This is a genomic window from Chitinophaga rhizosphaerae (assembly GCF_003958645.1).
Taxonomy (GTDB): Bacteria; Bacteroidota; Bacteroidia; order Chitinophagales; family Chitinophagaceae; genus Chitinophaga; species Chitinophaga rhizosphaerae.
This window is the reverse complement of the sequence record NZ_RXLO01000011.1, coordinates 1-57,671: the sequence shown is the minus strand read 5'-3', so window position 1 is coordinate 57,671 and position 57,671 is coordinate 1. Positions and strand designations below refer to the sequence as shown.

40 protein-coding genes (1 of these 40 running past the window's edge) are annotated in these 57,671 nt (G+C 53.9%); 20 read left to right on the top strand and 20 right to left on the bottom strand.

Translation table 11 applies throughout. The features are described from left to right. The 5 genes from EJ361_RS21620 to EJ361_RS21600 form a co-directional block, all read left to right on the top strand. Positions 1–26, top strand: partial view of an SMI1/KNR4 family protein gene (locus tag EJ361_RS21620; protein WP_126248241.1) — the final stretch only. The gene continues 625 nt to the left of window position 1, outside the view; 26 of the gene's 651 nt are visible here — the last part of the coding sequence; the start codon falls outside the window, past its left edge; its stop codon occupies positions 24–26. 12 nt (positions 27–38) lie between these two features. Beyond that, positions 39–1,991: a tetratricopeptide repeat protein gene (locus EJ361_RS21615; protein WP_126248239.1), complete on the top strand. Its 1,953-nt coding sequence runs from the start codon at positions 39–41 to the stop codon at positions 1,989–1,991. Positions 1,992–2,115: 124 nt separating this feature from the next. Further along, on the top strand, positions 2,116–2,598 hold the full coding sequence (locus EJ361_RS21610) for a helix-turn-helix domain-containing protein (RefSeq protein ID WP_126248237.1): 483 nt from the start codon (positions 2,116–2,118) through the stop codon (positions 2,596–2,598). A gap of 50 nt (positions 2,599–2,648) precedes the next feature. Beyond that, on the top strand, positions 2,649–3,083 hold the full coding sequence (locus tag EJ361_RS21605) for a VOC family protein (RefSeq protein ID WP_126248235.1): 435 nt from the start codon (positions 2,649–2,651) through the stop codon (positions 3,081–3,083). After that, positions 3,067–3,516, top strand: coding sequence for a DUF1569 domain-containing protein (locus EJ361_RS21600; RefSeq protein ID WP_126248233.1), 450 nt, complete (start codon positions 3,067–3,069; stop codon positions 3,514–3,516). Before EJ361_RS21605 ends, EJ361_RS21600 begins: the two co-directional genes overlap by 17 nt. 55 nt (positions 3,517–3,571) lie before the next feature. Here the strand turns inward: EJ361_RS21600 and EJ361_RS21595 are convergent, their stop codons facing one another. Then, the gene (locus EJ361_RS21595) at positions 3,572–5,950 is read right to left on the bottom strand and encodes a cellulase family glycosylhydrolase (protein ID WP_126248231.1); all 2,379 of its coding nucleotides are present in this window, start codon (positions 5,948–5,950) and stop codon (positions 3,572–3,574) included. Positions 5,951–6,320: 370 nt separating this feature from the next. On the opposite strand from EJ361_RS21595, the gene EJ361_RS21590 reads away from it, so the two are divergent. Both EJ361_RS21590 and EJ361_RS21585 read left to right on the top strand, forming a co-directional pair. Further along, positions 6,321–8,498, top strand: coding sequence for a discoidin domain-containing protein (locus EJ361_RS21590; protein WP_126248229.1), 2,178 nt, complete (start codon positions 6,321–6,323; stop codon positions 8,496–8,498). Between the two features lie 93 nt (positions 8,499–8,591). Further along, a complete protein-coding gene (locus EJ361_RS21585) occupies positions 8,592–9,317 on the top strand; it encodes an SDR family NAD(P)-dependent oxidoreductase (protein ID WP_126248227.1) in 726 nt (241 codons plus the stop codon). Between the two features lies 1 nt (position 9,318). On the opposite strand, the gene EJ361_RS21580 is transcribed toward EJ361_RS21585, so the two are convergent. After that, a complete protein-coding gene (locus tag EJ361_RS21580; RefSeq protein ID WP_126248225.1) occupies positions 9,319–9,780 on the bottom strand; it encodes a hypothetical protein in 462 nt (153 codons plus the stop codon). 129 nt (positions 9,781–9,909) lie between these two features. Then, positions 9,910–11,517, bottom strand: coding sequence for a S1 family peptidase (locus tag EJ361_RS21575; RefSeq protein WP_164714356.1), 1,608 nt, complete (start codon positions 11,515–11,517; stop codon positions 9,910–9,912). A gap of 220 nt (positions 11,518–11,737) precedes the next feature. Between EJ361_RS21575 and EJ361_RS21570 the strand changes: the two genes are divergently transcribed. From EJ361_RS21570 to EJ361_RS21560, 3 genes are read left to right on the top strand one after another with little or no spacing between them, the layout of a single operon-like run. Beyond that, a complete protein-coding gene (locus tag EJ361_RS21570; RefSeq protein ID WP_126248221.1) occupies positions 11,738–14,356 on the top strand; it encodes an ROK family protein in 2,619 nt (872 codons plus the stop codon). Between the two features lie 17 nt (positions 14,357–14,373). After that, the gene (locus tag EJ361_RS21565) at positions 14,374–15,759 is read left to right on the top strand and encodes a sugar porter family MFS transporter (RefSeq protein ID WP_126248219.1); all 1,386 of its coding nucleotides are present in this window, start codon (positions 14,374–14,376) and stop codon (positions 15,757–15,759) included. Positions 15,760–15,769: 10 nt separating this feature from the next. After that, positions 15,770–19,078 carry a glycoside hydrolase family 38 N-terminal domain-containing protein gene (locus tag EJ361_RS21560; RefSeq protein WP_205687077.1) on the top strand — a complete coding sequence of 1,103 codons (3,309 nt, stop codon included), beginning with the start codon at positions 15,770–15,772 and terminating at the stop codon, positions 19,076–19,078. A gap of 69 nt (positions 19,079–19,147) precedes the next feature. Here the strand turns inward: EJ361_RS21560 and EJ361_RS21555 are convergent, their stop codons facing one another. The 7 genes from EJ361_RS21555 to EJ361_RS21525 form a co-directional block, all read right to left on the bottom strand. After that, a complete protein-coding gene (locus EJ361_RS21555; RefSeq protein WP_126248217.1) occupies positions 19,148–21,367 on the bottom strand; it encodes a glycosyl hydrolase family 95 catalytic domain-containing protein in 2,220 nt (739 codons plus the stop codon). A gap of 101 nt (positions 21,368–21,468) precedes the next feature. Beyond that, entirely contained in the window at positions 21,469–22,959 is a 1,491-nt protein-coding gene (locus tag EJ361_RS21550; protein ID WP_126248215.1) for an alpha-L-fucosidase, read from the bottom strand. A gap of 42 nt (positions 22,960–23,001) precedes the next feature. Then, entirely contained in the window at positions 23,002–23,400 is a 399-nt protein-coding gene (locus EJ361_RS21545; RefSeq protein WP_126248213.1) for an L-rhamnose mutarotase, read from the bottom strand. A gap of 18 nt (positions 23,401–23,418) precedes the next feature. Then, positions 23,419–24,714: an alpha-L-fucosidase gene (locus EJ361_RS21540; RefSeq protein ID WP_126248211.1), complete on the bottom strand. Its 1,296-nt coding sequence runs from the start codon at positions 24,712–24,714 to the stop codon at positions 23,419–23,421. A gap of 24 nt (positions 24,715–24,738) precedes the next feature. Further along, positions 24,739–26,376 carry a sodium:solute symporter gene (locus EJ361_RS21535; RefSeq protein WP_126248209.1) on the bottom strand — a complete coding sequence of 546 codons (1,638 nt, stop codon included), beginning with the start codon at positions 26,374–26,376 and terminating at the stop codon, positions 24,739–24,741. 15 nt (positions 26,377–26,391) lie between these two features. Beyond that, positions 26,392–27,612 (bottom strand): enolase C-terminal domain-like protein, encoded by a 1,221-nt coding sequence (locus EJ361_RS21530; protein ID WP_126248206.1) that lies wholly within the window; start codon positions 27,610–27,612, stop codon positions 26,392–26,394. Positions 27,613–27,627: 15 nt separating this feature from the next. Then, positions 27,628–28,425, bottom strand: a complete 798-nt coding sequence (locus EJ361_RS21525; protein WP_240646702.1) for an SDR family NAD(P)-dependent oxidoreductase — start codon at positions 28,423–28,425, stop codon at positions 27,628–27,630. Between the two features lie 231 nt (positions 28,426–28,656). On the opposite strand from EJ361_RS21525, the gene EJ361_RS26090 reads away from it, so the two are divergent. After that, the gene (locus EJ361_RS26090; protein ID WP_126248204.1) at positions 28,657–29,526 is read left to right on the top strand and encodes an AraC family transcriptional regulator; all 870 of its coding nucleotides are present in this window, start codon (positions 28,657–28,659) and stop codon (positions 29,524–29,526) included. 52 nt (positions 29,527–29,578) lie between these two features. Here EJ361_RS26090 and EJ361_RS21515 read toward each other — a convergent pair whose 3' ends face one another. Continuing rightward, entirely contained in the window at positions 29,579–29,851 is a 273-nt protein-coding gene (locus tag EJ361_RS21515) for a hypothetical protein (RefSeq protein WP_126248202.1), read from the bottom strand. An 89-nt stretch (positions 29,852–29,940) separates the two neighbouring features. On the opposite strand from EJ361_RS21515, the gene EJ361_RS21510 reads away from it, so the two are divergent. From EJ361_RS21510 to EJ361_RS21490, 5 genes are all read left to right on the top strand, one after another. Then, entirely contained in the window at positions 29,941–30,960 is a 1,020-nt protein-coding gene (locus EJ361_RS21510) for a LacI family DNA-binding transcriptional regulator (protein WP_126248200.1), read from the top strand. A gap of 110 nt (positions 30,961–31,070) precedes the next feature. Further along, complete coding sequence (locus EJ361_RS21505) at positions 31,071–32,207, top strand: glycoside hydrolase family 172 protein (RefSeq protein ID WP_126248199.1); 1,137 nt, start codon at positions 31,071–31,073, stop codon at positions 32,205–32,207. A 20-nt stretch (positions 32,208–32,227) separates the two neighbouring features. Then, on the top strand, positions 32,228–33,778 hold the full coding sequence (locus EJ361_RS21500; protein WP_126248197.1) for an aldehyde dehydrogenase (NADP(+)): 1,551 nt from the start codon (positions 32,228–32,230) through the stop codon (positions 33,776–33,778). A gap of 147 nt (positions 33,779–33,925) precedes the next feature. Beyond that, a complete protein-coding gene (locus EJ361_RS21495; RefSeq protein ID WP_126248195.1) occupies positions 33,926–35,134 on the top strand; it encodes a DUF6786 family protein in 1,209 nt (402 codons plus the stop codon). Positions 35,135–35,142: 8 nt separating this feature from the next. Then, on the top strand, positions 35,143–36,009 hold the full coding sequence (locus EJ361_RS21490) for a fumarylacetoacetate hydrolase family protein (RefSeq protein WP_126248193.1): 867 nt from the start codon (positions 35,143–35,145) through the stop codon (positions 36,007–36,009). 56 nt (positions 36,010–36,065) lie between these two features. Here the strand turns inward: EJ361_RS21490 and EJ361_RS21485 are convergent, their stop codons facing one another. Both EJ361_RS21485 and EJ361_RS21480 read right to left on the bottom strand, forming a co-directional pair. Further along, positions 36,066–36,473: a DinB family protein gene (locus EJ361_RS21485; RefSeq protein WP_126248190.1), complete on the bottom strand. Its 408-nt coding sequence runs from the start codon at positions 36,471–36,473 to the stop codon at positions 36,066–36,068. A gap of 68 nt (positions 36,474–36,541) precedes the next feature. Further along, complete coding sequence (locus tag EJ361_RS21480; protein WP_126248188.1) at positions 36,542–37,375, bottom strand: AraC family transcriptional regulator; 834 nt, start codon at positions 37,373–37,375, stop codon at positions 36,542–36,544. Between the two features lie 117 nt (positions 37,376–37,492). Here EJ361_RS21480 and EJ361_RS25685 point away from each other — a divergent pair, with 117 nt between their 5' ends. Next, complete coding sequence (locus EJ361_RS25685) at positions 37,493–38,212, top strand: GAF domain-containing protein (RefSeq protein WP_164714355.1); 720 nt, start codon at positions 37,493–37,495, stop codon at positions 38,210–38,212. Here EJ361_RS25685 and EJ361_RS21470 read toward each other — a convergent pair. Together EJ361_RS21470 and EJ361_RS21465 are read right to left on the bottom strand one after the other, a co-directional pair. Beyond that, the gene (locus EJ361_RS21470; RefSeq protein WP_126248183.1) at positions 38,209–38,586 is read right to left on the bottom strand and encodes a YidH family protein; all 378 of its coding nucleotides are present in this window, start codon (positions 38,584–38,586) and stop codon (positions 38,209–38,211) included. The genes EJ361_RS25685 and EJ361_RS21470 overlap by 4 nt on opposite strands. A gap of 56 nt (positions 38,587–38,642) precedes the next feature. Further along, positions 38,643–41,345, bottom strand: a complete 2,703-nt coding sequence (locus EJ361_RS21465; protein WP_126248181.1) for a GH116 family glycosyl hydrolase — start codon at positions 41,343–41,345, stop codon at positions 38,643–38,645. A 239-nt stretch (positions 41,346–41,584) separates the two neighbouring features. On the opposite strand from EJ361_RS21465, the gene EJ361_RS21460 reads away from it, so the two are divergent. Then, on the top strand, positions 41,585–44,851 hold the full coding sequence (locus EJ361_RS21460) for a caspase family protein (RefSeq protein ID WP_126248179.1): 3,267 nt from the start codon (positions 41,585–41,587) through the stop codon (positions 44,849–44,851). On the opposite strand, the gene EJ361_RS21455 is transcribed toward EJ361_RS21460, so the two are convergent. The 4 genes from EJ361_RS21455 to EJ361_RS21440 all read right to left on the bottom strand — a co-directional run bounded on the left by EJ361_RS21455 (position 44,848) and on the right by EJ361_RS21440 (position 53,403). Next, positions 44,848–46,773 carry a PAS domain-containing sensor histidine kinase gene (locus tag EJ361_RS21455; protein ID WP_126248177.1) on the bottom strand — a complete coding sequence of 642 codons (1,926 nt, stop codon included), beginning with the start codon at positions 46,771–46,773 and terminating at the stop codon, positions 44,848–44,850. The two genes, EJ361_RS21460 and EJ361_RS21455, sit on opposite strands and share 4 nt — an antisense overlap. Before the next feature lie 347 nt (positions 46,774–47,120). Continuing rightward, positions 47,121–47,873, bottom strand: a complete 753-nt coding sequence (locus EJ361_RS21450) for a hypothetical protein (protein ID WP_126248175.1) — start codon at positions 47,871–47,873, stop codon at positions 47,121–47,123. A gap of 606 nt (positions 47,874–48,479) precedes the next feature. Continuing rightward, positions 48,480–49,859 (bottom strand): RagB/SusD family nutrient uptake outer membrane protein, encoded by a 1,380-nt coding sequence (locus tag EJ361_RS21445; RefSeq protein WP_126248173.1) that lies wholly within the window; start codon positions 49,857–49,859, stop codon positions 48,480–48,482. Between the two features lie 13 nt (positions 49,860–49,872). Beyond that, the gene (locus EJ361_RS21440) at positions 49,873–53,403 is read right to left on the bottom strand and encodes a SusC/RagA family TonB-linked outer membrane protein (RefSeq protein ID WP_126248171.1); all 3,531 of its coding nucleotides are present in this window, start codon (positions 53,401–53,403) and stop codon (positions 49,873–49,875) included. A 212-nt stretch (positions 53,404–53,615) separates the two neighbouring features. On the opposite strand from EJ361_RS21440, the gene EJ361_RS21435 reads away from it, so the two are divergent. Both EJ361_RS21435 and EJ361_RS21430 read left to right on the top strand, forming a co-directional pair. Next, positions 53,616–55,181 carry a TlpA family protein disulfide reductase gene (locus tag EJ361_RS21435; protein ID WP_126248169.1) on the top strand — a complete coding sequence of 522 codons (1,566 nt, stop codon included), beginning with the start codon at positions 53,616–53,618 and terminating at the stop codon, positions 55,179–55,181. Positions 55,182–55,186: 5 nt separating this feature from the next. After that, complete coding sequence (locus EJ361_RS21430; RefSeq protein ID WP_126248167.1) at positions 55,187–56,389, top strand: thioredoxin-like domain-containing protein; 1,203 nt, start codon at positions 55,187–55,189, stop codon at positions 56,387–56,389. A 24-nt stretch (positions 56,390–56,413) separates the two neighbouring features. On the opposite strand, the gene EJ361_RS21425 is transcribed toward EJ361_RS21430, so the two are convergent. Further along, positions 56,414–57,460 (bottom strand): hypothetical protein, encoded by a 1,047-nt coding sequence (locus EJ361_RS21425; protein ID WP_126248165.1) that lies wholly within the window; start codon positions 57,458–57,460, stop codon positions 56,414–56,416. Positions 57,461–57,671: the final 211 nt, after the last annotated feature.

Here is a 57,671-nt window from a genome sequence, read left to right as displayed (position 1 = left end):
CGCTGAACTGGGATACCTCCCTGTAAATCCATATCCGAATGAGCAAGCGCTTTCTCCAGATATTGCTGACGGTCGTGCTGATGCGGGCGCTACCCCTCGCCGCGCAAAACCGCTACACCGACAGCCTGTACGCGATCGTGAACCGGGAAGGCGCCGCCGACCGCGACAAGATCGTTCCGCTGAGCCTGCTGGCCCATACCGTCCGCTATTACGACACCACGGAAGCCTTTCGCCTGGCGGCCCGCGCGTTGACGCTCGCTTCCGCCGAAAGCGATGCACGGTACAAGGTCTACGCTTACGTAGCCCGGGCCAGCATTTACCTCAAACTGCGCGACGTTCCCCAAAATATCCGCGACGCCGACAGCAGCCTGTTCTTTGCCGGCCAAACCACCGACGCCCGCACCAAAGCCTGGGCCTGGTACAACAAAGGGCGCGACCTCAATATGGACAACCACGAAAAGGAAGCGATGGCCGCTTTCCTGAAGGCGCTGGCGTTCATTAAAAAAGAAGAAGACCACGCGCTGCGGGCTTCGATCTATTACGCCATCTATACGATCTTCTCCACCTGGGAAGACATTGAAAAAGAAGGCCATTACGCACAATTGTCGCTCGAAGCCGCGCTGCAAAGCCGCGACCCCAACAATATCTGCGAATCCTGGCAGGCCATCGGCTCGGCGGCGCACGACAAATACATGAAAACCGGTGCGAAGAACTCATCCCTACTCGATTCCACCATGAACGCATACCGCCGTTCCGTGGCCGTATACCTGCAAAACGAGCCCTACATGCGCATGGTGCAACTCATCACCATTCCCTGCATCAATCTCGCCGATTCGTACAACCGCCATTTTCCCGCGTCCGCACAAACAACGGATTCCCTCCGCAAATACGCCATGCTGGCGTTCAATTACGCCACCAAAGACAAAGACAAGCGCCTCCAGGCCTCGGCTTACGGACTGATGAACGAAGACGCCAAACGCAGCGGCAACTTCCAGCTCGCGGAAACCTATCTTATCCAGGCGCTATCGCTTTTTGCGGGAGATCCCATGCCGGACTATTACATCCGCTCCAGCATCTATCACGACCTGTCTGACCTCGCCGAACGCAGGAATGATTTTAAAAAGGCGCTGCAGTATCATAAACTTTACCTGGCCGATTACAAAAGCGTCTACGACGCAGAACAAAGCAGCGCCGGCAAAAAACTCGAAGCGCAATATCTCGCCAAGGAAAAGGAACAGGAGATCAGATTCCTCAAGGAAAGCGAATCCTTCCACCGGCGGCAGAAATATCTTTACATCGCCATCGCAGCCGCACTGCTGGCGGGTTTGCTGTTCATGTTCCGGTCCTATCATTTCCGGTTGCGGTATTCCCTTCAACGCAGCCAGTTGCTGGAACTGGAAAAAGAAGAAGCCCGCCTCCACGCCAAATTGAAAGCGGAAGAAAACCGTACGCTCGAAACCGGGAAACGAAACGCCGAACTGAACGCGCAACTACAGGAAGAACAAGCCAAACTCAAAGCCGAAGAAGCCGCCCGCCTGCAAACCGAACAGGCCATCATTCTGGCACAGAACGAAATCCTGCAGAAGGAAGTAATGGCCGGCGCGCTGCAGGTGGAACAAAAAAATAACATCCTCCAGCTCCTGAAAGAAAAACTGGAAGACCATCGCAGCCCCGACATCAAACGAACGGAACTCAACCGGCTCCTGCACCAGCAAACCCGGCTGGACAACGATTTCGAGGAACTCAAGACCGGTATCAAAGCCGTACATCCCGGCTTTTACCAGCGCCTGCAACACAAGGCCGGCAATAAACTGACCGACCTCGACCTGAAATACTGCGCCTGCATCTTCCTCAAACGGAACACGAAAGAGATGGCCAGCATCATGGGGATTGAGCCGAAAAGCATCCGCATGAGCAAGTACCGTATAAAACAAAAACTGGGATTGGCGAAAGACGAGGACCTCGACGCGTTCGTCCGCAGTATGGCCTGACCGGGGTACGTCTTCGCTTTCCCGATACCGTCCTGGCAGGGTCAGTTTCACGGCATAAATCCCCCCTTCATCCGTCACATCCCCCACCCGCCGCAGTAGTGGTCTTTCCGTAATTTGGCAGTGGATGGGAACGAAGCAATTGCCACATATCGCCCAATCGCCTGCCCAGGCGGAAGAATATCCGAAGGTATACCTTTACCGGCGGATCGTTCAGGCGAAGCTGTACATCGACGCCAATTATGCGGAAGAGATCGACCTGGACAATATTTCCGACGAGGCTTACTTTTCCAAGTTCCACTTCATCCGCCTGTTCAAATCCATTTACGGGAAAACGCCCCATCAATACCTGCAGGCCACCCGGATCGATGCGGCGCAGCAATTGCTCCGCCAAAACAAATCCGTTGCCGAAGCCTGCTTTTCCGTGGGTTTCCAGAGCCTGACATCGTTCAGCGGCCTGTTCAAAAAACTGACCGGCGAAACCCCGTCGGCCTTCCTGCTGCGGCATAAATCCGTCAGGGAGCAAATCCGCGCCACGCCGCTGTCCTTCATTCCCGGCTGTTACGCCCATCGCCTCGGGCTGCACGAGAATAGCAATTTTGAAGAATAGTATCTCCCGCCCGTTCCGGAACTTTGATGCATCATCAAAAACAAACTGACATGATCACCAAAATGACCATTACCAACATTCATGTGCTGAACCAGGACAGCGCCTACGACTTCTACGTGAACAAGCTCGGGTTCAAAGTGGTGGACGATATCCCCATGGGCCCGGATTCCCGCTGGCTGACCGTTTCCCCGCCCGGGCAGCCCGACCTCCAGATCGTCCTGTTCCCCGTCAAGGTGAGCAAAATGTTCCCGAAAGAAACCGCCGAAACGTTGATATCCCTAATCAAACAGGGCGTTTTCGGTTGCGGCGTGCTCACCTGCTCCGATATTTACGCCACTTACGAAGAGCTCAAGGCGAAAGGCGTGGAATTCATCAAGCCGCCCACCAAAGAATTCTACGGCACGGAAGCCTTCTTCAAAGACGATTCGGGCAACTACTTCTCTCTTCAACCCATCAACAATTTCAGCCATGAAAACAGTATTTGACCCATCCACCCGCAATGAGCTCATCGGGCGCATCCGGACAATCGGCCCAAACAGCCGCCGGAACTGGGGAAAGATGAACGTATACCAGATGGCCAAACACTGCACGATCTGGGACGAATGGGTCCAGGGCACGCAACCCGAAGATTACCGGCAGGATTTCCTCGGGAAAATTTTCGGCAGATGGGCGCTGAAAAGCAACACCCGGAACGACAAGCCCCTGCCCAAAAATACTCCCGCCGGCAAAAGGTTTACCGTCAGTGAGGAGGGCGACGTGGAAAAACAGAAAAAGCTTTGGATCGAGGGCGTGCAGGCGTACGAACGGTTCTCCAATCCGGAATTCGTTCACGATTTCTTCGGCAGGATGACCGAAGAACAGATCGGGATTTTCGCTTACAAACACCACGATCATCATCTCCGCCAGTTCGGGGCATAAAAAAGGGAGCAAACCTTGCGGCCTGCCCCCCGATCTTACAGGTCAGGAAAAATGATCAGAATTTCTGCACCTTTTTCGACAGCGATCTGCCACCGGCCTGCAATTGCAGGATGTACGTAGCCGGCGCCAGTTCTCCGCAGGCATGGGAAACATGGTGCTTTCCGGCCTGCATCTGGCCTTCCTGCAACACCGTTACCGGTTTCCCGTTCATGTCGAAAAGTATCAGCCGCACCTGCCCCGGCTTACGCAGCACGAACTGTACGTTCAGCCGCGACGTGAAGGGGTTGGGGGAAGCGATGAGCTCCGGTTCCGCGGTGGCTCCCGCTTCCGGCAGTTTGGCCGCTGCGATGGACTGGAGCCCGCTGCCGGTCACGATCTTCACTTCCGTATAACTGTTCCAGGCGTTCACGCTGTTGCCATGCCCCACGATCCGCACGTATTTGGCAGACTGCGGCGCAATGGAGAAGGTTTCCAGCTGGGTAGACGTGCCGCTGCTGGTGAGATTGGTGGCGGCGTTCGTCCAGCTGGTGCCGTTCTGCGACAACTGGATATCGAAATTCGACGTGCGCACGCTCCCGTTATAAAATGCGATCTGTACACCGGTCACCGTTTGCGCGGTAGTGAGGCAGAACTGGATCCATTGCCCGTCTCCACTGGCCGACCAGCGCGTGTTCAGATCGTTGTCGAGCACGTTGGCCGGAACGTTGCCGTCGTCCGTGCTCGCGCTTACCGGCAAACAGGCGGGCGCGGCGCCCACCGTGATATTGACCCCGGCCGATGTGGTGGAAGTATTGCCGTTGTCGGTGGCTTTCGCGGTGATGGCGTAATTGCCGGCGGCCACATTGCTCCAGGTGATGCTGTAGGGCGATGAGAGCGATTCCCCGATCTTGGTGGCGCCCTGGAAGAATTCCACTTTCGAAACGGAGCCATCGCTATCCGCAGCGTTCGCGGAAACGGTGATGCTGGCGGGCGCCGTGAACGTAGCGCCATTTGCCGGAGCGGTCAGGTTCACGGTCGGCGGAACGTTCGTTTGTTGCATGATCTGCACTTCGGTATAACTGTTCCATGCATTTACGCTGTTGCCGTGCCCCACGATCCGCACGTATTTGGCGGATTGCGCGGTGAAAGTGAACGTTTCGAGGGCGGTGCTGGTGCCGCTGCTGTTGCGGTCCGTAATGGCGTTGGCCCAGGTGCTGCCGTTCAGCGACGTCTGGACGTCGAAGTTCGACGTGCGGATGTTGCCGTTGTAGAAAGCGATTTTCACGCCGGTAACGGTTACGGTATCGGCCAGGCAGAACTGGATCCATTGGGGGTTGCCGCTGGCCGACCAGCGCGTGGCCAGGTTGCCGTCGAGCACGTTGGCCGGTACGTTGCCGTCGTCTGTACTGGCGGAAACGGGCTGGCAGGCGGGGTTCGTGGGGCCGGTGGGGAAATCGTCTGCCGGGCTCAGCATGCGCTGGCGGATCCATGCGCCGGCGGGTTTCAGGCGGGCGGTGGTCCAGGGGCCGGCGGAGCAGGTACCCGTTATCCACACGGCGCCGCTCCGGAAATCGTCGGAATAATTCCAGTTGCACCAGCTGATCTTTTTGTTGCGCATGAGATCGATGAACTGCTGCGTCATCGTGAAATCGTTGGGCCCGTCGCCCGTGGCTTCCTGTGAACCGAATTCCGTCACAAATACCGGCAGGCGGTCGGAGGCCCAGTCGAGTTCTTCGAGGTATTCGGCCCGGTGGTCTTTCGCGTAGAAATGGAACGTGTACATGATATTGGAGAAGCTGAGCGGATTGCTGACGATATCCTGCGCCGAACGCCCGTCAGACACGCCCATGGAGCCCCATGCATGGGTGCCGATGAGCACTACCGCATCCGAATCGATGGCGCGGATCACGGGGATGATCTGGTCTGCATACGTTTTGATCTTTGCCCAGGTAACGCCGTTCGGCTCGTTGCAGACGTCGTAGATGATGTTGTTTTTGTTCTTGTGCTGATTGGCGATGGCCGTGAAAAAGGTTTTGGCTCTCGACAGGTTGTAGTTCGGATCGCCGGGCGTGAGCTGGTGCCAGTCTACCAGCGCGTACATCCCGCGCTCGGTGGCTTCTTCGATGAGGCGGTTCACCTGGGCGGTGAAGCCCGCCGGATCGGTTTCGTAGCCATCGTCCTGCACGTACAGCGAAATCCGCAGCACGTCGGCCCCCCAGTCATACGCCAGCGCGTCGAGCGATGCTTCGGTGAGGCAGCTCCCCCATCCGTACCATTGGATGCCGTGCGTGCTCATGCCCCGCAGCTGGATGGGGTTGCCATATTGATTGCAGAGTTTGAGGCCGATGACCTGCAACTGGCCATTCTGGGAAACCGGTGTTTGGGCCGATGCCGGGATGGCGAACAGGCAAAGCCAGGCGGCCAGCGCATAAAGTTTGGTTAGATGTGTTTTCATACGGGTTTTATTGTCGGGTTATATAATGCAAAGGCAATACAGTGCCAGGAGCATGATCCATGCCCTGCATTTCAGATGTAAACAATGGGAATACGCATCGCGGAAACGGCTTGGCTGTTCATAACGTGTCCTTAATATACTCCGGGCTTTCGGGCAGCGCGCTATCCACGATATTTTTCTACTTTCTTGTTAATTCGTGCAATCGTTTGCATAAATATAACTAAATTCATCAAAACAAAAAATTCCCGTTATGGATTTATCGAGTTACGGCCGACTGTAATCCGCCCGCACTCCCAATTTCCGCCAATCCGCCTCCATATTTCACGTGTATGAAAATCATTGTTTTACCAAAGCTCAAACCCTACGCACCATGAACCACAATTACTTATCGCGCTGCAGGCCGGCCTGGCTGCTATCCCTTGCCCTTTTCCTCGGAACAGGGTCTGCCAACGGCCAATCCAACGCCGTGGCCGACGGGCCCGGCAACACGTATGAATTACTGGAATCAAAAGGCTACAATGTAGAATCGCCCGACTGCGGGCACGCCGTCCGCCACATCGCGGAAGTGATGGACGCGGCGCTCGGCAAGTATGTGTTCGCATTTACCCTTCACCGCGACCTCGACGACGACCGTTGCGGCGCCACCGACCGCCAGCGGATCGAGCTGCGCGGCAATGGATCGCAGCAGCAGGGCACGAAGGGCTCTACTTCCCATTACCGCTGGAAGTTTAAGCTGGACGCCAATTTCCAGGCATCGCCCAACTTCACCCACATCATGCAGCTCAAAGCTTATGGAAATGGCCACGGCAGCGGGGCCCCCATCCTTCACCTTACCCCCCGCTACAATAACAAAATGGAAATCGGCCACCCGGGAAGCGGCGGCGTGAAAGCCAGCGCCGACCTCAATCTCTTCCTCGGCGTGTGGGTGGAAGCATACGTCAGGATCAAACACGACGATGCGGGCACGCTGCAATTCGTCATCAAACGGCTGAGCGACGGCGTTACCCTGTTGTCGTACACCAACAATAACATCGACATGTGGGAAGACGGCGCAGGATACGGCGCCCCGAAATTAGGGTTCTACCGCAGTCTTAACAGCCCCTCCTACCTCCGCGACGAAACCGTTTTCCTCGCTGACATTTGCGTGGCCAAAAGCACCACAGACCTTTGTCCAAGCGACATCGGCAGCAATACCCCGCCTACCGTGAGCCTCACTTCGCCCGCCGCCAACACCACCTTCACGGCACCCGCCAGCATCACCGTTTCCGCGAATGCGGCGGATAGCGACGGCTCCGTTTCCAAAGTGGAATTTTTCCAGGGTGCTACCAAAATCGGCGAAGATGCTTCGTCGCCCTACAGCATCACCTGGAGCAATGTAGCGGCCGGCAGCTACGCCATCACCGCGAAAGCGACCGATAACGACAACGCCTCAACGACCACACCGGCCGTCAATATCACCGTGAACGCCGCGCCCTCCTGCGTGCCGGTGGCGGCCAGCGCAGACGACGGGAACGTACCGGCGAACGTGCTGGACAATGACCTGAATACCCGCTGGTCGGCCAGTGGAGACGGGCAATGGATCCAGTTCTGCCTCACTACCGCGCAAACGGTGACCGGCGTGCAGATCGCGTTCTATAACGGGAATGTGCGCTCTTCCAGCTTCGACATCCAGCTGTCGCAAAACGGCACTACATGGACGAACGCGGCTACCAATGTTTCCAGCAGCGGCACTTCCCTCCAGCTGGAAACCTTTAACATCACGGCGCAAACCGCCAAATACGTGCGCATCCTCGGGCATGGCAACAGCGTGAATGCGTGGAACAGTTATACGGAAGTGAAAGTGAACGTAGCCACGGACCCCCCGTGCCTGCCCGTTTCCGCGAGCGGAGACGATGGCAACGTACCGGCGAACGTGCTCGATAATGACTTGAACACCCGCTGGTCGGCCAGTGGCGACGGGCAATGGATACAGTTCTGCCTCGGATCGCCGCAAACCGTATCCGGGGTTGCGATCGCGTTTTACAACGGGAATGCGAGAAGTTCTTCCTTTGATATTCTGTTGTCGCAAGACGGCGCGTCGTGGACTACCGCCGCCGCGGACCTCAGTAGCAGCGGCACGTCCCTGAACGCAGAAACCTTTTCCATCACACCGCAATCCGCCAGGTATGTGCGGATCGTAGGGCATGGTAACAGCGTAAATGCGTGGAACAGTTATACGGAGGTGGACGTCCTTACCGGTAGTGGATTGCAGTCGATATCCGCAGTAAAACTACCGGAAGAAGCGAAGATAGAAACCACGGAACTCAACCACTACCCCAATCCTTTCCAGCTTACGGCCAACGTAACATTTACCCTTCCGGAGCCCGGCAGAACGCGCCTGGCGCTGGTAGACATGCAGGGCAGGACGGTAGATGTGATGGTGGACGGTATGCTCCAGCAGGGCAGGCATACCTACCCGGTGAACGGCGCCCGCCTGCAGCGGGGCACTTATATTTTGCTATTGCAGCATCATGGTAAAAGCGTTTCCCGGAAGGTCCAGAAGTTGTAGCATGATCCATACGGTCTGTCAGAAAAGGTTGCGGCGTTCGTCCGCAACCTTTTTTCGTTCCGAACGATTACCTTTACCGGCCAAACCGATTGCATGCATCCCAAAACCGTTCTTATTCTCGGCGCCAATTCCGATGTGGCCAAAGCCGCCATCATGCTGTATGCGGACCGGGGCTGCCGTATCATCGCCGCATCCCGCAGTACCGCGGAGCTGGAAAGCTTTGTGCAGACATCCGTACCGAAAGGGGCTGACGTTACCGTCCTGTATTTCGACGCTACGGATTTCGCGGGGCATGAAGCGTTTTACCGGTCGCTGCCCGAAAAGCCGCAGATCGTATTGTATGCCGCGGGGTTCCAGGTGCCGCAGGAGCAGGCTTTGGTGGATTTTAACGGGAGTTTCCGGATGATGCAGGTACATTATGCCGGCGCCGTATCCATCCTGAATATCATTGCCGGGGATGTGGAAAACCGGGGACTGGAGCGGATCGTGGGGTTATCGTCGCTCTCGGGCGTAAGGGGCAGGAAAAGCAATTTCATATATGGAAGCACCAAATCGGCTTTCACCCAATATCTCGCCGGGTTGCGGCAGCATTTGTTTCCCCGGAATGTGATCGTGAACGTGATCGTGGCGGGATACATCCGCAGTAAGATGACCGCCGGCCTCGACCTGCCGGAATCCCTCATCATGGAGCCCGCCTTCATCGCGAAAGCGGTAGTGCATGCCGGGAACGGTTTTACCATTGTACCGGGATGGAAATGGAAGCTCATCCATCTGTTCCTGAAATATGCGCCGGAAAAACTCGTGGCGAAATTGCCGTAACCTAGTAGCGGGAGGTCCGCCCCTTCACGACATGCGTGATATAAACGGCCTGGGCAGCTATGAAGAGCAGCACCAGCAGCCAGCTATAAGGTAAAACATAATATTGATGTGTGCCCGATCCGCCACCATATCGAGAAGCCGCCCCACCCTGATTTAAGGACACGTATCTCCCTTGAAATCCCTGTGAATGATACCAGCACGTGGCAGACACCGCCAGCAATGTGCAGCCGAAATGCAGCCAGATGAGCTTTTTCGAATACAAAAAAGAATCCTGCCCGATATAAATCAACCATATCAACCCCATCACCATGGCTGCATACAACAATCCCGACCGGGTAGTTAAGGTATAGTATTCATAATCGACGACGATATTGAGTTTCTCGCCTTCCATCAACAGGTATGTTAAGCACGCGATGAAAGCTGCATAGAAAAACGAACTGTATGTGGTAAAGAGGTATTTCATAATCCGCCACAAATTAATGGTAATCTTCCGGAAATACCATCACAGGGGTCAGGTTGGGCGATGGCCATCCGGGCCTCCGGGGTTTTGATGGAAAGACGGAGGATCTCGGCGACTTCGCAGTATTTGAAATCAAAGCGACAGCGATCCCATCCAGCGAACGATCTCCGTAGCGTGCAGGATCACGGTCGCAGTGCGGCTGTACCGGGCGATGGCGATCCCGCAGAACCGGGCCTGATCGTCAAAAACAGGTGAACCGCATTCGGTGGATGAGATATGCATGTCGCTGAACCACACTTTGGTGAACCCATCTCTGCGCGCGCTTTTCCCACCTTCATACATTTCTGCGGGATGGTTGCTGGCCGGCGCTTCGGGGCGCTGCGCGAGGGTGACTGATTGGCGGAGGAGGCTGTCGCCGCGCTGAAAGGTAACGGTGATGGTTTGATGGGGTTGATAATGCTGGAGATCGTTGATGAAGCCTGTGGATGGAAGACCGTTGATGCGCAACAGTTGATCGTCCGGCAAAAAGCCGCTCCGCGCCGCTGGGCCCTCCGGGTCGAGAAATGCAATGGCGACAGCGGTGTTTTTGTCCACCAGTTTCGCGCCGAAATACCCGCTGCCGAGGCGGGGCGGCATGTCGAAAGTCCCGGTGCCGGTAATCCCTCTTTTCTGCTTTCCGCCCGGCAGCGCGGCGAACAGGAACCCGCCGGGCGCAGGCTCCTCCAAGTTTCGCAAGAGATTTTCCACACCCGGCAAGCGAAGATCCTTTCCGGAATACAGTAATACCAGATCGTTCCCGGGATTGCGTGCAACTACTTTCAAACGCACTCCCTTTCCACCGGCGGCTTTCAACCAAACCGTATCCCCCAGGTCAGAAAGCTTCCCGATAATGAACGTTCCCCGCTTACAGGAACGCCAGACCGTTCCCCCCGTCGTTTTTCCTTTGCTGACCAGCAAAGCCGCGCCCTGGATCACCAGCGCACCAGGCGGAAGCAGCGGGACGATAGCAGGGGGAGCGGGCAGATCCCAACCACTGTCGGGTTGCGGGTATTGCCGGTAATTGGCTTGCCGCGTGAGCGACGACCAATATTTCCTGTATTCGGTTACAGGAACGTGGTGATTGCGGGCTTCCGCCGCCTGGCAGCGACTATTCACCCCGATCACCCTGCCGCTCATATCGAAAACCGGCCCGCCGGAATCCCCCACTTCCATCGTGCATCCGGAAACGAGGAATCCGTGCCCGTCGGCCGGATCGGTGACGAACCCGAAACGCAGCGTGGGGAACGGCAGCCCCGTGGATTCCGGATAAGCCAGCATCATACAGGCGTCTCCCTTCCCCACCGCTGTGCCCATTTCCGCGAAAGGCCAGGGGCCGGCGGCGAGGAGCTTCATCGTGGCGATGTCTGGCAGCGTTTCTTTTTCGTCTGTATCGATCCGGCCCATCCCTACAGCCACTGCGGTTTTCCCGCCGGGGAACGTGACGAGGTAGGTATGTCCCGGGCGCGAAGCATGGGCGGCCGTCAGCAGGAACCCATCCGCCGAAACGACGACGGCGCTGAACGGTCCGCCGGTTTGCACCTGCTGCACCGTATCGAACGCAAAAACCTTCACCACCGCACGACCGGATGTAAGGATCGCTTGCTGGACGGCCGTTGTGGCGGAAATGCCATCCTGCCCCGCCACCGGTAAACAGACCGTCATCCACCCGAGAGTTGTGGCCAACAGGGCCGCTTTCTTCAAAAACATACTATATAAAGCCCTCACTTGCACCATTCTTACCGCCTGTACAAAAATATTTTTGTACCGAACGACAAATTGAATATGTTTGTACATATGTACAATACGATTGTATAAACAGTGAACAGGCCCGAAACGTTACCCGTCCACCGGGAATCCCGGCGAGACCGAACGTATCCTTAACAGGGTGATCAGTAACATCAAAAGACCGATATTAATCTACATGCAAGCACAAAGACGAATTGGGGTGGATGTAGGCGGGAGCCATGTTTCCGCCGGAATATTTAATGACGGAGCGCCAGACGCGCCCTTGCGCATGGCGCATCGCCAGCTGGATTCGCAAGCGCCGGCGGAGGCCGTCATCGACACCATTGCCGCATGCATCGGCGAGGTGATGATGGAAGGGACGGTAGCAATCGGGATCGCATTTCCCGGTCCGTTCGATTACAAAAAAGGCGTCTGCGCCATCCCGGCATCAGTGGGGAAATTCGGGCAGCTCTTCGGGCTACATGTGATGCAGGCGTTGCAAGACAGGCCGGAAACCGCGGGTTTGCCGGTACTTTTTGCGAACGATGCACATTGTTTCGCGCTGGGCGCGCAGCAGCGCATGCAACTGAAAGGGGAAAAAACCATACTGCTGACGCTGGGCACCGGTTTCGGATCGGCCTTCCTGGTAGATGGCGAACTGGCCGGATCAGGCCCGGGCATTCCCGCATCCGGCGCGTTTTTCGACCAACCGTTCGGAGACGCCCCGGCCGACGATTATTTTTCGACCCGCTGGCTCCTGCGCGCCTTCGCCGCCGCCACCGGACAAACTATTACTTCCGTCCGCGAAATGGCCACGGCCCACATCGAAACCGCCCTCCCCATTTTCGAAACCTTCGGCGACAACCTCGGCGCATTTCTTCGCCCCAGGCTGGAAGCGTTTGCATGTAAGGAGCTCGTGATCGGCGGCAATATCGCCCGGGCGGCTGCGCACTTCGGGCCCGCGCTGCTGCAGCGATTGAACGGACTGAACATCCACCTGGCATACTGCCTGGAAACAGAGCCCTGCATCCTCGCAGGCGCCGCCACGCTGAAAGAAACTTCCCCCAAACGGCCTGTACGCCTCAGTTCCCAGCCGTTGCTGCCCGTTCAGGTGCAATCAACGGAAGGTTATAATATTTTCCCTTCCTGCAAAACCGGCCGCACGGTTGCGGAAGGATTCGATGCGCTGGCAGAAAAAATAGCGGGAGAAACGCGGGTGGTGATAGACGGGTTTGGCGGCATGCTGTGGGAAAACTTCCGTTCGCAATTGCACGCCGCATTGCAGCGCCGCGGGATTCCCGCGCACTGGTACGACGTGGATGCCTGCCTGTACGATACTTCCGTCATCGATGAAAAAGTCGCCGCTTCACTCGGGGGCAACGATCCCGTGTTCGGGAAAAAGTACACCGGCGCGCTGGGGGATTTCTTCGATCCGTCCAAACTCGCCATGCTCAAGCCTGCCGGCACACCCGGCATCCACATCGTATATGGAACGGGCGCTTCGCTCGCTTCCCCCGAAGGATTGCTGGTCTACGCCGACGTTCCCAAAAACGAAATTCAATACCGCATGCGGGCCGGCAGCATCACCAACATCGGATCGGAAACGGCAACGTATAAACGCTGTTACTTCGCAGATTGGCCGGTGCTCAACCTGCATAAAGCTTCCCTCCTGTCGCGAATCGCCATCATGGCCGACGCGCAACGTCCAGACAATGTCACCTTCATGACCGGCGATGATTTCCGCGCCTCGCTCGACCAGCTTCTGCGCACCCCTTTCCGCGCCCGGCCCTGGTTCGAAGCCGGCGTTTGGGGCGGGAACTGGATGAAAAAGCACCTCGCCGGCCTCAATCCCGACGAAGTGAATTACGCCTGGTCTTTCGAACTGATCACCCCCGAAAACGGGATCGTGCTGGAAGGGGAAGGCCTGCTGATGGAGGTGTCGTTCGACTTCCTCCTGTACCGCAACAACCAGCAACTCCTCGGCAAAGCGGCCCATCGCTTCGGCAGCGAATTTCCCATTCGCTTCGACTTCCTCGACACTTACGACGGCGGCAACCTGTCTATCCAGTGCCATCCGCGCCCGGAATACGTCCGCGAACATTTCGGGGAAAATTTCACGCAAGACGAAACGTATTACATCCTCGACTGCGAGCCGGAAGCCGCTGTATACCTCGGTTTCCAGGAGAACATCGATCCGGGGGAATTCCGTACCGCATTGAACGACGCACAGGAAAAATCCATCCCGCTGGAAGTGGAGCGGTATGTGCAGCGGTTCCCCGCGGAAAAACACGGGCTCTACCTCATTCCCAACGGCACCGTTCACGCTTCCGGGAAAAACAACCTCGTGCTGGAGATCAGCAGTACGCCCTACATTTTCACATTTAAAATGTACGACTGGCTCCGCCCCGGCCTCAACGGCCAGCCGCGCCCCATCCACCTCGATCATGCCTTCGCCAACCTGTATTTCGACCGAAAGGGCGACCAGGTCCGGAAACAACTGATTTCCCAACCGCAAATCACACGGAGTTGGGACACCGGCCGAAGAATCCACCTGCCCACCCACCCGGAGCATTTCTATACCGTTGACCGGTACGAGTTCACCGGCACCGTGGAGATCCCCACCAACGGGCAATGCCACATCTGCATGCTCGTTTCGGGATCCGCGGTCAGCGTGGCCTGCGGCGGATCATCACAAAAGTTCCACTTTGCGGAAACCTTCGTGGTGCCGGCGGAGGCAAATGCCTACATATGCAGGAACGATGGCGAAAGCCCTGCGTTCCTCGTGGTAGCGTACGTTAAAGACGATCATTGCTGAATTATAAATCCTGCGTTATGAAGCCAAACCGTCAACAGTTCTTTACCATCACCGTTACGCTCATCGCCGCGCTGGGCGGGTTTCTTTTCGGGTTCGACATGGCCGTGGTCAGCGGTATCATCGACCCCGTGAAATCCCAGTTCGGCCTTTCCGCCTCACAGGAAGGCTGGTTCGTGTCCTGCGCGCTGCTGGGCTGCATTATCGGCGTATTGTTTTCCGGCAACCTCAGCGACCGTATCGGCCGCAAGAAAGTGCTGTTCCTCGCCGCCATCCTGTTTCTCGTCAGTGCCGCCGGATTCGCCTGGTCCACCTCCTACACCATGCTCATCGGGTTCCGGATACTTGCCGGAATGGGCGTGGGCGTGGCTTCCAACATTTCGCCGCTGTATATTTCCGAGCTGGCGCCGGCTCACCAGCGCGGGCGGCTCGTCACGTTTTACCAGCTCGCCATCACCATCGGCATCCTCTGCGCATACATCAGCAACCTTTTCATCCAGCGCCACGCGGCAGGCGCCAGCACCGCCGGCGTTTGGGGCTGGCTTTTTACGGCGGAAGTATGGAGAGGCATGTTCCTCGTGGGCGCGCTGCCGGCCGGCGTGTTTTTCCTGCTGCTGACCATCGTACCGGAAAGCCCGCGCTGGCTGGCGCAATACGGCCGGAACGACGAAGCCCTTTCCATTCTCACCAGCATCAGCGGCCCGGAAGAAGCGCGCCGCGAAATGGCCGCCATCACCGCCCTGTCGCAAAAACCGGCCGGCGGGTTCAACGAACTGATGCGCCCTCCCCTGCGGAATTTACTCGTCATGGCCGCGGTACTCACGGCCCTGTCGCAGTTCAGCGGCATCAATGCGGTTATTTTCTACGGACCCACCATCCTGAAAAGCACCGGCATCGTAGCGAGCGACGCCTTATTGTACCAGGTGATGCTCGGCGCGGCCAACACGTTGTTCACCTTCATTGCCATCTGGAAAGTCGACTCCCTGGGCAGAAGGCCGCTGTATATCGTAGGTTCGCTCTGCGCGGCGGTTGCGCTGGCTGCCACGGCCACCTGCTTCCTGGCGGGGGTTACAGGATGGGCGATGCTCCTGTCGATCATGCTGTTCCTGCTTTTCTTCGCGTTCTCGCTCGGGCCGTTGAAATTCGTCATCGCTACGGAAATTTTCCCGACGCATGTTCGGGGAACGGCTTTGTCGATGTGCATCCTGACGATGTGGGTATCTGACTGGCTGGTGAACCTCCTCTTCCCCATACTGCGCGACGGTATCGGGGTGGCGGCCACGTTCTTCATCTTTTCCGCCTGTTGCCTCATCTCCTTCTTTTACGCTAAAAAATACCTTTTTGAAACGAAGGGCAAAACCCTGGAAGAGATCGCTTCCGGCGAGATGCTGCCCATCAGCCAATAAATAACTGACTATGAGGATGATTACGATCGCCGCGCTGGCAGCCTGTTCGCTGCAGGCGGCCGCGCAAAAAACGGTCCCGTATCTCGGGCAGATCGACTGGATCAGCGGGTACGAAAAAGAGATTTCCGGGGAAAATATCCGGTATTTCTCGGCTTTCCCGGACGATGCCAACATCGCCCTGCTGACCCGCGCCACAGACGGCCGCAAGGAAATCGTCTGGGAAACGGCCCCCGTCCCCGCGAAGGTGAAAGGGAAATATGTCTACTTCAGCTGGGTGGCGGGCCACTCGTCGGCCACCAACAGCGGCACCCGCCATTGGGACCTGTATGCCAACAATAAAAAAGTGCTGACGTTCACCACCATTCAAGGCAACAGCAACCCGAACTGGTCGTACGCCGGGCCAGACAGCAGCCGGATCGTGTTCATGCAAACAAAACGCGACGGCGCCAATGACGCGCACGGCCTCGCTTTTCTCCGGCTCCCCGTTTCCGCCGTTCAGCCCGGCAAACCGGTGGAATTGAAAGTGGTGGGACAGGCACAGCAAAGCAACGACTGGTTCATGACCTTCAAATTCACGTTCCAGGAAAAAGTGGACATCGCGCCGCAGCCCTTCCTGTTGCGGAACGGGAAGCAGCCCATCACGCTGACGGCCCTTCATTTCGGCATGCCCCGCACGTTTCGCGTGGTGGCCGGCAATGCAACGTATTCGTTCGTGGCGACGGATGGCCTTTCCACCTTCGATGTGCCGGTAACGCCCGTGCAGCGGGCAGACAGCATCCGGATCAAAGTGCTCGACGGGAAGAAAGTGATTACCGACAAATTCGTGCAGCTCACGCCGGTCATCCACCGCGAACTGCATTTCATCCACCATTCCCATACCGACATCGGCTATTCGCATCTGCAGCCGGAAGTCCTGAAAATCCATCTCAAGAATATCGACGATGCGCTCGACATGATCGCGTCCACGAAGCATTACCCCGACGAAGCGAAATTCCGCTGGAACATCGAATCGTTGTGGGCCGTGGAGCACTGGATGAAACAGGCCGGCCCCGGCCGTAAAGCCGCGTTCGTGCAGGCGGTGAAAAACGGCGATATCTGCCTTTCCGCACTTTACGCCAATATCCTTACCGGGCTGAGCCTCCCGGAAGAAATGTTCCACTACACCGACTACGCGCAGCAATTGAAGAAGGAGTTCGGGTTTTCCATTCCCAGCGCCATGATCTCCGATGTGCCGGGGTATACCTGGTCTACCGTGACGGCCCTGGCGAAAGGAGGCGTAAAATATTTCTCCAGCGGCCCGAACTACCTGGGCGAAAACCATCCCTACCTCGGCGACCGCGTCGGGCATTTCGTGCGTACCTGGGGCGATAAGCCGGTTTACTGGAAAAGTCCGTCGGGAGAAGAGAAAATCCTCTTCTGGACGGGCGCGAAAGGGTATTCTTCCTGGCATGGTACCGCACCCGGCGCCATTTTCGACCGGGGCGCGAAGAAAATCGCGGAATACCTCCAGGAACTGGACAACAAAAATTACCCCTACCCCCTCGTGCAATGGCGCTACAACGTGGTGGCGGACAATGGGCCGATAGACACGGCCATCAGCCGTTTCGTGAAAGAATGGAATGAAAAATATTCGTCCCCGAAGATCGTGCTTTCCACGCCCGACCGCCTTTTCCCTGCATTCGAAAAGCAATACGGGAAAGATTTACCGGTAGTTTCCGGAGACATCACGCCTTATTGGGAAGACGGCGCGGCTTCCACCGCGCAGGAAGAAGGGAAGAACCGTGTCAACAGCCTGCGCCTCCAGCAGATCGCCAACGCTTACGCCATCCTGTCGCCGAAACGTTATTCCGGCCAGCAGTTTTACGAAGCCTGGACCAACATCCTCATGTTCCACGAACATACCTGGGGCGCGCATAACAGCATCACCCAACCCGATGTCGATTTCGTGACAGAGCAATGGCGGATCAAAAAGCAGTTCATGCAGGACGGCGACCAGCAGACGGACGCGCTGGCCACATTCCTCCTCGAACCGTTTACAGACGCAACTTCTAAAAAGATCGTCGTCGTGAATACGCACTCATGGCCGGCCTCCGGGCCTGTTGAAATTCAGGTGGCAGGTGCGTCGGTGAAAGATGCGAATGGAAAAAAATCCCCCCTGCAAAAAATCCATAACGGCCGCTACGCGTTCATCGCAGAAAATGTTCCACCATTCGGATCGGCCGTTTACACCGTTTCCGGCGAAACCGTTAAAGCCGCAATACCGTTCAAACGCGGCGCGCAATCCATTTCCAACGGATTCGTTTCGCTGGCGTGGCATCCAGGGAACGGGAGTATCACGGAGCTTTCCGGGCCCGACGGACATAACCTCGCCGGCCAGTTCGGCGAACAGGGCCTGAACAGTTACTGGTACGTTCCCGGCAAAGACCCTGCCGGCGCGCAAACCACGCCTGCGCTCACCGCCAGCGTTATCGACGAAGGGCCGGTGGTGACGGTCATTTCCCTGAAAGGCGAAGCTCCCGGCGCGCGCTCCCTCGAAAAGCGCATCATCCTCTATGCCGGCGCGAAAGAAGCGGTGATAGAGAACATCGTCGACAAAAAGCCCGTGCGCAGCAAGGAAGCGCTGCATTTCGGGTTCCCCTTCGGCATCTCGTCGCCCAAAACTACACTGGACGCGGGTTATGGCACCATGCGCTACCTGGGCGACCAGCTTCCCGGCTCCAACATGGATTTCCTCTATGGCCGCCGGTGGCTGAACGTTTCCGATGACAAACGCGGTGTTCAATGGATGCTGCTCGAAACGCCGATGGTAGAGCCCGGCGCCATGATCGACGAGCGGTTGACCATTTCGCAAAGCCATAAGGAATGGCGGAAAGACGGGAAGCCCACGGCCACGTGGTTCGCGTACGTCATGAATAATTACTGGCATACCAATTACAAATCCGACCAGGAAGGCGTGAGCAGCTACCGGTACGCTTTGCGCCCCCATGCTGAAAGCAGCGGCGCCGACATGGAAAAGGCCGCGGCCATGTTCACCCAGCCCTTCCTGAGCTTCCCGCTGAAAGCCGGGGCCACGGCACCGCAGAGCCTCTTCGGCCTTAGCAATCCCGCCATCATCGCCACTTCCATCACGCCGCAGGAAGACGGCAGCCTCATGGTGCGGTTGTTCAACCCGGAAAAAACCGCCCAAAGCACGAAGTTCGTATGGGGATCGCTGAAACCCTCCGGCATACAGCGTTTGCAAAGCAGCGAACGATCTGCGCCGGATGCGGACATCAGCCTCCCGGCCATGGGGGTCCATGAATTCATTATTGTTCCATAATAATGCCGCCGCATAAAAAAAAGGCTCCGCTTTAAACAAGCGGAGCCTTTTTCTTTCGGGAATATTTCCTCAATCAGCTAACAAAGTAACAGGCCGGCCCTTCTTCAGTTCCACCGTTATCACATCCCCGTCTACCGCCGATTTCCCGGGATCGATGTTCCCCACAGGCGTATTCCGTTTCACTTTCACGGTTTGGTGCTTATCGGAAGTTAAAGTCACGCTTTTCAGTTTCCCGCTTTCCAGCGAAGCACTGACCAGGCAACCGCTTTCACTGCGCAGTTGATGGAAACCCGCGGCCTTCCAATCTTTCGGCGTTGCCGGAAAGAGCAGGACTACACCATCGCGGGTTTGGAGCAGCATTTCGTGTACGCCCTGCGCATACGCGAAGTTGCCTTCCAGCGTGAACGGACGGTAAGTGAATGCAGAGTATTGTCCGCCTTTCTGGTCGCCGTTCACATGGAAACTGTTGCTTAATACGAAGTTGGACGCAAACTTCCGCAGATAGCTCACCGTACTGTCTCCATTGCCAGTTTGCGCGTAAAGGCACGCCGCCCAGGCGAAGGAGTAACCCACCCATGCCCGGGTGCCCTTGCGGCTCATCCAGGCCAGGGAACTGTCGATCACCCGGCGATCGTTCGGCCGGTCGTACGACAAGATCTTTACCGGGTAAATCGCCATAAGGTTGCTATGGTGGCGGTGCGACGACAGTTGCGGATGCCCCGGCGCGATGGCCAGCCTGCCTTCCACACTGAATAGTTCCGGATAATTTTTCAGGGCTTCCGCGGCCGGGGGTACCGAGCCGTCTCCCGCCGCAGCGGCCACTTCGGCATATGCGGTGAAGAAGAATCGGATGAGCGCGAGGTCGTAGTTCGAATAATCGGTGAACCAGGCCTCGATGCTGTTGTCATGATATTCGGGCGATGAGCTGAGCGGCAGTTTGTACACACCGGTAGCAGGATCCTTGACGCGGACGTTCTTCAGATAAACGGCCACCCGGTCGAACCAGGGTTTGCAACGTTCCCGGAGGAATTTTTCATCGCCGCTGAACTTCCACTGCCAGTAGAAATGTTGCGCCAGCCACGCGGCCACGGTGGGACTGAAAGAATACTGGATCCATCCGCCCATGGGCTTTCCGGTGAGGGTGGTGACGCCGGGAACGTTGAGCCCTTCTACCCCGAAATAATGCTTCGTATAACGTTCGTTTTCCGCGCGGGTGTTCCAGAGCCAATTGGTGAAGCCTTCCGTGAGGTCGGTATGGTTGGCGGTATAGCCAGGCCAATAGCTCAACTGGGTATTGAGATCGTGGTGGAAATCGCCCTTCCACGGCGGAAGATGGCCGTTATCCGCCGTCCACACCGCTTGCAGGGAGATCGGCGGCGTATGCGCGCGGGCAACGCTGCCGAATTTGTACATATCGAGATAGTATTGTTTTTCGAGCAGGGGTTCGGGTAGCCGGATGGAGGAGCGCTTCCAGAAACCGGCCCACCAGGCGGCGTGGCTTTTCCAGTTCTTCGCTTCGTTTTTGGATGCGGCGGGAATGGCGGCGGGCCGATCGGGGGTGATCGTCCACCAGCCGGTGGTTTTGCCGTTCTTCACGGTCCATTCTACCAGTACTTCATAAAAATGTCCTTCGTAGGTCGGCTGCCGGTAACGGATGGAGTTGGTGCCTTTGGTGACCGTTCCTTTTCCGTACCCCAGTCTTACCAGGCTTTGTCCGTCTACGCTCGTGGCTTCACCGCCCTTGCTTTCCGAAACATACGCCGGCGCGATAAGTTCCGGACTGAAGGCGGCACCTTCCAGCGAAAACACGCCAACATCTTGCCCGGCGTGCACGTAAGTGCGGAAAACCGCTCCGGAAGAGAACCGGGCCTCATGCACGCCGTTGCTGATGTCCAGCACGGAGGAAACAGGGTTTCCCCAACCTTTCATATCCAGTTCCAGCGAAGCGCCGGGGATTTTGGTAGGCGCGGCGTTGGCTTCGTAGGGCACGTCGCCCAGTTGCTGAACGGGGGCATAATCCTTTTTGCGGACCTGCTCCGTCACGTATTTGAAAGTTAACTTGTCGATATTGGCCATGGGCCTGTCGTCCCACAAATCCACCCTGTCCAGCGAAAACCGCAGCCTGTCCGATTTCTGCCAGATGAGGGCGCCGATCATACCATTCCCCAGCGGCATGGCTTCGTCCCATCTCCGCGGGAGATCGCTTTGCCGGAGGTTATGTTCCGGCTTCGGCTGCGCCGCGGCACTGAGGGCAACGGCAAGTAGCATCCCTGTAAGAAGTTGTTTCATATCATACAATTTAAAGTGGGTGTTAAGCAGGGTGCATCCCGAAAAATCGGGATGCCGGTCTATGGAAATTCTCTCAATTTTTATTAAAATAACTGAACCTGTTATTTTCTTGCCATATCGATTACCGAGATTTCGTAGATAGACGGCAGATTGCTAGCTTTCGTCACGCGGAAGCGCAGCAAGTCTGTTCTGTATCGCCGCGGCAGGTGGATCACCTTGCAATCGCCCATGGGCTCATGACCCAGGAAAATCGTTTCCCACTGGCCGTTCCGGCGGATGTCTACCGCATATTCCTGGATGCGCGGCTCGCGCAATTGCGAGAACCCGTCTTTTGAATTCTTTACATCCTTGTATTCGAATATGCTGATTTTATTGAAGTATTCCGAAGGGTCGAGCGAAATTTCGAGGGAAGCGAGGGTATCTGCCGAAGCCCAACGGCTATCGAGCTTTCCATCCGTCACTTTGCTGCCATCGTATTGATTATTCGCATCCGCCGGATATACGCTCGACGCCTTTGCAGGCCTGCGTTCCGACACGAATTTCCCGTTCTCCGGCAGTGGTTTCCCCGGTGCAAGGCCCAGCCGTTTCCCCAGGTTGATGGCCGCCAACGCTTCGTATTCGCGGATGCGGCCCGTCTGGTCGGGCGGGATGTTCATCACCAGGCAATTGTTGTTGGCCGTGCTCCAGTAAAAGAGCTCTTCCAGCTCGTCCAGCTCGCGCACGGGCAACTGCACGGATTTCTGGAACCAGTTATAACGGCTGCTGAGGCAAATCGTGGCTTCGTAAGGCAGGTAATACGACTTCCCCTGGTGGAGATATTGCTTTTTATCGAACCGCGTGATGATCTGCGGGTCCCACAGCCGGAAGTCGGACGGGAAATACTGGAAGAAATATTTGTTGTCTTCCGTCATGTTCGACGGCCGCGTGTAATTCCGTTTCCCTTCCTCGTTCACGATGGTGTGGTTGACGCTCACCGCGCATTTGGGATTGAATTTCTTCACCAGCGCATACAGCTGTTCGATTCCCCAGTTCTCCGGCTTGCGGTCCCAGCCGCCGTCGAGCCACAGCTCGCAAATGGGGCCGTAGTTCGTGAAAAGCTCCGTCAGCTGGTTCTTCATATAATCGATGTAAGGCTGCGGATCGGCATCTTTATAGGTCGGCTCCTTGCGGTCCCACAGCGAATAATAGATGGCAAACTGCAGGCCGTGCTTTTTGCAGGCGTCGGCCACGGCTTTCACCACATCGGTCTTCACGGGCGACGAAGCCACGTCGTATTCGGTGTACTTGCTGTCCCACAGGCAAAACCCGTCGTGGTGTTTGGTGATGAGGAGCACATACCGGAACCCTGCGTCTTTCGCGGTTTTCACCCATTGTTCGGGGTCTAGCTGGGTGGGGTTGTACTGGCTGACGGGGATCGTACCGTCCGACCATTCCACATCTGCAAAAGTATTCACTCCGAAATGGATGAACATGCCGTATCCCCGGTCGATCATCGACTGTTGTGCGGCGCTGGGCTTGTTTGCGGGCAACTGTTGGGCCGTGGCGCCCAGTGTGGCGAGCGAAAGTGCCATGGCGCCTGCGCATCGTTTCATAAAACTGTACATGGATATTGCTTACTGTGGTGGTTGATTATTTCATGGCAGGTGCATCACCTCTTCGAGCTTCGACCACGTTTCGCCGGCTGCGGCCGCGTCTGGCAGGGGGATCTGCGCCGGCGCGGTTTCTTTCCACCAACGCTGCGTGACCGTGTCTGCCGCCATCTTCTTCATATCTGCGGCGAAATCGCTTCCTGTGTACTCAAAATAACTGAACAGATATGTTTTTCCATCCATCTCTTTCAGATAAATGGAGTAATTGCGAATATTGCATGCCCCGATGGTTTTTACCACGCCCGGCCATACCTGGGCATGCAACTTTCTGTAATAGGCGATCTTTTCGGGTTTGATGCCGGTCACCATGCCGAAGCGTTCCACTTTCCTTTCCGCACAACCCGCGGCCAGCATCGTGATGAATAAAACGAGGAGTGTTCTCATGAACTGTGTTTGCAGGGATCAAAGAATGGGTAATTGCTCCGCCGGACCGTCGAGCGTGAGCTCGATCACGTAAGGCAAAGTAGCCGGCTGCTGCGGGATTTTAATGCGCAGTTCGCCGTTGGCGGTTTCGGTGGTAACGGCGCCGCCGCCGAGGACCGTGGATTTGCGGACCGCTCTTCCCGGCAGGGCTTTCATGGTCAATTCGCCGTTATTGGATTTGAGGACGTGGATGAACACCTTGTCGCCCTTCCGGGTGGCGGAGAAATTATCGTTCGGCGCCCAGGGGCCGCCCATCGTTCCGTAAATCGCGGCTCCGTTCGTTTTCAGCCAGTTGCCGATTTCGCGGAGGCGGTCGGTCTGGCGGGCTTCGATACGGCCGTCGGGCATGGGGCCCACGTTCAGCAGGAGGTTGCCGTTGCCGCCGGCAGTTCTGGCGAGGATGTCCAGACAGGTTTCGAGGGATTTCATTTTATCGTTCGGCTTCCAGGCCCACTGGTTGCAAATGGTGAAGCAGCTTTCCCAGGGGAAATCCATGTTCATTTTACCGACAACCTGTTCCGGTGTATCGTAGTCGCCCACCATTTTGGAGATGTCGACCTGTTTGTTTTCCATTGCGGCGAATTCCTTGCCCAGCCTGTTATTGGTGATGAGTTTGGGATTCAGTTGTTTGAGATAGGCGTAGATTTCGCGGCCGCGCTCGTCTGTCCAGGGTTGCTCCCATTGCCCGTCGAACCACAGCATGTAGGGGTCGTATTTCGTCACCAGTTCTTTCAGCTGGTTTTTCATATAGGTCATGTACCTGTTCATGTCCGCTTTCGGGTCGATGGTCTGATCTTTCGGGGAGTTCACGGGGTAATCCGGGTGCCACCAATCCAGTACCGTGTAGTAAATGCAAAACCTGATGCCTTGCTTTTTACAAGCGGCGGCCAATGCGCCCACGATATCTTTTTTATAGGGTGTGGAAGCGATGTCGTATTCCGTGAAGGCCGAAGGCCAGAGGCAGAAGCCGTCGTGATGGCGCGCGGTGATGGTGAGGTACTTCATCCCGGCGTCTTTGGCGGCTTTCACCCATTCATCCGCATTGAACAATACGGGATTGAACTCCTTGTAGAGATTGTCGTATTCAGCGGTGGGCACCTGGTCTCCCCTCGACCAGCCGATTTCCGTACCGCGGAGGCTCACCGGCCCCCAGTGCACAAACATCCCGAAGCGCATATCCATGAACTGGCGCAATACAGCGGGATCGGTCTTAACAGGCGATTGCGCGAATGTTCCGCCGCAATACAACATCAGCAATAGTATCAGTTTTTTCATTTCACAACGTTTATTTGATTCCGATTATTTGAAAAACCAGTACAGCACCCCCATCACCAGGAGCAACAGTACCGACAAAAATTTATAGTTACCAAAACCCTTCCATCCTTCCCCTTCCAGCGGCTCCCGCCACGAGCGCCAGTACAAAGCGCCGCTCTGCGCCGTATGCACCACGGGGAAAAGGAACGAAAACAACACCTGCATGGCCACACAGGCCAGGAAGAGGTAAAACGCCATCATCATGAAGGGAATGCCGCCCAGCGGCCCCTGCGGGTACAATTTATTCATCGCGTACACCAGCGCACCGAGCGCGGAACCGATCCACAACGTGAGCTGGGCCGACTTCGCGGAAGCGCGTTTCCAGAAAATCCCCAGCAAAAATACGCAGGTAATAGGCGGCGCGATGTGCGCGATCACGTCGTTGATCCCTTCAAACAGGCTCTGGTAGCGGTTCAGCAACGGTAACAGCCCGATGGATACGAGCAGCGCCAGCGCCGAAGCCCAACGGCCCACTTTCACGAGGTCGGCATCTTTCGTTTCCGGCCGGAACCGTTTGTACAGGTCGAAGCTGGCCAATGTAGCGATAGAATTCAGCGCCCCGGCGATCTGGCTCATGAGGCCCGACAATAACGCCGCCACCAGTACGCCGATCAGCCCGGAAGGCAGCAGCTGCGTGATCATGAGGGTATATATGCCTTTGGAGTCTACCTCGCCGTTTCCGTGTTTCAAGGCCGACAGGTCGAGCCCGCCGGATTGATACAGCGCCCAGGCGAAAAGCCCCGGCAGCACGAAAATGAATACCGGCAGTATTTTGATGAATCCGCAGAACAGGGCGCCCACCCGCGCATGGTTCTCGTCTTTGGCGCCGAGCACCCGCTGCACGATGGTTTGGTCGGCGCACCAATACCAGATCCCTAAAATCGGGTAGCCGAGGAATACCGCCATCCACGACATGCCCGAAGCATCGCCCACCGGGCGCATCATACTTAGTTTGTCCATCGCGCCCTGGCCTGCGAGCACCGCTTCCATCGGCTGCCAGCCGCCCATTTTGTTCCACGCCGCCACGGTAATAATGACCGCTCCGGCGATGAGCACTACGCTTTGAATGGATTCCGTCACCACCACGGCCCGCAGCCCGCCCACGATCGTGTAAAGCCCCGTGAGCGCGGCGATCACGATGATGCTGGCGTACATATCGATCCCGAACAGCGTTTCCAGCACAATACCGCCCGCCAGGAACGAAAACGCGATATGAATGATAACGGCCGAAACGATGGACACGATCGCCAGCCAGTCGCGGCACGCGCGGTTGTACCGCCTTTCCAGGAAATCGGGCAGCGTGGCCACGCCCGACCGGATGTAAAACGGCACGAAGAACAGCGCGAGCAATATCAGGGTGAACGCCGCCATCCATTCGAAATTACCGTTCAGTAACCCCGTATCAAACCCGCTCTGGGCAAGGCTCACCAGGTGAAGGCAGGAAATATTCGTTGCGAAGAGCGCCAGGCCGATCATGGGCCAGCGCAGGGTTTTGCCCGCCAGGAAATACGCGCCCGAGCCTTCCGTGGCGGCGGATTTCTTCCGCAGCCCGGTCCATAGCCCGATGGCGACGATCAGCAGGATATAACCGATGGTTATGACAATATCTGCGGTTCCGATCATACGTGGATTATTGGATTATTTTAAGTCGCAACTGCTGCCCGGCTCCTGCGGCGTAACGTATACGCCGTTTTCGATGCGGACCGGGTGGAGGAAATGCTCCTTCAGATGCGGGATATGCTCGAGAAAAAGTGCTTCATGCCCCATGGCGATGTGGTTGAACAACACGAGGTGCTGATGCAGCTGGCCCATGTCGCCGACATGCGGCACTACCGGTACGCCGAACTTTTTGCACAGCAGGCTGACGGTGATGAATTCGCTCACCCCTCCTACCCGCACGGCATCCACCTGGATGAACCCCGCGCAGCCCGACTGCAGGTAATTCTTGAAGATCACGCGATTGGGGACATGCTCTCCCAGCGCGAGTTTTACCGGGGCTACGGCTTCCGCCAACGTCACGTGCGCCTGCACATCGTCCGGATGCGTCGGCTCTTCCACCCAATACGGGTGCATTTGCTTCAGTTCGTTGCAGATGGAAATGGCCTGCGGGAGGTTCCATTGCTGGTTGGCGTCGAGCATTACCTTTACGGAATCGCCGACGGTTTCGCGGACGATGTTGGCCCGGCGGATGTCGCGCTTCGGATCGGCGGAGCCCACTTTCAGCTTCATGGCTTCGAAACCCTGGTCCAGCGCACGCTTGCAATTCTCGCGCACCTGCGCGTCGTCGTAATTGAACCAACCCACGGAAGTATCGTACCCCGCATATCCTTTTTCAAGGATCCCCATCCGGCCGGCCGCCGTTGCCGAAGCTTCGGCCAACAGCGCGATGGCTTCTTCGCGGGTGAGCACATCTTCGAGATAGGTAAGATCAAGGGTGTTGACGATGCTTTCGGGAGAAAGATCGATCAGCAGCTTCCAGAGGGGAACGCCGCGCTGTTTGGCCCAGAGGTCGTAGCACGCATTGGTAACGGATGCGAGGCCGAGGTGAACGACGCCCTTGTGCGGCCCCAGCCAGCGGAACTGTTGTTCGTTGGCCAGTGCGTGGAAAGTTTCGCCGAAGTTACCCATGAGCGTTTCGATGTCTTTCCCGCGGAGGGTTTCCGCGTAAAACCGCGCGGCGCGGCAAACCAGGTCGTTACCTTCTCCGAGCGTGAAAGCAAGCCCTGTGCCGCGTTGCCCCTGTTCGTTCTGCAGGTGCGTGACGGCATAGGCGTATTGCGGGTCTTTGTGCACGGCGTCGCTGCCGGCGCCGTTTTTCAACGCAAACCGGGCGTCTGCGATGTCGATGTTTTTTATCATGTAATGAAAGAAATGTTAGATCATGGCCCGGTACCCCAGTTCCGCGCCGCCCGATACGGGCAGGATGCAACCGGTGATGAAGCGGGCGGCGTCGCTGAGCAGGAACACGCAGGCGTCGGCGATCACGTCTCCGGCGGGCATGGCGCCCAGCGGCTGCAGGCGGTCGAGATACCGTTGCATGATTTCCGGTTGCGGCTGTTCGGCGCTCCAGGCTTCGAGCATGGGCGTACGGATGGCGGCAGGCGCCACGGCGTTGACGCGGATGCCGTCTGCCGCGTAATCGAGCGCCATGGCTTTGGTGAGCGCGTTCACGGCGCCTTTCGTGGCAACGTAAGCCGCGTGGTTCTCCTGCCCGATGCTGCCTACGAGCGAGCTGGTGTGCAGGATGCAGCCTTTGGAGGCACGCAGCAGGGCGATGCCGTGGCGGGTGGTCAGGTAGATGCTTTTGAGGTTCACCCGCATGAGGGCTTCCCATTCCGCATCTTCCGTATCGTGCAGCGGCCTGGCAGGTTGCGCGATACCGGCGTTGTTGTGGACCGCATCCAGCCGGCCGTACACTTTCCCGATCCCGGCGAACAATTGAACCACGGCCGGGCCGGAAGTAACGTCGCACTGATGGAAGGTATGCCCTTCTCCCGGCAGCTTCGGCAGCTTGTCCTGCCCCGCAGCATTCAGGTCTGCAATACAAACCCTGGCGCCTGCGGCGGCGTAAGCCAGCGCGCATTCCCATCCGATACCGTCTGCCCCGCCCGTGAGCAGGACCACCTTATCCTTCAGCATGTCTTTCATTCTTTCCATTATTAATCCAGGCATAAGTTAATTCATTCCACCACCATTTCGCGCAGCGGTACCGGTCATCAAACAAAACTAAGGTAACCGCCCGCGGAATACTAACGGACCGTTGATGACTTCTGCGCGTATATTAGCAAGTTTATACAATCGGATGCATAAATTATTGCAATAGAAATTCAGTTTTGTTATGCAGAATGTCTATTTAATCTTATATTAGCATACAATACATAGATTCAACTAATTTCCATCAATATGAAGCCGGTTTTCACCAAGATACAGGAAGAGGCCCACATGGGCGTATTTGCGATGCGGGTGATCGACCTCCCGTATTTCTCGACGGAGTTCCATTTCCATAAGGAATGCCAGCTCGTGTATGTGGTGGAAAGCGAAGGAAGGCGCATCATCGGCGACAGTGTGGAGAATTTCGACAGCGACGAGCTTATTCTGCTGGGGCCGGACATTCCGCACGTCTGGCATAACGACAGCCGGTATTTCGACCGGAATAATTACCAGCACGCCCGGTCCGTGGCCCTTTTCATCGAGCCGGACAAGCTCCTGGCCTCCATGACGTATTTCGGGCTGGGGCGGCAAACGGAATTGTTGCTGAAGAAATCGAGGCGGGGGATGAAATTTTCGGGACAGGCGAAACGCACGCTGAAATCGCTTTTGCTCGAGATGACGGAGCAGCCGCCCTTTGCGCAGCTGATTTCCTTCATGCGCGTGCTAGACGTGCTCACCCGTACGCGGGAATACGAACTGCTGGCCAGCCAGGGCTATGTGAATACTTACCAGGCGAAAGACAACGACCGGATCGATATGGTGTTCAAGTTTGTATTCGAGCATTTCAAGAGCGAGATCCAGCTGGATGAGGTGTCGCGCCTCGTGAACATGAACAAGCAGGCCTTTTGCCGGTACTTTAAAAGCCGGACGCAGAAAACGTTCGTGGCGTTCGTCAATGAAGTGCGGATTGGGCACGCCTGCAAGCTGCTCGCAGAAGGCGAGCTTGCCATTTCAGGACTGGCCTATGAATGCGGGTTCAACAGCCTGTCCAACTTCAACCGGTTTTTCCGGGAAATAAAAGGCATGACCCCTCGGGAATACGTGCGCTCGCTGCCGGATTGATACGATATGATGACTGGGGAGCCGCTTTCGAGCGGCTTTTATTATAAGAAGATCAGCCTACCGGCGATGCGAGGATCGCTTCGGCGAACGCGGCTTCCAGGGGAACGTATTGGGGCGGGCAAATCCCCCGGCCCACGATCCTGAATTCACCCGCGGCGTTCTTCTGAATATGGAAACGCACTTCCCTGCCCTCGTGCAGTACATACACCTGGTACAATTGCTTGTGCACGCAATTCATCGTCACGAAACGCACCCGCACCGGTTCTCCGTTCACTTCAAAATCCTTGTCGAAACTCCTGATTAACTTCCAGCCTAATGAACTCATGTGTCTAAAAATGAGCGGCAAATGTAGCCAAAAAATGATTTTCGACGGCAAAACTAGGTTACTTAAACGTTTAAGCTTATTTTTATTTCATGAAGAAGAGAGCCTCCCTGAAAGACATCGCACAGGAAGCCGGGGTATCCACGGCGCTGGTATCCTATGTGTTGACGAACAAGGAGGAGAAGGCCCGGGTGGGGCGGGAAATGGCCAGCAAGATCCGGAAGATCGCGCGGAAGCTCAATTACCAGCCCAATTACCTCGCCCGTAGCCTGAAAAGCGGGCGGACGGACACCATCGGCCTCATCGTGGCAGACATCTCCAACCCTTTCTTCGGACAAATCGCCCGGATCGTCGAAGACGAAGCCAAACGGCACAATATCACCGTCATCTTCGGCAGCTCCGACGAAAACGCGGAAAAATCCGCCGACCTAATGAATGTATTGCTGAACCGGCAGGTAGACGGGCTGATCGTCATCCCCTCCGAAGGTTCCGAACAGCAGATCCTCCAGCTCAGCGAGCGCCACGTCCCGTTCGTGCTCATGGACCGGCCGTTCCCTTCCATCGCCGCCAGCAGCATCAGCATCAACAACTTCGAAGCTTCGTACAACGCGGTGGAGCACCTGCTGCACTCCGGCCGCAAACGCATCGGCATGATCGCATACCAAACCGGCCTGCACCATATCGCCGAACGCCGCCGGGGCTTCGAAGAAGCCCTGGCCAACGCCGGACTGAAAACGGGAAAACGCCTCAAACTGGCGCGGTACAACCACCTGCGCGAGGATATCCGCAAAGCGATCGACCAGCTGACCGGCGGCAAACATCCCGCCGACGCCCTGTTTTTCGCCACGAACAGTCTTGCCATTGAAGGGCTGCGGTATATCAGCGAACTGGGCATCCGCGTGCCGGAACAATTGGCAGTAGTGAGTTTCGACGAGAGCGAAGCGTTCGACCTGTTCCACGCGCCCGTCACCTTCATCCGCCAACCCATCCGGGAAATGGGCAAAGCCGCCGTGCAACTGCTGCTCAGCCAGATCGCCGATAGCGGGCGGCCGCCGGAAGACATCCGGATCGATGCGGAACTGGTAGTGCGCCGTTCCAGCGCGGCCAATTGAACCATACATCAAAACCTATAATAACAATCAAATACGCCACGTGCATGGAAACCGTCGAAGAAAAGGGCGCTTAATCGTTAAAGTGAAAAGCCTTTCAAACGATACACATTATGAAAACACTGCTCCTCCTCTCCTTTTGCGCCTGCCTGGCCCTCGCATCGGCAGCGCAGCAGCCTTTTAACGGGCTCGACATGAACCTGGGCAACCTCCACCGTTTATCCGACGCCAAAACCCGCTCCATTTCCCCGGAAAACTTTACCGGCGAGCCCGGCAAGGGCGGCATGGCCACCCTCGAACAGGGCAACGCGCGCGGCGCCGCACGCAATCTCGGACAGGGGTGGAAAGTGAATCCCTATGTGCACATCGAACCCGGACAAACGTTTACCCTCGCGGAAATCAACGCCTCCGGCGCCATTCAGCATATCTGGATGACGCCCACCGGCAACTGGCGCTACTCCATCCTCCGCTTTTATTGGGACGATGAAACCACGCCCAGTGTGGAAGTGCCCGTCGGCGATTTTTTCGGGATGGGATGGGGAGAATACGCACAACTGACGTCCCTGCCGGTAACCGTCAACCCCGGCAGCGCATTCAACTGCTACTGGCCCATGCCTTTCCGGAAGAAATGCAAAATCACGATGGAAAACATCAATACGGAAAGGATGACGCTGTATTACCAGGTCGACTATACGCTCACGCAAGTGCCCGCCGACGCGGCGTATTTCCACGCGCAGTTCCGCCGCAACAACCCGGTTAAAAATGCGGAATTCACGCTGATCGACGGCATCAAGGGAAAAGGCCACTATGTAGGCGCCTACATGGCCTGGGGCGTGAACAACAACGGCTGGTGGGGAGAAGGCGAGATCAAAATTTTCATGGACGGCGACGGCAAATTCCCTACGATCTGCGGAACGGGGACGGAAGATTATTTCTGCGGCTCCTACAACTTCGACAACAAGGGGAAATACCAGGAATTCACCACGCCGTACGCCGGTTTGCACCAGGTGATCCGTCCGGACGGACTGTACAAATCGCAGCAGCGGTTCGGATTATACCGCTGGCATATCATGGACCCCATCCGTTTCGACAAGGAACTGAAAATTACCATCCAGGACCTGGGCTGGCGGAGCGGCGGACGGTATTTGCCGCAGCAGTCGGACATCAGCTCGGTCGTGTTCTGGTACCAGCGCGAGCCGCATGCGCCGTTCCCGAAGCTGCAACCGAAAGACCAGCTGGAAGTGAATTGATTTTTATAAATGTTTGAACAATGCATACAATCGGATTTCAGATGATCGGGAACCGCCGGACCGCAGAAGGCACGCAAACCTTCCGCGCCTGGGACCCCGCGGAACAGCGATGGCTCCCGCAGCCATTCCATGAAGCAACGCCCGCGGAAGTGGACCAGGCCGTAGCCCTCGCCGCCAGGGCGTTCCCGGTATTCAAGAAAACCACCGCCACTGCGCGCGCCGCATTCCTCCGCGCCATCGCCACGGGGATCGAAGCCCTCGGCGAAACGCTCCTCCAGACTGCATCGGAAGAAAGCGGCCTGCCCCTGGCAAGGCTCAACGGCGAGCGCGACCGAACGGCCAACCAGCTCCGGCTTTTCGCGAAAACCATTGAAGAGGGTTCCTGGGTGAATGCCCGGATCGACCGCGGCGCGCCAGACATCCGGCAAATGCAGATCCCGCTGGGACCAGTTGCCGTTTTCGGCGCGAGCAATTTTCCCCTCGCCTTTTCCGTGGCTGGCGGCGATACGGCAGCGGCGCTTGCGGCCGGGTGCCCCGTGGTCTGCAAGGCCCATCCCGCCCATCCGCATACTTCGCACCTGGTGGCGAAAACCATCCTCGAAGCCGGCAGAGAAACCGGCATGCCGGAAGGGGTTTTCAGTCTTGTTCATGGCGCTACCGTTGAAACAGGGCAACACCTGGCCCGTCATCCGCAATTGCGCGCCATCGCATTCACCGGATCGTTCGGGGGCGGAAAGGCGCTGTTCGAAACGGCCGCGCAACGGCCCGTTCCCATCCCCGTTTATGCGGAAATGGGCAGCGTGAACCCGGTATTCCTCCTGCCGGAATTGCTGGCCGGCAATGCCGCCACCTTCGCTGCGCAATACCTCCAATCACTCACCATGGGCGTTGGGCAATTCTGCACCAATCCCGGTGTGATCGTAACAGCCGGCGATGGCAACGAATTGATCAAAGCCCTCGAAGCCGGCATGGCACAGCTGGCGGCGGGCGTTATGCTCACACCCGGCATCCTGGACGCTTACCAGGCTGGCCTGCAGCGCCTCGCCGACATGGGCGCGCAGCCCCTCTGCAAAGGCGCCGATGTTGCCGGCAAAGCAGCACCGGTCATGATGCGCACCTCATTGAATAAAGTACTGGAAACGCCGGGCATGCTGCATGAAGTTTTCGGTCCGGCGGGACTGCTCGTTCTTTGCGATGACGCGGCCGGTCTTTCCGTTTTCGCGGAAGCCCTCGAAGGACAGCTCACCGCTTCCATCCACGGTACACCGGCCGATCTCGACCAACATGCGCCACTGGCAGACATCCTCCGGGAGAAAGCGGGGCGCCTGCTCGTGAACGGCTTCCCGACCGGCGTGGCCGTGAACCACGCCATGGTACACGGTGGCCCATGGCCAGCGGCTACGCCCGGCGCAGGCACTTCCGTTGGCACGGCTTCGATTTACCGGTTCACGCGGCCGGTGTGTTTCCAGGATTTTCCGGGGCATATGTTGCCGGAGGCGCTGCGCAACGAAAACCCCATGAACATCTGGCGGATGGTGAACGGCAACTGGCAGCGTGAAGCCATTTTCTGAAATGTGATCGTGGCCTTGCAGGACGTTCCGAAAGGCACCCTGGCCGGCGGCGGCACCGCGCTTCGCGACGTACCTGCCAAACACAAACTCACCAATTCCCCGCATCCAACATTATAAAACAATCCGAACGATATGAAACCATTACTTATGGCATGTTTATTAACCACCGGCATCGCAGGTTGCCAAACCAGCGGAGACAGGCAGCCCGGCAAACCTGCCAACTTCGGCGACGACGTGGCTTTCCTCCGTCAGCACCTTAAAAACGTGGTGGTGCTGCAGCTTCCGGGAGACAGTAGCCGCGTGCTCGTTACCGGCGATTACCAGGCCCGCGTGATGACCAGTTCCGCCTCCGGCGATGCGGGCAACAGCTTCGGCTGGATCAATTACGACCTCATCGCTTCCGGCAAACTGACGCCGCACATCAACGCATTCGGCGGCGAAGAACGCTTCTGGCTGGGACCGGAAGGCGGCCAGTACGCCCTGTTCTTCCCTCCCGGCAAACCTTACGAATTCACGCACTGGCAAACGCCCGGTATGATCGACACCGCGCATTATACCGTGACGGCCGAAGCCCCCGGTGAAGTATCCTACCAGTATGCCGGCGCCGTTCAAAACCACGCGGGTTATACTTTCCAGCTCGGCGTATCACGCACCATCCGTCTGCTCGACAAAAAAACCATCGAATCGAAACTGGGGATCGCATTGCCGGAGGGCTTGCGCAGCGTGGCTTACGAGACCGAAAACCAGGTTTCCAACCTCGGCGACAGTGCCTGGCAGGAAACTACGGGGCTCCCCGGCATCTGGCTCCTGGGCATGTTCAAACCCTCTGAGCAAACCGCCGTGGTAGCGCCTTTCCGGCCGGGTGCGGACTCCCGCAAACTGATCACGGACGATTATTTCGGAAAAATCCCCGCGCGCAATCTGCAGGTGAACGACAGCCTGCTGCTGTTCCGTGCAGACGGCAAGGCCCGCGGCAAACTCGGCATCGCGCCGGGCATCGCCAAAACGGGCGCCGGCAGCATCGACCTCGCCAACAATTCCATTACCGTTTTGCTGTACGATGTTACGCCCGACGGGAAATACGTGAATTCGAAATGGGAAGACCAGGCGGAACCGTACAAGGGCGATGCGGTAAACTGTTATAATGACGGCCCGCTGGAAGACGGCACGCAAATGGGGCCTTTCTACGAAGTAGAATCCTCTTCCGACGCCATTGCCCTCAAACCCGGCGAGGCGCGGAAATACAGCCAGGTCACGATGCACTTCGAAGGAGACGCCGAAGCGTTGAAAGCCCTGGCGGCAAGGCTGTGGCAGCTGCCGCTGGATTCCGTCCGTCAATTCCTCCAACAGAAATAATTCCCCTTATGAACCTGGCAAGAATCTATAAAACATCCGAAGGCATCATCGTTCAGCACAATGGCCGCTTTTATGCGGCATCGGCCGGCTGGAACGAATTCGTGAACCGGAAAGGCCTGTACGCAACCATTGTTTCCGAACTGCCGGATATGGGGCCTTTGGACCCGCATACCGCCGAAATGGCCATCGCTACAGGTTTGCAGGCGCCCATCGGCACGCAGGAAGTCTGGGCCGCCGGCGTTACTTATTACAGAAGCCGCACCGCACGGATGGAAGAATCGGAAAATGCGGGAGGCGCCACTTTCTACGATAAAGTATACGCGGCGGAAAGGCCCGAACTGTTTTTCAAAGCCACGCCGCACCGCGTTTCCGGCCACCGCGAAGTGGTATACATCCGGCCCGACTCCAAGTGGGACGTGCCCGAGCCGGAACTGACGCTGTTCGTATCGGCACAGGGTACCATCGAAGGCTATACGATCGGGAACGACATGAGCTCGCGCAGCATCGAAGGGGAAAACCCGCTATACCTGCCCCAGGCGAAAGTGTACGAAAAATGCGCCGGCCTGGGCCCCTGCCTGCTCGTTCCGGAAAAGCCCATTCCTGCGGATACCATGATCAGCATGTCGATCTTCCGGGACGGGGAAATTCAGTACAACGACAGCATCGCCATCAGCCAGATGAAACGCGGGCACGGCGAACTGGTGGAATTCCTCTTCCGCGGATGCGCCTTCCCCGAAGGCTGCTTCCTCATGACCGGCACCTGCCTCGTGCCCGACAACAATTTCACCCTGCGCGACAACGACCGTGTAGAGATCAGCATCGATCACATCGGAACGCTCATCAACGAAGTGCAGACCTTACGCCGAACACAATAAGCAAAGCCGCGATCCCGCGGCTTTGCATCAAACAAAAAAACCAAATCACCTGCCGGTCAGTACATGTACTCCGGCGGGGTGATGCCTTTGCACCGCAGGTACACGGCGGCCTGTCCACGGTGGTGCGTAATATGGTCGAGCGTGGCAAAGAACCCCTCCAGCGGCAGTTCCTTTTCTTTCGCCGCCGCCACGCTTTTATCCAGATGGGCGAACGCCTGCTCCAGGTACTTCGTAACGGCCTGCTTGCCGTAGGTTACGGGCGTGGGCGCCCAATCGGCGGCCTGCCCGCGGATGTAATTTTCTTCCCACCAATACATGCCGTAGCCGATATGGTGAAGCAATTCGTTGAACGTCCACACGCTGTCGGTCGGCTTGAAACCGTATCCTTCTTCGGGCATGGCTTCAGCGACGGCGAGAGTGTACATGCGGGCGTTTTCCAGTGTTTTCTTCAAATGCGCTTTCATAAATTGAATGTTTGATACGGCAAAGCTATCGTAGCGGCCGCGGCGGCATTTAAGGAAAATTGCGGTTTTTACGCCCGTGCGCCCGACGGCGGTTTGCCATACACTTTCCGGAAAGCGGCTGAAAAATGCTCGAGACTGTGAAACCCCGTGGCAAACGCGATCTCCGTCACCGGCCGCGCGGTATGCCGCAGTTGCCACGCCGCTTCCTGGAGGCGGACATTGAGCAGGTAGCGGTAAGGCGTGGTATGGGTCATTTGCCGGAACATCCGGTTGAAATGATACGGGCTCATATGGCTCATGGCCGCCAGGGCGTTCAGGCTCAGATCTTCATCGAAATGCGTGCTGATATGGATTTTCACTTCCTCCACCAGCGGCAGGTAATGCCTTTTCTCCCGGTCGCTGAACGGCGCCGGGCCTTTATCCGCGCCGGCCAGCAGCCTGCCGAAAAGGTCCGCCATCAGCTGTTCTGCCTCCATTTGCGGGAAACGCGGGCGCTCCAGCAGGGCAAGAATGCGGTGGTGGAGATATTCCATGTCGGGCGTGGCTTTCACGAGGATGGAATGCAGGTCGGGATTGCGGAAAAAACCCTTCAGCCCAGGCGCCTGGCTTTCCAGCAATTCGGCATGGGCGGCGGAAAAAGAGAAGATGGTACACTCATCCGGCAGGTCGTGGACATGCCCTACGGTATGTTCATAGCCCGGCTTGCAGAAGAGGAACAATCCGCTGTAGGCATCCAGCTCGTTGCGGAACACGTTGAACCGGAAATTCCCCTTCCGGATGTAGGCGATGGAAAAATGCTCCTGGTACTCCTTACCCGAAACGCCGCAACTGGTGCAGCGGCACCGGAAATCCCGGATGCTGCATCCCGGCGAATCGAACATCAGGCGAATGTCTGCTTCCATAAGTCGAAGATATATGTATCCGGTGGAAATTTAGGGGCAGGAAGTGACAACCCTATGTCAGCAGGCTTGGAAATTTGCAGCAATACGCATAATTTGGAGGAAATCGGAAACCCGTACATGCTTTTTAACCATATAGCAATTCAATTCAAATATCCGCTCGAAGGATTCCCGGCCGAACTGTTACTTGCCGCCGATGTAACCTGGAACACGCTACAGCACTGCTATTCGCTCGACAATGTCCGCCTCCCTGGAAACACCGGCATGCCGGTTATGCCGCCCGTCCAGCTCAAAAAGAAAAACGATCAATGGGTGCATACCGACAGTGAAAGCAGCACGCTGCTCAGCGAATCGGCGGGTGTGGCCATCGACGAGGCGGAAACAGACAAAGTCAACAGCCTGAACAACGACTGTCCGGAGCTGGGATATTACCTGGAAAAAGCCATTTCGGCGGATGGGGCGGATTTCGGGAACATCCAGCTTTTCAATCCTTCTTACCGTTCTCTTTCCATCGTTACCCAGCGCGGCTTCCGGCGGGATTTCCTGGCGCATTTCAACGTGGTGACGGCCAGCGACCGCTCCGCCTGCGGAGATGCGCTGCGTACGGGCCAGCCCGTCGTGATCCCCGATGTATCGCAGCTGCAGAGCTATTCCCCGCATTGGGACGTGGCGGCCCGTGCCGGCTACCGCTCGGTGATTTCCACGCCGGTGATGACAGGCAACCGGTTCATCGGCATGCTGAGCACGCATTCCAGCAAGCCCCACTGGCAATGGAACATCCGGGAGCACCAGCAGATCGCCACCGACCTGGGGCGCTGCCTCGAAGCACGGCTGCCCTAAACGCTTTCCAGCAAATACACGATCAGTAAAATGCTGACCACGAAGATAAAACCGGTCAGTGTAGTGAGGAGGCCCGAAGAATGGCCATAGGAACCCTCGTTCAGTTGCTTTTCGATATTCCTGTAACGGAAATACGAGAAAATGACGGTGGCGGCGCCCACTCCCACGAGCGTGATGCCCGCTACGGCCGACAATCCATGTGATTTGATCACATATTCCTTGCCCAGCATGAGCGACAGCTGTTTGACGAACAGCGAGAATTTCACCACCACGAAGCCGAACGCCATAATGCCGATAGCCGTGCGCACCCAAGCGAGGAAAGTGCGCTCGTTGGCCAGGTGATCGGTTGGCCCGCCGTATTTCTTAGGTTCCATAGTCGATAATTAATGGGTTGCTGACCATGAAGTTACGAAATACGGCGGGCGCCCGGTTAGGAAAATTGGATGTGCAGTTTTTGTCCTTCCAGCACGCGCACCGCCTCCGCCAGTTCTACCGTAGACGTTCCGTCTGCCTGGCGCAGCGTGGCTTTGAGGGTTTTCCCGTTCAGTTGAACCACCACTTTTTTCCAGTTGGCAGCCGATCCTGTCTTGAAGGTTTTGAGCCGGAGCGATCCGTACGCCAGTTCCAGTTCGCATGTGCGGCTACCGCCGGATTGGTTCTCCTGGGAATAGGTGCCCCAGCCTTCCGCCGTGGTAAACGGCGCGCTGAAAACACGCTGGCCGATCACCGGTGCAAAGCGGATCTCTCCTTTCGGCCCGTGATAATCGAAGCCGCAGGCGGTGATGAAAGTGCCGTAGCTGGCCATGGCGCGGGCGTAGTGGTCGCTGCACTCGATCTCGTTGAACGGGTTGCGGCGTGCGGCATGGTGACGGTCGTGGATGACGCGGGTGAGCACCATCGCTTCATCCGTCATTCCTTCGGCCATCATGTGGCTGGCCACCTGGTGCTCGAAGCCGGACATGCATTCATGGAAATATCCCAATTGCCAGGTGACGTTGTCGCCATAGGCATTTTCCTCGTTCTTCGGATTGGTGTTCATGACCATCCCGCCTTCCCCCGCTACCGCGTAAGGCCGGCCGCCGGTGTGCGTCTTGATGTAAGGCCCCACGTCCATCGTGAAGTTGTATTTCCAGAGAGCGCGCAACGCGGAAAGGGTTTCTTCCTTATTCCACAACCTCCCAAGCCCCGCCTGGAACGCCCAGCTCTGGCCATACACCTGGTCGATATGGCAGGTATTGTACGATCCCAGTTTGCTGCGGCCATGCGCTGCGTCGGGGCGGTGAACGAAATATTCTCCATTGAACAATTGCGACATATTCCTGCCGCCCTTGTCCGCATATTCCCGGCAAATTTTGGCGAAAGCCTTATCGCCCGCGTCTTCCGCCAGTTTTTCCGCCGCCCGCGCCGCTGCGATACACAGCCCGGCGATCCAGGCGATCTCGCCTTCCCATACAGCGTCCAGGGTGTTTTCCATGGGCGTATCGGTGAGGCCGTCGCCGTTTTTGTCTTGCGCCAGCATGAACTCGGTGGCTTTGCGGATAGCGGGCCAGTTTTGCGTGAGGAACCTGTTGTCTGCGCTCATGCAATGCTCGCGCCAGATGCGGAGAATGGTGCCCGCCTGCCCGTCGATCGCCGGTCGGCCTTCGAATTCCGCGCGGAAGATGATGCCGCCGTCGGGCTGCATGGCGATGCCGAGATCGGTGCGCTGGCGGGTGTCGCGCTCCAGCGAGGGGAAGATGCGCCCCATGGCCTGGGCGTATTGCCAAACGTGCGTGCAGGTACCTTCGCAAGTGTTCACGCCTTCCCAAGCCCAGAACCGTCCGCTGGCGAAGCGGTACGTATTTGCCGTGGCGAGGGTGCCGATATTGAGGAAAGTCCGCTCCAGGAACCAGTGCGGCAGTGTGGATTTATTATACCAGGTGTTGCGCCAGCGCAGAGTGGCGCCCCAGAGGCGGTCGAGATGTTGGGCGAGATAGCTGCCGACTGCCGCCGCGTCTTTGAAGCGCGCGGCGTAGAAGAACCCGCCTTCGGTGTCTTTCAGTTTGGGACGGAGCTTTTCGAGCGGGTGGTTGAAATGCCAGCTAAGAATGAAGCGGCTTGACGCGGTGGCTTGCGGCGCGAGGGATTTCGCTTCCGTGGCGATGCCGCCGTTCAGGATGCCGGAAGGCGCGCTGGTGGCGGGCGATTCGCTACGGGTCGAAAAGTAAGCGGACGTCACCGGCCAGGGTTCCGCATGGGTATTGGCGAACCCCGTTTCCCCGGCGAGCGTAATGGCCGTATACCCATCGTCGGGGCGGCTGGAGCTGCCGTCTGCCGCGGCGAAGGAGCCTTGAACGGTCACGAAACCATTGCCTTTTACGACCTGGTTCCTGCGTTCACCTTCCCCGTCTTTGGCGGATATTTTCCGGGCGCCGTTTTCCAGCCATCCGGCCAGCGTCACTTTCACATCCTTCCCTGAAATATTTTTAATACGGATATCGAATATGGTAGCGGGCAAAGCGGAATCGTCGGCATCCAGCGGAACGAACACCCCGCCGGCGAACATTTCCACTTCCACCGGCAGCGCGCTGTGCTTGAAACGTACCACTGCAACGGGGTACGTGGCTTCGAACGTCACTTCCTGCCAGTCGTCCTCTTTCAGTTCCCGGATCCATTGCTGCCCGCCGGATTCGATTTTCAGGGCAAAACCCTGGTCGAGCACGCGCTTGTTGGCGGCTATGGCGGGTTCCACGTAACTGGCGCCGTCCCGGTTGCGGACTTTAACTTCCTGCTTGCCGTCGTTCCACAATACCGTTTTGGGGTCTATGCCTTCGCGGGGATCGTTGTAGACCTGCCAAAGCCACAGGCGGCCGTCGCCACCAAGGTATACCGTTCCGGCATGCAATCCGCCGGCCGGCATGCCGATAAATCTCAGTTCGTTGGCGGATTTGCGGTATACGGTGGCCTCTCCGCGTGCATACAAACTTTTGACCCAGGCCGCATCGATCGACTTATCGGCCGGGATATTATGGGTGGGCTGAAGCACGCCCTGGTAGGGCTTCTGCGTGGCCGCCAACGCCGGGATGCGCAGGGTGAGGAGACCTGCCGCCGCAAGTCCGCTTTGCTTCAGGAAATTTCTTCTGTGGATGGTCATGTATGGTGGCTGATTAACTGGTTATTTCCGGGAAAAACGTGGGACCGGATCAATGACAAAATAGCAAACCTTGTGCGGATACACCCAACAACCGGAATTTACCGCTATTAAATGTGAAAAAAGCATTAACCGAAAACCGGTTTGCACGATAAATCTCCAACGGATTTCACCAGGAAATATTATTGCCGCATCCGCATCAAATCAGTAATTTCGGGAAGTAACCTCAAAATACTCAACGCATGTCCGTCTTTGCCCTGCTCGTCGGCGTTTCCGCCTACCATCCCGATTCCGGCGTATCCGGATTGAACGGTTGTCTGAACGATATAAAAGCCATGCACGACCTGCTCCGCAACCGGTTTCCGGACGATCCTCCCGGCCATGTGCGTATCCTGCTGAACGAAGGCGCTACCCGTAGCGCGGTGATCGCGGCATTCCAGGAGCATCTTTGCAAGAATACCGCCATCCGCGACAATGACACCGTCCTGTTTTATTACAGCGGCCACGGCAGCCACGCCCCCTCGGCACCGGAATTCCTGGCCCTGAACGAAGACAGCCAGGGGCAAGACGAAACGCTCGTGTTGTACGACAGCCGCCTGCCCGGGCACTTCGACCTGGCCGACAAAGAACTGGCGCTGCTGCTGTCCCTCGTCCCCGAAAAAGCGCATACCGTCGTGATCCTCGATTCCTGCCATTCCGGTTCCGCCACGCGCTCGCTCAAAACCCTCCAGCATTCCGGGCTTCCGAAATATACCAACGATGCCGATATCCCACGCAGTTTATCCGATTACCTGCATGCCGGTGGCGTGAGTTACGCGGAGATGCAGCGAAACGGGAAACTGGAAGTGCCCCGCTCCCGGCACCTGCTGCTAGCCGCCTGCGGGCGTAACGAGCTGGCGTATGAAGACGTGGCGGCGAGAGGCGTTTTCTCCGGATGGATGACGCGGCTGCTGCTGGAATCGTCCGGCGGGTTGTCGTACGCAAAGCTCCACGAATCCCTGTACGCCGCGATCAGGAAGAACGCCAACGCACAAACGCCGCAGCTCAAGACATACGGCGGCTTCAATCCCGACCAGTTTTTCGGGCGGCCAGACAGCGACGCGTCTGCCCCATTGCTCATTGCGCGATTCTCGGAAAACGAATGGGTCGTGAACGCCGGCGCGCTGCACGGGATCCCGGCCGACAGCACGGCGTTCTCCCGGGCGCAGGTGCTGCTGTACAAAAATGCCGGCAGCCAGGCGCCTGACTTTACGACGTCGATCATCCGCGTGGGACTGACCGATTGCGTGCTGCGCGTGCCGGAAGGCGCGGATGCGGGCGCCCGGTATGCCGCGTCCATCATCAACCTGCCCCCGCGCCTCAGTATATTTATTTCCGGAGATGCGGCGGAAGCCGTGAAAGCGCTGCTGCCGAAAGACCCCGCAATATATTTCCATACCGATGCCGGACAATATTTCGATTACCGGCTGGATACATCGGACAGTCAAATTAAAATCCTCGACAAACACACCGGCAACCTCGTGCATGGCGTGGTGGGCGTCGAGGCCGAACACTGTCACTATATCGGCAAGGCCCTGGCGCAGATCGGGAAATGGCGCGCGCTGGAAAGCATGCACAATCCGCAGACGGCCATCCCGAAAAAGAATATCGAGCTGAACGTGCAGCTGATGGATGAAGACGGGAACTGGGAATCCTGCACTGGCCAGGAAATCACGGTCGACATTACGGAATCCCGTCCCGAAATCCCTTTCCGCATCCGGCTGGCCAACACTTCGCAGGTGGAATACCACGTGGCGCTCTATCACCTCTCTCCTGCTTTTTCCATCGACAAACAATCGCCGGACACGGATGCGAGCGTGTTGCGGAACGGCAAGGCAATTGCGTTGAAATGCAATCCCCTGAACGATTTCATCACTTTCATGCTCACAGAAGACGATGTGAACGAAGAAACCGAAATCTTCCAGCTCGTGTACGCGCTTTTCCCGTTTTCGGATTATTTCGTGGAGGAATCGCAGGAACTGAAACGGGAAATGGTGACGCTGGACACCGTGAAATCGCGCGGGCTCGGCGACAGCAATAAAAAACATTTCAGGAAGGATTGGGATACGCAAACCCTGCGCATCCGCATCGTCCGCAACGGCCAGCGCATCGAAAAGGGAAAGCAATTCGACAATGGTCTTATTTCCATCACGTCGACGTCGGGATTCGGGGCGGATGTGACCGTAACGCCCACGCATACCGGCGCGAAAGGACTGAATCCCGCGCAGGAATTGCAATCGCTGTTCGATGCCGACGCGTTCACTTTATTACCGGTGGCGCCGCCTACGCGGGGCGCTCCCGTCAACACCGTCGTGGAATTGACGCAACTGGCAAACGAGGCTTCGCTGAAAGACGCACCGCTGGAAATCCGCGTCCGCCAGCCGATCGGGGAAAACGAGGCGGTGGTGGCCCTTACGATGCAAAACGGGATCGTGGTGCCGCTGGGGTTCCTGGAGCCCGATGCTTCGGGAAACCACCGGATGTACGTGCATCATGCGCCCGGGGAGCCGGACGAGCGGCGCGCCGCCGGTAAAAGCCCCGTGCGCGCGCTGTGGTTCTGTTTGCTGAAAGTCGTTTTCCGGCGCGACAAGGAAATCTTCAAACTCCGCTACCTGCTATTCCCGGACGGCGAACCGGAATACGTTAAAAATAAAGTCGCGGAGAAAGTGGCACAATCTGACCGGATATTGCTCGTCATCCACGGGATTATCGGCAACACGAAATCCCTGTCCGCCAACCTGTCTTCCCTCCTTACCGACAAAAAATACGACTGCATCCTCACCTTCGATTACGAAAACCTCAATACCGACCTTGAAGATATCGCCGCCAAACTGCTGGACCGCCTGCAGGAAAGCGGCGTTTCCGCCAACAAGCCGATCGACATCCTGTCGCACTCCATGGGCGGGCTGATCAGCCGATATATGATCGAGGAATTGGGTGGCGACAAGCTGGTGAAGCGGCTCATAATGGCCGGCACGCCCAATGCGGGATCGGCTTTCGGGAACATCGAAGACGTCCGCAAGTGGACCAACCGCGTGCTGACGCTGGCCTGCAATTATGGGAAACAGTTCCTCGGCGCCTGGGGGCCATTCCTGGAGATCGTTAATAAAGGCTTATCGGCGGCGGGCTTCATCACCAATACCCTTGGCCAGATGGACGTGGGGTCGGATTTCCTGGTGGCGCTCAACAAGGGGCCGAAACCGCCCATCGCCACCCGTTACTACATCCTGGCCGGCGATTCGGCCAAATACAAGCTGGAAGCGGAAGATACGGGGCTGATGGAGAAGATCGAACTGGCGGTGGGAAAGATGTTGTATTGGAACACGCCCAACGATATCGCCGTGAGCGTCGAGAGTATCCAGACCGTGCCGGCCGCGTATGTGGCCGAATCGATCGAGACGGGCGCGCACCACCTCAATTATTTCGATTACAACAGCAGTATTAAAATTTTGAAAGAGATGATGGACTAGATCAGCGGCAATACCACTTCCATGGCGGTCCCACCTTCCGGGCGGCGCCGCGCGAAGATGTGCCCCTGATGGTTTTCCACGATTTTCTTGCAGATCGCGAGCCCGATGCCCGTGCCCGGGTATTGCTGGCGGTTGTGCAGCCGTTTGAAAATGGCGAATATCTTGTCGACGTATTGTTCTTCGATCCCGATCCCGTTGTCTTCCACTGAAATTTGCGCATAAGGCCTGTTTTCGGGCAGATTGAACCGGATCGCCGCTTCCGTGGGGGCGATAGGTTGGCTTTGTATCCTTATTTGAGGTATTTCCGTCGAGAATTTCAATGCATTACCCAGCAAATTGGCGAACAGCTGTCGCAATTGCGTGGGTTCGCCTACGATGACCGGCAAATTCTCCAGTAATACGGTTGCTTTCTTTTCGGTGATGGTGCTTTCGAAGTCCGACAGCACATCACTCAGTACTTCGTTGAGGTCCGTTTCCGCGGGTTTGCCTTCGGCGTTGGAGAGGCGGGAATAGTTCAGGACATCGCGGATGAGGGTAGACATGCGGCGGGCCGAGTCGGAGATCTTGTCGAAGTATTTGTCGAACGCCTGCCCGTCGCCCGGGTTTTCCCGGATCATATCGATGAAGGTCTGGATCTTGCGGAGGGGCTCCTGGAGGTCGTGTGAGGCGATGTAGGCGAATTCTTCCAGGTCGCGGTTGGATTTGCCCAGGCGTTCGTTGGTTTTGATGAGTTCTACGGTGCGTTGCTGCACGGTGCGTTCCAGGTGCAATTCGGCTTCTTTTTCGGGGGTGATGTCGAGCAAAGTGCCGAGGAGGCGTTCCGGGCGGCCATCGCGCCCATGGAAGTATGCGCCGCGGACCCTTACCCAACGGTGCTCATGATCTGCCGGGCGGACGATGCGGTGCACCGCGTCATATTCTCCCCCGGCGTTCTTTTCCACGAGGGCTTTGAGTTGCAGGAGGGCGCGGGTGTTGCCGACGGGGTGCAGGAGGGCTTCCAGGGTTTGGAGGTCGGCCACGGAGCCGATATCGAGCCCGAGGATGACGCGGCATTCGTCTGAGCAGGTGACGAGCCCGGTGCGGAGGTCTACTTCCCAGACGCCGAGTTTGGTGGCGGAAACAGCCATGCGGAAGCGTTCTTCGCCGAGGCGGAGGAGCAGTTCGCCGCGTTTCTGGCTGGTGATGTCCCGCGCGATCTTGGAGGCGCCGATGATGGTGCCGGAGGCGTCGCGGATGGGGGAAATGGTGAGGGATATATTGATGATGCGGCCGTCGCTGGTGACGCGTTCCGTTTCGAAGTGGTCGACCCTTTTACCGGCGGCGAGTTGGCGGAGGATGGCGGGCTCTTCGTCTTGCCGGTCGGCCGGGATGAGCGTGGAGATATGTTTCCCGATCATTTCATCGGCTTTGTACCCGAAGATGCGTTCGGCGGATTTGTTCCAGGAGGTGATGATGCCCTGGAGGGTTTTGGAGATAATCGCATCGTCTGACGACTCCACGATGGCGGCCAGGTGTGTGAGGCTTTCGTTCTGGAGGCGTTGGGCGGTGAGGTCGGTGATCAAATTGATGCCTCCGGCCAGGCCTCCGTCCTCATTGAAGAGGGGTTTGGGATTGGGGAGGATGTATGACCGGGTGCCGTCTGGCCGTTCGATGATGATTTCTTCTCCCTGGACGGGCTTGCCGGTGCTGAGGCATATGGCCATGGGAAAGGATTCCGGGTCTATGGGGGTGTGGCCGTCGAGCTGGAAGGCTTTGTGGGCGCCGCAGTATCGGGTTTTTCCGATGGGGGGTTCGTGGCCCCAGAGTTTGGCGGCGGCGGGGTTGTAATGGAGGATGAAACCGTTATGATCGGTGAGGTACGCAGCGGTGGGGATGCTGTTGATGATCTGGTGATTGGTGGTATTGTTGTTTTGTGAGGGCATGGTTTGATATGGGTGCGGTGTGGGGGGAAGGTAATGAATTTTTGGGGGATGGATAGCTGATTACGGGAAGGAAGTGGGTTTACAGACGAAGGCGAGCTGGGGTCTAGACCGCGTGGTATGGCGTTGGTGATCGTTCGGGAAGGAAGACCGGCCTGTACTTGAGGTGGACTTGATGCGGAGGTCTCGTGGCGTCCAACCAAACCGGAACAAAGTCAATGCAATAAAGAAAGTCGCAAAATTAACTCATGGGAATGCCATCCGAAGGAGTTATCCTATCGTCTAAATTTGTGATCCTATAACTTGATAATGAATTTTTTATAACAAAACCCCAGCGCTATGGCGTTGTGTTATTCCCGTTGCACGCGGGATTGCGGGGCAACTAACTCCTGGGGAAGCTCTGGTTGCTGAAGGTATAATTTTCTGCAGGGATGTGTTTTAACGGAGATGGCATCCTTCTCCTCTTCCACTACGGCGATGATATCGGCGGCTTGGCATTTCCGGCTGTAGGAAAGCCCATCGGGCAGGTAGGAGCGGATTTGCAAGGTTACTACCAGCGTCCCTTTGCCGGGGACGACAATAGGCATTTCGGCTCCGGGGAACGGCTGTTTCGGGTCGATGTGGAGCACGGAGCTGTCTGAACCGGTCACTCGCCTGTTGGGGAAATCGATGCGGGTGGCGATCAACGTTACTTCGATCATTTCGGTTTTGCCCAAAGGTAGAATCTGTTGGGCGGGGATGTGGAGTTTTCCGTCTTTGGAGAATATGGGGCGGCTCTGGAAGAACTTTTCGATGCCGGTGGTTCCGTTGAACTGGAAGCTGGTCAGGCCGGCATGGTTATTTCTACCGGCTTTCAGGATGGCGCTGTTTAGGCGGTTGACGAGGGTTCCGTCAACATGAATATCCAACGCCGGGGTGATGGCGTTACGGATGAAGGCGCCATTTCGGCTTGCGGCGCCGAACAGCTTTGCGGCCTGACGGGTGCCTTCGGTCTGGCGGACGGTTTCGGGCCGGGTGCGCAGGAAGTGTTTTCCGCCGCGGCTGTAGGCAATGATATTGCCCAGCTTGCCGGTGAAGGTGATGATGGAATTGAGTGTTGCCATAACTTTTGGGTTTTGTTGTTAGGGAATTTACGGAAGTGTGGGGGGATGTTTTATTGGTTTGATTGCGATTCTTCTAAGGTAATCAGCCTTGGGGTTCGAAGATTTGCAAAGTGGATCGTGATGGGGTTGGATGGTGTCTAAGGGAATCTCGATGGGGGTTGGAGGATTTCGAAATTTGGGGGCTTGGGATTTGGGGGTTGGGTTAAAAAAGTACCCCCCGCCGGCTGAGGGGCGAGGGGTCTGGAAATCTGAGTTTTATGGACACCAAAGGTTATAGAAATTTCGCATGGACGTACAACCGTGGATGTTATATACAAAACTGTCGTGTTTCATAGTATGTGAATGTTTATTATTTGTTAATGCCCTGCTCTGATTTCTCGATGGGGGGTTGGAGGATTACGAAATCGGGGGGTGTAAGGGATTTTGGCTATTAGGGCATGGGGTTCATTGGAGTGACATGGCAACCTATTTCAGGACGGGGCACTGGGTTAAAAAAGGCCCCCCGCCGGCTGAGAGGCGGGGGCTGGTGAATATGTAAACTGGGACACCAAACGGGTTGGGGCACCAACCCCTAGGGGTGGGTGGTCGGGGGTGGATGGTGGGTGGCTACCAGCCGGGGTTTTGTTGCATGCCGGACATTTGTATTACATCATCCGGAAACGGAAATGTATACTGATAACTATTAGGTTTCAAAGTAAATACGTTTCCATTGACATTCCGCGAAAACGTTTGTTCAAAGCCACGCTCTTTGTTTAATCTCCGTAAATCGCTCCATCTGACGAGCCGAAATACCAATTCCTTTTTTCTCTCACGTAATACAATATTCAATGCTTCCTCAGTATTACCTGCTGTCATGTCTGTAAATGTACCGAGCCATCGATTCTTCAATAAAAAGTTAATATCCTTCATTGCAACATCAATATTGCCCTTTCTTGCATTACATTCCGCCCGAATCAAATAAAGCTCATCGGTGGCAAGCCCACAGTAGAACGTCTCAAATCCTCTTCCACTATAGCATCCCTTATATAAAATGTTTCCCGTAGTTGCATCAACTTGAAAAAAAACTGACTTTCTTAAATCACTATCATCGTAACTTTTATAAAAGACACTATCAATGTTTAATCTTGAATATAACGTCCCTGGGTACGACAAGGCCCTGTTGTAATATATAATTTCGTCATTAAATCCAATAAAAGGATTTAAGTTATCACTGTAATTTAAGTCTCCATAACTAATCAATTTGCCAGAAATTCGAATTGCTTTATCTGCATTATCTGACGCCTTTGTATAGTCTCCGATAATTAAATAACACCTGGCCAGCAACGCATATACTGCCCACTTGGAAGCGCGTGTTTTATACTGAGGTAAGTCTGGAAGAAGTGGCAATGCATCTTGCAAATCGCTTAAAATCCTTTCATATGTTTCCTGAACAGTGCTCCTAACACTTCTTACACTAATATCGGACTCAAGTTTAATCGGAAGACCTAATTTCAACGACTTGGTTTCTTCATTATAAAATGGAACAAAAGTCTGTGCGAGATCATAAAATGTGTAGCCTCTAAGAAAGAGAGCTTGCCCTTTTACATTATCATAAAAGACAGGATCTTCCTCCCTCTTATTTTTCTCCAACACTTCAAGCGCAAGATTAGCGATATACACTTTCCCATATCCACCCAAGGCGCTGGCCTGCTGCCATTCTCCAACATTTAATATGGGGCCATCTTTTGTCCAAGTGTATGCAAGCCTTTCCACATTATTCAGCTGACGTGAGTTTTCATCTTTAATAAAAAGATAATCAGTCGAAATCTCTCTTAGACTAGGCCCCTGAGTATTAATCTCTGGATTATCAAGTAATGCCTGAAGATCCTCGACCGTGGTAGGCGTGGAAATATTCTGATTTGATTTTACATCAAACAAATCATCAAGTGAACAACTAGACGTTGCAAACACGATAAATAGAATAAGCGAATTATAAAGTAGTCTCATGAACGTGAAGCATTTAAAAATTTACAGATATACCGAGCGCATAACTTTTAGGGGCAGGCATTGAACCATAAGCTATGGCGTCCGGGTCAATACCTTCATCATTTGCACGCCAGATCACTCCCAGATTCGACATATAAAAAAATGCCTCTGCCCCCTTTACTATTTTTAAAGTCCGAACTAGCCTCTTTCCAAAATTATATCCTAATCGTATATCATGAAATCGTATATGATCGCCCTTTTCAACTAACACATCTGAGTACTGGTATGCAAGTTCCCTGTTATAATCCGAAAAATCCGGAACCGAAGGAACAACTGTATTTAACTCATCACCCTTTTGCTTCCATCTTTTCCCATAATCAGCATGACCGCTCCTCGATCCAAGCAAAAGGTTGAAGTAATTAATTGATGGACGAGAAAAATAATAGCCGAACTTATATGTAATCAAAAAAGAAAGCGTTAGCTCTCGCCAGCTCAGATTATTAATTAAAGAGCCAGTAAATTTAGGATTCCTGGTACCGTGATACACCAGATCCTCCGCTTTCAAATTTGAAAGCTTATTTACACCAGTAATTGTATCGCTAGCAAAAACTCTTGGGGCCCCATTTACTGGATCCAAGCCAGCAGATCGATAAGTAAATAATGAATATCTGGGATATCCTATCACATCGATATTTCCATTAACGACGCTTGCAGCTGTTCTAACACTTAAATCGTCGTAGGACTTGACTTTACTATTACTATAATTAAAAATAAAACTAGTTGACCACGAAAAATTCTTCCCTACAACATTTGTTGAATTCAACACGACATCCCATCCCTTAACCCTAATCTTCGCACCATTGGCTAAATAACTGAGAAATCCAGATGTCGGATCGACAGGCATATTTCCCATTAAATCCAATCCATACTTCGAATAATGCTCTACACTCCCTGATAAACGGCCCCCAAATAAACCAAAATCAACTCCCACATTAACAATTTTAAATCGCTCCCATTTCAAATTAGGATTGTTCGGCGTTATCAATTGTCCCCATTTCAAACCTCCTCTTAACGGAATTCCAAAATTATCAGTCCGGTTGTTGAATGTGGCATAGTGAGTTGCTGCCGATACAGCCTGTCCAGTAAATCCATATGAAGCACGAAGTTTCAAATTTGAAACCCAGTCAGCCCCAAAAAACTGCTCATCCTTAATATTCCAACCAATACCAGCACTCCACAAAGGTTGTTTCCTGACATTAGCTTTTACACCAAAATTATTTGATTGATCAATTCTCCCACTAGCAGAAAGAAAATATCTATTCTGATAAGAATAAATAGCATTTCCAAAAATACTTCCAAATCTAAACAAACTATTAAACGGCATCTTTGGCTGATCCAAACTAAAAATGCCATTAGGGCGAGCAGGATAGGTCTCCAAAGTATTAACAGGCTGGAAGGTATTGCTATTCTTATTAAATCCATACATATCCAAAGATGTCGTCTCTGTTTTTGTCTCCCTATACTCCACTCCACCTATCGCTTTAATATTGTGGTTGCTCCAACTTTTGTCCACTGACAAGCTACCGCGCGCTCCCCAATTTCGAAAATCTTGAAAACTCCTTCTCACAAAATCACCTTTGGGCCAAGGAAAAATCAATTGACCATTATCGTTTACATTCATAGTCGAGTTAACTCCATTCCTCACAATCCAACTATCAAACTCGTTTACATCATTTATTGTTGTACGGGTAGCTTGCGACTGATACTGAAGTTCAGCTTTAAGCCATCGCAATACTTTATACTTTAAACTGAAGTTAATTCTGTTATCATTTGCTGTAGTAGTATTATAACTTTTATTCAGATCTTGAAATGGCTTGTAATGCCAATCCATTAAACTGGGATACTTCGCGGTATCAACGTAAGCCATCCGGTAGTACAATGGTATAGCCATTGCCTTACCATCTCCGTCCGCCACCAAATCATAAGGAGAAAAGTTCTCCTGCACATATGTAGAATAAGAAATATTTGAGGCATCGGAAGTCAGCCTACCAATGAAAATACCAGCGCCTACTTCAATTTTACTAGTAACCTTATAAACACTTTTCATATCAAGTGATAACCTATCATTCCTGGATCCTCTATTCTCACCACTCATTAGATCATAACCTACCGAGGCATAGTAATTGACCTTTTCACTACCCCCAGATATGTTCAATGCATACTGCTGTTGCAGCGCCTTTCGTTGCAAGTACTTTCGCAAATTGTGTCGATTATCCACGTCCCCAAGTGCACTAAGCTTATCTAATGTAGCTGGATCTGTCGTTGGATCTGCTGCTCCGTCCTTTCTTGATTTCAATAATATCTCAACAGCTGTAGACGCTACAGGAAAATAGTTGAACATTGGAAATAAATCGTCATAAAGATCATACACCCCCAATTTAAATTGCGACACATCAAAATCAATCATGCTCTTTGATGACATTCTGGGAATATAGAATGAATTACTCTTTTCCGTCAAAGTTGTATTTGCCACAAAAGTAATTTGAGGAGGGAGATTATATTTGCCCTTTTTAGTTGTGATGACAATAACTCCATTTCCGGCCAGAGAACCCCAAATTGCCGCGGCTGCGGCATCCTTTAGTACTGTAATTGATTCTACATCATTGGGATTGATGTTAGAGATATTACCTTCATAGGGGAAATTATCAAGCACAATCAAAGGTTTGGTTTCATTTTTAAATGTTGCTATACCATGAATTACAAAATCATCAGCGCCATTCGTTCTATTTACAGCCAAACCACTAGTAACACGCAGTATCCTATCAATAATGTTACTGCCAGGCTGCCTGTTAAGTATCTTATTATCTAATTTATAAACACTTCCGGTCATTCTATTCTTGTCCAATTCCTGATACCCTGTTGATACGACCTCCACATTCTTTAATTCTGTTACTTGCTCACTTAACTCAACTAATACATCCGCGATTCTTCCATTTACTTTTATTTTCTGCGATTGATAACCAATGCAACTGATATACAAAATACCAGGAACTGCAACATTTGATAATACTGACGTTCCATCATCATTTGTAATCCCGTTAACACCATTCAACAAAAGACTCACCTCTGAAACCGGCTTTCCTGTTGCGTCTTTCACTACAACTGTAAGCTGTCTCATAATTGACTTTTTGGGAACAGAATCCAATTTGCTCCAATCTGCTAATTGCTCTGCATCTGGTGCAGTACCTTTTCTCAATATTATGCTTTTACCCTGAATGATCCAGCTGATCGCTCTATCAGAAAAAAGCAACGTTAGTACTTTTTGTAATTTCTCATCCTTAACGTGTAATGTTACTTTACCAATGTCAGCTACTACACGTTGAGAATAGTAAAAAGTATATCCGGTTTTTACCTCGATTTCCCTTAGCACCATTGATACCGGTAATTCGCGCACATTAATTGAAATGCCTGGGGTATCCTCATTCCTTTGTCCGGAAAATGCCTCCAGCGCAACGCAAACAAAAAATGTTGCAATAAATGCGCATAAAATGTAATTCTGCTTCATAATTCACCTGTTGTATAGAATAATTTATGCCACTTCATCTTAAGCCGGAATGAAGAATATCGTCTATGTGTGAAATTCTTAATAAAACTGAATGTCCCCGGTTAGGCATTTGTTAACAAATTGAATATAAATCTCCCTCGATTCCGTTAACCCATTCCTAAGTTTTCCCGTCTTTAATACACTGAGTTCGCCAAACTTAAAAACACAACTCAATGAAAGTCAACATACTGATAGCATTCTTCTCAATACTCGTACCTGGATTAAATAGAACGTTTGCGCAATCTAGTCACCTAAATGATGTTACATCTGCTGCATCTGAGGCAATTCAGATTAAGTATCGTCGCTTATTCACTGGAGAAACTCTTCCTTCAGTCGACTTTACCTTCAATGACGTTAAAAACTATCCCCAAAACCAATTAAAGTGGAGCGATTTAAAAAAAAACAAGCTTATAATACTTGACTTTTGGTCAAAATACTGTTCTTACTGCATATCGGCCATGCCCAAAATGGAAGAGTTGCAAAACAAATTCCAAAAAGACATTCAGATTATACTTATAACAAAAAATACGAGAGGAGAACTAAGCGACCTATTCAACAGGTCGACTAATTTGAAGAAATCAAAACTCCCAATGATATTTGGGGATTCTCTTTTTTACGATGCTCTCTTTCCGCATGGTGCGGAACCATATCATGTCTGGATAGATCAAAAGAATAAAATTGTGGCCACTGTCGCATACTCACAAACAACTGAAAAAAATATAGAAACTTATCTCAACGGCAAAAGTCCTCAGTTAAAAATAAGGAATGATAAACTCTATTTCCCGATCGAACTAAACGACCCAACCAAATCCTTGTTTAGCTTTGAAGGAGGGCGGCTAATTAAAAACCTCCTCTATTATTCTCCCAAACTATCGATACAAGATTCCCAAAAAGTGATTACAACCAAAGTTTACCTGGATGAATTATCCTATCCTGGCCTTAAGGAATATTCGGCATTTTTCCTTGAAGAACCCGGATATAGCATTATTCCAGCACTTGGCTTTCAAGACAAATTAGTTGATAGCTCAAAAAATGTGAAGGGGATAAGATATTTCAACACCATGCTTGAGTCTTTCATTAGAGAAGCATACTCTACCATATTTGAAAAAACGGAACGTCCAATTAAAAATAGCTTCGGTGAAATAATAGTCGATACAAGTGCTTACAACCTACTTCCTCCTAAACAATTCCCCACAATATCCACAACTGAAGTGGCAAGTGAAAGTAGCCGCCTCGAGCTGAACTCAAAACGATACTGCTATGAACTCGTAGTGCAAAACTATTCTCAAGAAGTACTACGAAACAATCTCAAAATAGACATTGAGAATTGCTTCGGACTTAAAGCTAAATTAGTGAAACGGCCTTACATCCAATATAAGCTAGTCTGTATTGACTCTAAAAAAATATCTCGTATGTTCTCTAGCAATATTGATAGTACAATCCCAACAACACGGTCCCAAAATAAAACAACGAACTATATTAACATACCGTGGAGAGGAATAGTAAATGATCTTGAACTTCAAAACATTTTTTCGGGAAGAACATTTATAGTTGATTCAACTGGCATAAGCGACAATCAAAATGTTAATTTAAACCTACTGGGAACCAGGAATCTTAATGATAAAGAAAATCTAAAGAATCTAAACAAACAGTTAGACAAATTCGGGATAACCATCAAAGAAGAGGAAAAAACAGGAGATTTCGTTCTAATTTATTCAGATATAAAAAGAAAACAATAAAAACCATGAAGATCTTACTCGTATTACTTTTATTTATTTCAGTATCACATTTTGCCAAATCTCAATTATCAGATAATGGCTTCACCATGGAATGTGAATTTGAGGGCCTCCCTGATAATACAAAGGTATTTCTCAAAACCCAAAATAGCGATACAATTGCACGTACCACTTCGAATGGCTCAAAGTTTACTTTTCAAGGAAAACTCTCATCGAATGGAGAATTTCATTTTATTCACTTTGATCACAATGTTTTTAACAAAGGAACCTTAGCCATTTTCGTAAAGAATCAACATTTAAAGATAAAAGGAACAATTGGCAAGAGAGAGGTGACAGTTTTAGGAATTCCCGAACAGACTGAATATGATTCAGTAATGAAGGAAGAGCGGGATCATCTTTCAGTATTTAACCAACATCTCCGTAAAGTAGACGAGTTTGTACAAACTATCCAATTCGATAGTTTAACAAATGAACCTATAAAAGTTTCAGATAAAGTAATCCTTGACTCAATAAAAACACTAACCGTAAAATTAATGGTGGATAGGGACAACGAGATCAAGAAATGGATTTCGGCACATCCAAATTCCCTTCTTACCCCTTACATCATGGAAAAAACGTTACGAATAGAGAATTTATCCTTCCTTGACTCAATGTATAACGCACTATCCACAGAAGCCCAAAATAGTTATTATGGAAAAAGAATGAAAAAGGAACTAAAGTATGCGGGAACCTACTTAAAAATTGAATTAGGGGAAATATTTCCGAACATACCTATAATTGACTCGTCCGGAAATGCTACAAACATTCATGAAGTAATAAAAGGGAACAAATTAACACTTATAGATTGTTGGGCATCCTGGTGCAAACCATGTAGAGCCCAACTTCCTCTTCTCAAAGAAGTCTATTCAAAATTTAAGAAAGATGGGTTCAACATTCTGGCCATTTCCTCAGACAGAAGTGAAATAGCCTGGAAAAAAGCGGTAGTTGAAGACAAATCAAGTTGGAATCATTTTATCGAGTCTAAAGAAAATCCCTTTAGCAAAATGTGTAGTATTGAAGGAATTCCAAGTTTCATCCTGTTAGATAAAGACGGAAAACTGCTTGCCTTTGATGCGGGCATGTCAATGATTGGAAGACTAGGCAAACCAATTCAAGGCGAAAATCTTCCTACTGCGGTAGAAAACGCCTTAAAAAAGCAATCCAAGCAGTAACCTTCTAAATAATCTGTGAGACAACTATGATTGAATTACATATCTCGCACATAATCCACCGTCAAACAATATGATCCAACTATCGCCAAGCACTTTAAAATCTGTAACACTTTTGTTCACGGGCTTCCTTAGTCTTTTGCTTCCCAGATACCTTCCGGTAGACGTTTCGTACATATCTATGGATAAATATTTAATAAACTCAGATAAACTTTCATTATCCGCTCGAAGTCCAGATATTACATAGATATTATTATTACCAACTGCAACATGTTTATTAACAACCGACCTGGGCCTTGTGGCCATAACTTTGGTTGTGCCACCTTCATTAACTAAGTCGATAATAACCTTATTAGTTAAAGTCGTATCTATTGTATGATTCTTATAAACCAGGTTTAATGCAGTATCCAAACAGTATATTGAATTTTGAAACATTTGAACAAAATACAATCTATTGGTAGATTTATCAAACTTCAAAATACCGTCTGAATCAAACCCTCCATATTGTTGAGCACCGACAACTTGGGCTTTATGAATCGACCTTCCAGATTTGGCATCTATTACTTGAAATATCTGCTTAGTTTGGCTATCATCTATACTTCTGATAACCAACTTATCCTCAGAAAGTTGCACCATTCTTGTTATTAACTCCGACTCCAGCTTCACCGAATCCATAACCGATGTACTAAAATTACCCTTTAGCAAATACGCATAGCTCACCACATACATATAAACATTTGGAGAGTCTACAAATGTATTCGGACTTACGAAATCCTCGCCAGCCGACACGCCGAATACCAAAGTATCTAAAACATTAAAATTATAGTCATATTTAAGGACCCATTGTGGACTTTTACCGGACAGGAAAAGACTAGTATTCGTATTCCCACTGATTGTAGTTATGTGTTCTCCTAACGATTTCTCAACCTCCGGATTAACAATCTCCCCAATCAACCTTCTGTCAAACCCATTATTCTCCTTATTTGGTAAATCCGCAGATTGAAGAATAATAAACAATGTACCAGCGGCTCCCAATATCATCAGAATAAATATGATAATAAATTGTTTCTTCATTTCAGTAATTGTTAGTATTAATTAATCTAAATCGTTAAATGAAACACAAATTATTTTCATCGGGACAAATTGCTAGTCCAGGTCAAACTAAAATACTCTGCACTGAAAGTGCAGAGGTTTGGGTATGCCGGACTAAAGTCCTACTCCAGCATTAAATTTTCAGCATTAGCACCTGGGTCATCCTTGTGGTGATCCAGGTATTCTTGCACCA

What these genes read in the sequence shown, in the direction of transcription:
- EJ361_RS21435 (WP_126248169.1), top strand. Translation starts at nt 53,616, where the DNA reads ATGAAAGTCAACATACTGATAGCATTCTTCTCAATACTCGTACCTGGA.
- EJ361_RS21440 (WP_126248171.1), bottom strand. Translation starts at nt 53,403, where the DNA reads ATGAAGCAGAATTACATTTTATGCGCATTTATTGCAACATTTTTTGTT.
- EJ361_RS21465 (WP_126248181.1), bottom strand. Translation starts at nt 41,345, where the DNA reads ATGACCATCCACAGAAGAAATTTCCTGAAGCAAAGCGGACTTGCGGCG.
- EJ361_RS21540 (WP_126248211.1), bottom strand. Translation starts at nt 24,714, where the DNA reads ATGAAAAAACTGATACTATTGCTGATGTTGTATTGCGGCGGAACATTC.
- EJ361_RS21530 (WP_126248206.1), bottom strand. Translation starts at nt 27,612, where the DNA reads ATGATAAAAAACATCGACATCGCAGACGCCCGGTTTGCGTTGAAAAAC.
- EJ361_RS21500 (WP_126248197.1), top strand. Translation starts at nt 32,228, where the DNA reads ATGCATACAATCGGATTTCAGATGATCGGGAACCGCCGGACCGCAGAA.
- EJ361_RS21485 (WP_126248190.1), bottom strand. Translation starts at nt 36,473, where the DNA reads ATGAAAGCGCATTTGAAGAAAACACTGGAAAACGCCCGCATGTACACT.
- EJ361_RS21535 (WP_126248209.1), bottom strand. Translation starts at nt 26,376, where the DNA reads ATGATCGGAACCGCAGATATTGTCATAACCATCGGTTATATCCTGCTG.
- EJ361_RS21610 (WP_126248237.1), top strand. Translation starts at nt 2,116, where the DNA reads ATGGGAACGAAGCAATTGCCACATATCGCCCAATCGCCTGCCCAGGCG.
- EJ361_RS21600 (WP_126248233.1), top strand. Translation starts at nt 3,067, where the DNA reads ATGAAAACAGTATTTGACCCATCCACCCGCAATGAGCTCATCGGGCGC.
- EJ361_RS21445 (WP_126248173.1), bottom strand. Translation starts at nt 49,859, where the DNA reads ATGAGACTACTTTATAATTCGCTTATTCTATTTATCGTGTTTGCAACG.
- EJ361_RS21460 (WP_126248179.1), top strand. Translation starts at nt 41,585, where the DNA reads ATGTCCGTCTTTGCCCTGCTCGTCGGCGTTTCCGCCTACCATCCCGAT.
- EJ361_RS21605 (WP_126248235.1), top strand. Translation starts at nt 2,649, where the DNA reads ATGATCACCAAAATGACCATTACCAACATTCATGTGCTGAACCAGGAC.
- EJ361_RS21450 (WP_126248175.1), bottom strand. Translation starts at nt 47,873, where the DNA reads ATGGCAACACTCAATTCCATCATCACCTTCACCGGCAAGCTGGGCAAT.
- EJ361_RS21505 (WP_126248199.1), top strand. Translation starts at nt 31,071, where the DNA reads ATGAAAACACTGCTCCTCCTCTCCTTTTGCGCCTGCCTGGCCCTCGCA.
- EJ361_RS25685 (WP_164714355.1), top strand. Translation starts at nt 37,493, where the DNA reads ATGCTTTTTAACCATATAGCAATTCAATTCAAATATCCGCTCGAAGGA.
- EJ361_RS21515 (WP_126248202.1), bottom strand. Translation starts at nt 29,851, where the DNA reads ATGAGTTCATTAGGCTGGAAGTTAATCAGGAGTTTCGACAAGGATTTT.
- EJ361_RS21545 (WP_126248213.1), bottom strand. Translation starts at nt 23,400, where the DNA reads ATGAGAACACTCCTCGTTTTATTCATCACGATGCTGGCCGCGGGTTGT.
- EJ361_RS21560 (WP_205687077.1), top strand. Translation starts at nt 15,770, where the DNA reads ATGAGGATGATTACGATCGCCGCGCTGGCAGCCTGTTCGCTGCAGGCG.
- EJ361_RS26090 (WP_126248204.1), top strand. Translation starts at nt 28,657, where the DNA reads ATGAAGCCGGTTTTCACCAAGATACAGGAAGAGGCCCACATGGGCGTA.
- EJ361_RS21585 (WP_126248227.1), top strand. Translation starts at nt 8,592, where the DNA reads ATGCATCCCAAAACCGTTCTTATTCTCGGCGCCAATTCCGATGTGGCC.
- EJ361_RS21570 (WP_126248221.1), top strand. Translation starts at nt 11,738, where the DNA reads ATGCAAGCACAAAGACGAATTGGGGTGGATGTAGGCGGGAGCCATGTT.
- EJ361_RS21480 (WP_126248188.1), bottom strand. Translation starts at nt 37,375, where the DNA reads ATGGAAGCAGACATTCGCCTGATGTTCGATTCGCCGGGATGCAGCATC.
- EJ361_RS21615 (WP_126248239.1), top strand. Translation starts at nt 39, where the DNA reads ATGAGCAAGCGCTTTCTCCAGATATTGCTGACGGTCGTGCTGATGCGG.
- EJ361_RS21565 (WP_126248219.1), top strand. Translation starts at nt 14,374, where the DNA reads ATGAAGCCAAACCGTCAACAGTTCTTTACCATCACCGTTACGCTCATC.
- EJ361_RS21455 (WP_126248177.1), bottom strand. Translation starts at nt 46,773, where the DNA reads ATGCCCTCACAAAACAACAATACCACCAATCACCAGATCATCAACAGC.
- EJ361_RS21555 (WP_126248217.1), bottom strand. Translation starts at nt 21,367, where the DNA reads ATGAAACAACTTCTTACAGGGATGCTACTTGCCGTTGCCCTCAGTGCC.
- EJ361_RS21495 (WP_126248195.1), top strand. Translation starts at nt 33,926, where the DNA reads ATGGCATGTTTATTAACCACCGGCATCGCAGGTTGCCAAACCAGCGGA.
- EJ361_RS21580 (WP_126248225.1), bottom strand. Translation starts at nt 9,780, where the DNA reads ATGAAATACCTCTTTACCACATACAGTTCGTTTTTCTATGCAGCTTTC.
- EJ361_RS21590 (WP_126248229.1), top strand. Translation starts at nt 6,321, where the DNA reads ATGAACCACAATTACTTATCGCGCTGCAGGCCGGCCTGGCTGCTATCC.
- EJ361_RS21595 (WP_126248231.1), bottom strand. Translation starts at nt 5,950, where the DNA reads ATGAAAACACATCTAACCAAACTTTATGCGCTGGCCGCCTGGCTTTGC.
- EJ361_RS21510 (WP_126248200.1), top strand. Translation starts at nt 29,941, where the DNA reads ATGAAGAAGAGAGCCTCCCTGAAAGACATCGCACAGGAAGCCGGGGTA.
- EJ361_RS21430 (WP_126248167.1), top strand. Translation starts at nt 55,187, where the DNA reads ATGAAGATCTTACTCGTATTACTTTTATTTATTTCAGTATCACATTTT.
- EJ361_RS21425 (WP_126248165.1), bottom strand. Translation starts at nt 57,460, where the DNA reads ATGAAGAAACAATTTATTATCATATTTATTCTGATGATATTGGGAGCC.
- EJ361_RS21525 (WP_240646702.1), bottom strand. Translation starts at nt 28,425, where the DNA reads ATGCCTGGATTAATAATGGAAAGAATGAAAGACATGCTGAAGGATAAG.
- EJ361_RS21550 (WP_126248215.1), bottom strand. Translation starts at nt 22,959, where the DNA reads ATGAAACGATGCGCAGGCGCCATGGCACTTTCGCTCGCCACACTGGGC.
- EJ361_RS21490 (WP_126248193.1), top strand. Translation starts at nt 35,143, where the DNA reads ATGAACCTGGCAAGAATCTATAAAACATCCGAAGGCATCATCGTTCAG.
- EJ361_RS21470 (WP_126248183.1), bottom strand. Translation starts at nt 38,586, where the DNA reads ATGGAACCTAAGAAATACGGCGGGCCAACCGATCACCTGGCCAACGAG.